Here is a 56,049-nt window from a genome sequence, read left to right as displayed (position 1 = left end):
AAGAGAGACCATATCCGATTTGCGGCTCTTGACGTCGTAAACAAGCTTTGATCATGGTATCTGTCAAATCATGCGCGCCCAAGGCGCATCGGCCACCGAATCAAGGACAAAAACCCATGCAAGAACAACGCCAAGTTGTCAAAGTCGACGGTAACGTCGACAAGCCGATCAATTTTGTATTCGTCTTATTGGATGGATTTTCGCTTTTGTCCTTTGCGTCGGCTCTGGACAGCCTGCGCATTGCCAATCGGATGGCTGATAAGCCTGTCTATACATGGTCTTTGATCGGTGAAGGTGGCGATACAATTACCTGTTCGGCAGGTACGACTTTCAAGCTGGATCAGGACCTGATCGAGCTGCAGCGCGATGACATCGTTCTGATCTGTGGCGGGGTCGAGGTAAAAACCGCAACCACCAAGAAGATCCTGAACTGGATGCGGCGCGAGGCCCGCAAAGGGCTGCGGATCGGTGGCTTGTGTACGGCTGCCTATTCGCTTGCCAAGGCGGGGCTGCTGGAGGGTAAGCGAGCGACCATCCACTGGGAAAACTCGGACAGCTTCATTGAAGAGTTCGACAATGTGGAACTGACCAAATCCGTGTTTCAGGTCGACGGCAACCGGATGACCACCGCGGGGGGCACCTCATCCATTGATCTTATGCTGAAACTGATCGCGAATGACTATGGCGAGGGTCTGGCCAGCGCCGTGGCCGATCAGATGATCTATTCTTCGATCCGCACAGATCAGGACACACAGCGCTTGTCTACGCCCACCCGAATTGGGGTCCGGCATCCAAAGCTGAGCCAGGTCATTCTGATGATGGAAAAGAACATTGAAGAGCCGATCTCGCCTTCGATTCTGGCCAAGGATGTCGGCATGTCGACCCGTCAACTGGAGCGTCTGTTCCGTCGCTACCTGAGCCGCTCACCCAAGCGGTACTACATGGAGTTGCGTTTGCACAAAGCCCGCAACCTGCTGATGCAGACGGATATGAGCGTGATCAACGTAGCTCTGGCCTGCGGATTTGCCTCTCCGAGCCATTTCTCGAAATGCTACCGGGCGCATTACAACACCACGCCTTACCGTGAGCGTGGGGCTCAATCGGGGCGGCTGTCCGTCTGACGCGGGCTAAAGAGTTTTTGCAAAATAGTGCAGATGGGGCCTGAGCATGGGCTGATCCAGATAGGTCGTCGTCTCAATGGGTTCGGACAGTTCGACAAATCCCAGTTTCGGATACAGGTCCCTCATTTCGACATTCGGAGTAAGTGTGTCAGCCACAAGGCGTTTTAACCCCAGTGTGCGGGCCGCCTCCTCTCGGGCTTGTATCATGGCACGCCCCGCACCTGTGCCGCGCGCGGTTTCGGTCACGAACACGCGTTTCAATTCGCCGGTGTCCTGATCCAGCCGTTTCATCATGCCACAGCCGATGATCTTACCCGTGCTGTCTCGCGTCAGAACCAGGCACCCGTTTGGCGGCAGATAGTCCTCTGAGTGTGCCCAAAACTCGGCCAGCGCGCTTTGCGGCGCAGCCGGATGGATGTCAAACCCCATGGCCGTCATGCGCTCAACGATCAACGCATAATATTGGGACAGGATGCCGTTCAACTCACCCTGATCTGGCAGCCTGTCACACATTTCAATCGAAAAGTCGCACAATGGACCGTACCCTCAGATGGTTTCTTAGCGCAGAATCAAGCTCGGTTTCTGGACATCAGTCAAGGAGGGCGAGCACTGATCTACCTATCCGGGGAAAGCCGGAAAACCGCTCCATTGCCTACGGAAATGAACCAGATCGACCCGTCCGGGGCCTCAACGATGTCCCGGACCCGCTCTGTTTCGGGGCCTTTGATTTGTTCGACCTCGCGCAACGGGTTGCCGTCCAGCCGGGAGATATAGTCAAACTTCAGCGATCCCACGAAGATGTCGCCTTTCCATTCCGGCCAGAGCGCACCGGAATAGACCATCAAGCCCGAGGGCGCGATGGAGGGGTCCCAATAGTGGCGCGGCTGTTCCATCCCTTCTTTGGCAGTGCCTTCGCCTATCGCCTTGCCCGAGTAGTGCTTGCCATAAGAAATGACGGGCCAACCGTAGTTCAGCCCCGGTTGCAAGAGGTTGACCTCATCCCCTCCGCGCGCGCCATGTTCAGACGTCCAAAGACGCCCCTGAGCATCCAGATCGGCACCCTGAGGGTTGCGGTGACCGTAGGACCAGATCTCGGGCCGAATATTCGCCTGCCCGACAAACGGGTTGTCTGCAGGAACCGAGCCATCCCGATTAATGCGGATAATCGACCCGATAGTGTTTGAGCGGTCCTGAGCCTGCGGTCGATCCCCCCGATCCCCGATGGTGACAAACAAACTGCCGTCTTCCGCCTCAACCACCCGGGAGCCAAAGTGACGCCCGCCCGAGCCTCCCGGCGTGGCCTCGAACAGGATACGCGTGTTGGTCAGGCGTTTGCCGTTCTCCGACAGTCGCGCGACGGCCAGCGCGGTGCCAGCTCCAGTGCTCTGAGGTTTCGAGAAGGTCAGAAAAACCTCGCGCGTCTGTGGGAAGTCCCTCGCGATGGTCACGTCCAGCAAGCCGCCCTGCCCTCTGGCGGCCACTTTCGGAACCCCCTTCACTTTTTGAGGTTTCCCGTCCGACACATAAAGCACATCGCCATCCCGTTCGGTCACCAAAAACGATCCATCGGGTAGGATGCCTACAGCCCAGGGCGCATCCAGTCCCTCGATCATCGGCTCGATCTGAACCGGACCTTGGGATGTCTCAAGCTCCTCAGCGCAGGCAAGACCTGCGCTGATCATCAAGGCAAGAATCGCAAAGGCTCTGTGCGTCATGGGTCTTCCTTTCGGACTGACAGCGTTATCACCATGAGAACAAATAGGATTATGGAGCGCAAAAACACGATTGCGTTAGGACTTTTCTTTTCCGGATTGCTTGCCTAGGGTCATGCGCAGAACGAATACGTTCACAATAGGGAGTAACCATATGAAAAAGCTGCTGACTGCAACTGCAGCCTCCGCTCTGCTGGCGGGTACCGCAATGGCCGAAGACGTCAAGCTGGGCGTTCTGTTCGGCTTTACCGGCCCGATTGAATCGCTGGCGCCTGCTATGGGTTCCGGCGCCGAGATGGCGATGGCCGAAGTCACCGAATCCGGCAAGCTACTAGACGGAGCAACCGTGACCGCAACACGCGCGGATACCGGTTGTATCGACAACGGCCTGTCCACGTCGAACGGCGAGCGCATGATCGCAGACGGTGTTGCTGGCATCATCGGCGGTGACTGCTCGGGCGTCACCGGCGCGATCCTGCAGAACGTCGCGATTCCGAATGGCATGGTGATGATCTCGCCATCGGCCACCTCGCCCGGTCTGTCGACCATGGAAGACAACGGCCTGTTCTTCCGCACCGCGCCGTCGGATGCGCGTGAAGGTCAGGTGATGGCCGACATCCTGAACGATCGCGGCATCAGCTCGATCGCTCTGACCTACACCAACAACGACTACGGCAAGGGTCTGGCGGATGCGATCCAGTCGTCGTTCGAGGCCTCGGGTGGCGAAGTCACCATCGTCGCAGCGCACGAAGACGGGAAGGCCGACTACTCAGCTGAAGTTGGCGCGCTGGCCTCAGCCGGTGGCGACATTCTGGTCGTTGCAGGGTATCTGGACCAAGGTGGTCTGGGCATCATCCAGTCGGCTCTGGACAGCGGAGCGTTCGACACGTTCGGTCTGCCCGGCGGCATGATCGGAGACTCGCTGCCTGCCAATGTCGGTCCGGACCTGAACGGCTCGTTCGGTCAGATCGCCGGTTCGGGTGGTGAAGGTGCTGAGAAGTACTTTGCCATGGCCGAAGCGGTGGGTTTCGACGGCTCGTCGCCCTACTCGCCTGAATCCTATGACGCTGCTGCCTTGTTCATGCTGGCCATGCAGGCCGCAGGTTCGACCAACCCGGCGGACTATGGCTCCAAGATCATGGACGTCGCCAACGAACCTGGTGAGAAGATCTACCCGGGTGAACTGGCCAAGGGTCTGGAACTGCTCGCTGCCGGTCAGGAGATCGACTATGTCGGTGCCTCCGGTGTTGAGTTGATCGGCCCCGGTGAAAGCGCGGGATCCTACCGTGAGATCGAAGTTACCGACGGCGAGAACAAAACCGTCAACTTCCGTTGATCCAAGGTTAACAGTCATAAAAACAAGCAGCCCGGGCCTTGTGTCCGGGCTGTTTCAATGACAAAAGCCCGCACCATTCGTACAGGGATGTGGCAACAACGCCGGAAAACGGCGGCTAGGGGAAAAGATGATCGTCGTCGAAGACGTGCATAAGCATTTCGGCGGGTTTCATGCGGTGGACGGGGCATCGCTGGAAATCCAAAAGGGCTCGATCACCGGTCTGATCGGACCGAACGGGGCCGGAAAAACCACTTTGTTCAATGTGATCGCGGGTGTCTTGCCGCCGACCAGCGGCAAGGTGGTGATGGATGGTGAGGATATCACCGGCCTGCCCCCGCATGAGCTGTTTCACAAGGGCCTGCTGCGTACCTTCCAGATCGCGCATGAGTTCTCGTCAATGACCTGCCGCGAGAACCTGATGATGGTGCCCGGCGCGCAATCCGGGGAATCGCTTTGGAACACATGGTTCGGTCGCAAACGGATTGCTGATGAGGAACGCGCGCTTCGGGCCAAGGCTGATGAGGTACTGGAGTTCCTGACAATCGAGCATCTGGCCGACCATAAGGCGGGTCAGGTCTCGGGTGGACAGAAGAAGTTGCTGGAGCTTGGTCGCACCATGATGGTCGACGCCAAGATCGTGTTTCTGGATGAGGTTGGCGCGGGTGTGAACCGTACCCTGCTGATGACCATTGGCGACACGATCCTGCGTCTGAACAAGGAACGGGGCTATACTTTCGTCGTCATCGAGCATGACATGGATTTCATCGGCAAAATCTGCGATCCGGTCATCTGTATGGCCGAGGGCAAGGTGCTGGCCGAGGGAACCCTGGACGAGATCAAAGCCAATGAACACGTGATCGAGGCCTATCTGGGCACCGGCCTGAAAAACAAAGACAAGCTGGAGGCCGGGGCGTGAGCGATAATCCTTATCACGACGACAAAGGCAACAAGGACGCGTCGATCACGAACACGCATGGCGTCGGCACCATGACCCCGGCCCATCGCAAAAGCGGCGCGACACAAAAGGTCGATGGTGGGCCATTTCTGATCGGCGACACGATGACGGGTGGCTACGGCAAGGGGCCGGACATTCTGCACGACTGCACCATCGCCGTCGACCGGGGTGAGATTGCGGTCATCGTCGGGCCCAATGGTGCGGGCAAGTCCACTGCGATGAAGGCCGTATTCGGCATGCTGGATGTGCGCTCGGGCGCGGTTCGGTTGGACGGCGAGGATATCACCGCGCTTACGCCGCAGGATCGGGTAATGCGTGGGATGGGTTTTGTGCCGCAGACTTCAAACATCTTCACCTCGATGACGGTGGAAGAGAACCTTGAGATGGGTGCCTTTATCCGCCGAGACGATTTCTCGGACACGATGGAGCAGGTCTATGAGCTGTTCCCCATCCTGCGCGACAAACGCCATCAGGCGGCCGGAGAACTGTCAGGCGGTCAGCGCCAGCAGGTCGCCGTGGGCCGCGCTTTGATGACTCAGCCGAAAGTGCTGATGCTGGATGAACCGACTGCCGGTGTTTCGCCCATCGTGATGGATGAGTTGTTTGATCGGATCATCGAGGTCTCGCGCACCGGGTTGCCGATCCTGATGGTCGAACAGAATGCCCGTCAGGCCTTGGAGATCGCGGACAAGGGATATGTGCTGGTTCAGGGGCGGAACGCCTATACCGGTACGGGCAAGGAACTTCTGGCCGATCCCGAAGTGCGTAAGAGTTTCTTGGGGGGGTGAGGTGAGGTCCGCAATGACGATCGCATTTGCCTCAATGTGCAGTACGGCTTGGGCGGCGCCATGCATTCTACAAGAGGCCTGCGCAGGCGTGCAAAACTGTGAAGGTGGGGAACTCATGCTTGAGCTGTTAGGCACCCCGCCCGAGCTTATAGAAAGTAACTATGGTGACTTTTCAGTCGATCAGATCGCCAAGGCCGGTGATATCACCTCCAAAATTGGCTTGTCTGATGGGCAAGAGTGGACGGCCGTTTCACGAAGCGACTTGCTGATGGCGTTCCGGATCGAAGACGAAAAACATGAGTATATGTATGTGACCAAGACTTCGACCACCGATCTAACCGTGACCTTATTAACCCAACCGCTGCGTTATGCCGACTATACGAAAGCTAACAACGGACGACGCGCGTTCTCTGGTAAATGCGAGCAGGAGTTTTAATGGACTTCCTCAACGCCCTTGTGGCGCTTTCCAACTTCGTCCTTGTTCCCGCAATCGCCTATGGCAGCCAGTTGGCGCTGGGGGCTTTAGGGGTGACGCTGATCTATGGCATCCTACGGTTCTCGAACTTTGCTCATGGCGACACCATGGCCTTTGGCGCTATGATCGCGGTTTTGGTCACGTGGGGCTTGCAAGCCGCAGGGGTCAGTTTCGGGCCGTTGCCGACGGCTCTGCTTGCCCTGCCCTTTGCCATTCTGGGCTGTATCGTTCTGGTGCTGATCACCGACCGGCTGGTCTATCGCTTCTACCGGGAACAAAAGGCCAAACCTGTTATTCTGGTGATCGTGTCCATGGGCGTGATGTTCATCATGAATGGTATCGTCCGCTTCATCATCGGGCCAGACGATCAGCGGTTCTCGGACGGCGCGCGGTTTCTGATCAAGGCGCGGGATTTCAAGGAATGGACCGGGCTGAACGAAGGGCTCGCGATCAAGACCTCTCAGGCCATCACGGTCGTTGTGGCGGTGATCGCTGTGGCCGCCCTGTTCTGGTTCCTGAACAAAACCCGCACCGGCAAATCAATGCGCGCCTATTCGGATAATGAGGATCTTGCGCTGCTGTCCGGCATCAACCCCGAACGCGTGGTGATGATCACCTGGATCATCGTGGCCGCACTGGCGACCACGGCGGGCGTGCTTTATGGCCTCGACAAGAGCTTCAAGCCCTTTGTCTATTTCCAGCTTCTGCTACCGATCTTTGCCTCAGCCATCGTCGGAGGTTTGGGCAACCCTCTGGGCGCCATCGCGGGTGGCTTCATCATCGCGTTTTCCGAGGTGACTATCACATACGCTTGGAAGAAGGTGCTGACCTATCTGGCTCCGGAAAATCTGGAACCGTCGGGATTGGTGCAGTTCCTCTCTACCGATTACAAATTCGCCGTCAGCTTTGCCATCCTGCTGATCGTGCTTCTGTTTAAGCCCACGGGCCTGTTCAAAGGAAAATCGGTATGAGCGAGGTCACCAAGAACACCCTGCTTTTCGTCACAGTTGGCGCGCTGATCCTTTTGACCGGGTTCACGCAAAGCTGGAACGCGGCGATCCTGATCCTGAACATGGGGCTGATCTCGGCCATCATGTCGATCGGTGTGAACCTGCAATGGGGCTTTGCGGGCCTCTTCAACGTTGGCGTCATGGGCTTTGTGGCTTTGGGCGGGCTGGCGGTTGTCCTGATCTCGACCCCACCAACGCCCGGAGCATGGTCCGAAGGCGGCTATGGCGTCATTCTGGCGCTTCTTTTGGGGGCCGCGACAGTTGTTGCAACCGTCATGGTTGCGCAGAAGATGCCCAAGGGACGCGCACGGACGCTGGCTATCGTCGGAATCCTCATCGTCGGTTTCTTTGTTTACCGTGCGATCTTTGACCCGAACGTCGCGGCGATCGAGGCAATTGATCCGGCCGTTGCCGGCAATATTGGCGGTCTGAACCTGCCGGTCTTGCTTGCCTGGCCTGCCGGAGGGTTACTGGCCGCAGGGGCCGCATGGCTGATCGGCAAGACGGCTCTGGGTTTGCGTTCGGACTATTTGGCGATTGCGACCCTTGGTATTGCCGAGATCATCATTGCCGTCATGAAGAACGAGGACTGGCTGGCCCGTGGTGTCAAGAACGTCTACGGCATCCCGCGCCCTTCACCCGTGGTCGGCTATGAGGTTGAGCTGCAGCAAGACCCCTCGTTCCTTGCGCGGGCGGACTGGCTGGGGCTTGATCCGGTGATCGCCTCGACCCTTTCGGTCAAGCTGGGCTATTCGCTGCTGTTCCTGATCGTTCTGCTGGTGCTGCTGTGGATGGCGCAGATGGCGCTGAAAAGCCCATGGGGCCGGATGATGCGCGCCATTCGCGACAATGAGGTTGCGGCTGAGGCGATGGGCAAGGACGTCACCCGCCGCCACCTGCAGATCTTTGTTCTTGGCTCTGCCATTTGCGGTATCGCGGGCGCGATGATGACCACGCTGGACGGTCAGCTGACGCCGGGTACCTACAACCCCCTGCGATTTACATTCCTTGTCTGGGTGATGGTGATCGTCGGTGGGTCGGGCAACAATTTTGGCGCTGTGCTGGGTGCGTTCCTGATCTGGTTCCTGTGGGTCCAGGTCGAGCCGATGGGCCTGTGGCTGATGAACCTGATTACCTCGGGCATGCCAGATGGAAGTGCGCTGAAGGCGCATCTGATCGAAAGTGCTGCGCATATGCGGTTGTTTACTATGGGACTGGTCTTGCTGATTGTCCTCAGATTCAGCCCCCGAGGGCTGATCCCCGAGAAATAGACGCATCACGATCACAATACAGAAGCCGCGCCCCTCATCCGGCGCGGCTTCTTGATTTCTAAAGAGGTTTCCGCGTACACGGGGCTACCGCTCGTAGTTCGGACTTTTGGGGTCCGGCCTTTGCTCAGAAGAAACCCGACCGATCTCTACGATCATTCGCACTCAATTGATGAGAGTATCCGACTTGACCAAGAAAACACTGATCACCAAAGCCGTTGTCATGCTGCCGGTTCTGGCCGCGCTGACGGCTTGTATTCCGTCGCCCGAAGACCTTGAGACCACTCCTGTTCAGGTTAACACTCCGCAGGGCGTCGTAACCTGTCAGCTTTACCGACATGATCGTGTGACCTGGGACCGAGCAATTGATTTCCCGGCCACAAAGATGTCGGTTAAACAAGCCGATGCCTATTGCCGTCAGGAAGGCCAGCGCCGCCTGAAGTAAGCCGGTTGGCGCCCTGTGCTGGGCGCCTCCGATCATCGATTTCGGAACAACCCGCCCAGAATACCCCGCACGATGCGACGGCCGGTTGTTCCCTTCAGCTCTTTGATGACGGCCTCACTCATCGCCGTTGCAAATGTGTCTTTCTTACGCACCACCCGAGACGTTGAACGCCCAACCCGGCTACCTGAATACCGGCGCGCCGAGCTGTATTCGCGCTCCATCGGGGATTGTTGTTCGATGATCTCTTCCGCCTCCGCGGCCTCGGCCTCTTGGGCGGCAGCGTCAGCGCGGGCTTGCAAGATCTCAAAGGCCGATTTGCGATCGACCGGCGTGTCATATTTGGTCGCCATGGGTGAGGCTTGCAGGATACCCTGGCGCTCAGATCCCGAAATCGGCCCAAGCTGCGACCCGGGAGGGCGAATCAACGTCCGCTCGACAATCCCCGGCACGCCTTTCTTCTGCAGCATTGAGGTTACGGCCTCACCAACGCCCACCTCTCGGATCGCGGCCTCGGTGTCGAAGGCGGGATTCTCGCGATAGGTTTCCGCCGCCATACGCAGATTCTTGCGGTCACGCGCGGTGAAGGCGCGCAGCGCGTGTTGTACCCGGTTGCCCAACTGTCCCAAAATGTCTTCGGGAATATCGGCGGGGTTCTGCGTAATGAAGTAAACTCCAACCCCTTTGGAACGGATGAGGCGCGCGACCTGCTCGACCTTGTCGACCAGTGCCTTGGGCGCATCATCAAACAGAAGATGCGCTTCGTCGAAAAAGAAGACCAGCTTCGGCTTCTCCGGATCACCAACTTCGGGCAGTTCTTCGAATAGTTCGCTCAGCAGCCACAACAGGAACGTGGCATAGAGCCGAGGCGCGCCCATCAGCTTGTCCGAGGCCAGTATGTTCACCATCCCCTGCCCATTTTCATCCGTTCTCATCAGATCGGCCAGATCCAGCGCGGGTTCTCCGAACAGCTTGGTGCCGCCTTGGTTTTCCAACACCAGAAGACGGCGCTGGATGGCTCCGATAGAGGCCGTCGAGACATTGCCATAGCGAAGCGAGAGCTGCGCCCTGTTCTCACCAATCCACACCAGAAGCGCCTGAAGATCCTTGAGATCCAGCAGCGGCATCCCTTCTTCATCAGCGACTCGGAACGCGATGTTGAGAATCCCCTCCTGTGCCTCGCTTAGTTCCATAAGGCGTGACAGCAGCAGAGGGCCCATTTCGGTGACAGTGGTTCGGACCGGGTGACCCTGTTCGCCGAACAGGTCCCAGAATGTGACCGGACATGCGGCGTAGGAGAAATCAGTAAAGCCGATCCGTTCCGCGCGCTCGGTAAACGCCTGATGCAACGTATGGGTTTCGCTGCCTGCCAGAGCCAAGCCTGACAGGTCTCCTTTGACGTCCGACAGAAAAACAGGTACGCCCGCTTGCGAAAATCCTTCGGCCAGGATCTGGAGAGTGACCGTCTTGCCCGTCCCCGTAGCCCCCGCGATCAGCCCGTGGCGGTTCGCGTATTTCAGCGTCAGACCCTGCGGAGTTGCGTATCCTTCGCCCGCACCGCCCAGAAAAATCTCTTTACCCATGTAATTGCAGCCTTTTTTCACTGATCCGCAACCAGCATACAAACTTAACCTTTGGCTGCCATAGTCTATTCGTTCCCTTTGTGGCCCCGGGTTGCGAAGGGGGCACTTCCTCCCTGTCGACTGGCCGTGCCTTCGGGCACGGCTTTTTTCACGGAAGTGGACGATTAAAACTGTGCTGATTAGTGCATTAAATTTTTCTGTTAGCGGTTGACCCCTGCTTCCCCCTTTCGTAACGTCTGCGCATAACTAAGTCGGCCAGTCCGACGGGGAGAAAAATTTTGGGAAGAGGGCTGCTCCACCAGCCCTCTTTTCTTTTTCCTGTATTGGTTCTTGAGCGGGGTTTGGCCCAAGAAAACGCTCACATTGATCTCAGCCATTCGGTTAGCGACTGACAGCCGCAGCGAAGGATGCTAGATGAGGCAAAACAAACAGCAAACCGAGGCATTCATGTTCAAGAAACTCCTCTCGTTTAATACTCTGGCAGCCGTTCTGATGTGTGGAGCGGTTAGCGCGCAGGAAACGACTTCCGAAGGCACGACCACTGAAGGCGCCGGGGCCGATGCGGGCGCGGGCCTCGATTTGGGCCAATCCGGCCCGCGTGTAGGTGAGCAATTTGTCAAAGAAGAATCTGGCGATTGGGATGTCTCCTGCATCAAGGCGCCGGAAGGCGAAGATCCCTGTGCAATCGTTCAGGTTTTGAACGGCCCTCAGGGTGATCCGATTGCAGAAGTGTCCATCGGAAAGCTGCCCGAAGGCGGAGCGGCTGTTGCATGGGCCAATGTAATCGTACCGTTGGAGACCCTGCTACAAGCGCAACTGGCCCTGTCGATCGACGGCGCACCGCGCAAGCTCTACAACTACCACCATTGTCTGCCTGTTGGCTGTGTCGCGCAGCTGGGCCTCAGCCAGGGTGACATTGACGCGATGAAAGCGGGCAGCAAAGCGACCTTCTCGCTGGTTCCCGCACGCTTCCCCGATCAGGTCATAACAATGGAAATGTCCCTGTCGGGCTTCACTTCGGGCTTTGACGGGCTGGCCGTTAACGTCAACTAAGTCAGCTGCGAATAGAGATCGCCGCCGCGGCTTTGTGGCGGTGGTTTTCTTTGCAGTTCAGACGCTTTTGAGCGCCAAGACTGCGTTCAACCCGCCAAACGCAAACGCATTGCTGAGCGCCACGTCGACCTTAGCTTCACGCGCGACGTTTGGCACCACGTCCAGCGCACATTCCGGGTCAGGTTCTTCATAACCGATGGTGGGCGCGATAACGCCGTCCCGCAGCGCCATGATGCAGGCCAAAAGCTCCACCGCTCCGGTGCCTCCGATCAAGTGGCCGTGCATGGATTTCGTCGATGAGATCATCAGATCATCCGCATGCGGTCCAAACACATCCGCCACGGCGGCGCATTCTGTTTTGTCATTCGCCGCAGTGCCTGTGCCATGCGCGTTGATATAGCACACATCGCTGGCGTTCAGCTTGGCATCCGCCAACGCGCCGGCCATCGCTCGTGCGGCACCCTGCTTGCTGGGCATCACGATATCGGACGCATCCGAGGACATGGCGAATCCCACAACCTCACACAGGATATCTGCGCCGCGGGCGCGGGCATGTTCGTATTCCTCGAACACAAAGACACCGGCACCCTCGCCCTGCACCATCCCGTTGCGGTTGGCGCTAAAGGGGCGGCAGGCATCCTTCGACATCACGCGCAGACCTTCCCAGGCCTTTACACCGCCGAAACACAGCATGGATTCCGATCCACCGGTGATCATCGCAGGCGCGGCTCCGCTGCGCACCATCTGAAACGCCTGTGCCATGGCATGGTTCGAGGATGCACAGGCCGTCGAAACGGTAAAGCTGGGACCTTTGAGGTTGTGCTCCATTGAGACATGGCTGGCCGCCGCGTTATTCATCAGCTTGGGCACAACAAAGGGATGCACCCGGTTCTTGCCGTCTTCGTAGACCGAACGGTAATTGTCATCCCAGGTCGAGACACCTCCGCCCGCCGTGCCCAGAACAACGCCGGAACGCGCCGCGAGCTCGCCGTGGAACTGAATGCCCGACTGGTCGATCGCCTCTTTCGCGGCCGTTAGGGTGAACTGCGTGAACCGATCATAGAGAGACATCTGCTGGCGGTTAAAACGCCCTTCGGCCTCGAACCCCCGCACCTGACCGCCGATCTTGATCGCCAGACGGTCAACATCGCGGAATTCAAGATCCGAGATACCGCAACGCCCTTCGCGCATGGCCTCAAGCGTGTCGGGGACCGAATGACCCAGCGAGTTGATGGTTCCCGCCCCGGTAATGACAACCCGTTTCATTGTTTCGGGTCAGACCTTTTCCGACACAAGCTGTTCGATGCCGGCAATAATCGCGGCTACGTTCGAGATGTCGAAATCATTCGCCTCGGGCTCATTGGCGTTGAAGGGAACCGATATGTCGAACTCTTCCTCGATGGCAAAGATGCTTTCGACCAACCCCAGGCTGTCGATGCCCAGATCCGCAAGTGTGCTTTCGGGTGTGACATCCGATGGCTCCAGAACGGCCTGCTCTGCAATGATTGCGATGACGCGGTCGCTGATGCTCATGTTGATCCCCTGGTTATCAATCTGAGGATGATTTAATCGCTCGGAGACTGTTTGAAAACAGCCTTTTTCAATGCCTCGACGTCGCGAGCCATGCGCGGCAAGCGGCGTTGAGCCTTGTAGATCTCAGTATGGGTTTCCATCTTGACGCCCGGATAGCCCATGACCACACGTCCGGCTGGTACGTTTGACAGGATCTTAGTGGCGCCCCCCGCGATCACGCCATCACCGATGAAAACATTGTCGGCCACGCCAGTCTGACCGCCAAGAACCACGTTGTTTCCGACATCGACTGAGCCGGACAATCCACTTTGACCGCACAGCAAACAATCGCGCCCGATGCGCGTGTTGTGCCCCACATGCACAAGGTTATCGAGCTTCGAACCATCGCCAATCCGCGTGTTTCGGATCGTGCCATTGTCGATCGTACAGTTAGAGCCGACCTCGACATCGTTCCCGATTTCCACTGCGCCCAGAGAATGGATACGCAGCCAGCTTTGCGCTTTCGCATCGCCCTGATCGCCCAACGTCTTACGCGCGTTTTCAACACCTGAAATCTCAGGAGTAACAAAGCTGAACCCGTCGGAACCGATACGCGCGCCGGGTTGGGCGATGAAGCGGTCTCCGATTTGCGCACGGGCACCGATGCTGACCATTTCGCGCAGATGGGCTTGCTCACCCAACACCACGTCCATTCCGATTGTACAGTGCGGACCGATCACCGATCCCGCGCCAATCTTCGCCCGCGCGCCGATAACGGCCAGCGGGCCGATCGAAACGCCCTCACCAATCTCGGCCGCCGGGTCGATCACAGCCGAGGGGTGAACACCCGGTTCAACACCCTGCCCCCGGTCCAGCATTGTCGTGATACCAGCCATCGCCATTCGGGGGCGCGTAACAAAGATCGCAGCGCGCAGGCCCATTGCTTGCCAATCCGCGCCTTCCCACAGCATTGCCGCGCGGGCCTCACCGCCCGAAAGCGTTTCGGCATATTTGGGGGACATTGCCATCGCCAGATCGGTTGGTCCGGCATCACCCGGTTCAGCGGCCCGCAGAATTGTCAGGTCTGTTTCACCCTGACACTCGGCCCCAAGGCTGTCGGCGATCTGTTGGATGGTGAACTGCATAGCGGGCGTCCTCTTGGGCAGGATTTACCCTGAGTGCTTACCCCTGAACGTCCGGCAGGGCCACCCCTGCCTTTTGCAGCGCGTCCCAAATTTTGGCATCGCGGTTATAGACGTCGCGGCGATACTGAACTTCACCTTTCGGTCCTATGTAGGCGGTGCGGTAGATCAGGTGGACGGGCACTTGCTTGTCCAACTTCACTGTCGTTTCTTTGCCGGTATTCAATACACGGTGGAAGAACGCCTTGGGGTCCTCTTCCTGTTTGGACAGCAGCGCATAGGCGAACTCGAAAGGTTGCGCCAGGCGGATGCACCCGTGGGAGAACGCCCGAACTTCACGTGCAAACAGAGATTTCTGAGGCGTATCATGCAGATAGATGTTGTACTTGTTGGGGAACATGAACTTCACCAGCCCAAGCGCATTGCTTTTGCTGGGCGGCTGGCGCATCGCGAACGGGAAGTTGCGTGCGGTGAACTGGGTGAAATCGACGGCCCCTCGATTGACCTGACGACCACTGCGGTCCGTGATCTGGATATGGCCCACCGCGTTCGGGTTCGATTTCAGTTTCGGCAGGTATTCCTTGGTGATGATCGAGCGTGGCACATACCAGCTGGGATTGATCACCATATGTTCCATCTCATCCGAGAATTCCGGGCTGCGGCGATCATGTACGTTTTTGCCGATCACAGCGCGGGTCTCGAACGTGACCAGCCCGTCATCCACGATCTTTGCCGAGAAGTCGGCCTGATTGACCAAAATATGCCGCTCGCCCCGATCGCGCGGCAGCCAACGTTCCCGCTCCAAGGCGACATAGACGGCCTTTAAACGGTCCGAAGCCGGTCGGTTCAGCTCGGTGATGGTACCTTGTCCTGCCACACCGTCCGATTCCAGTCCGTGTGCTGTTTGGAACGCCTGAACGGCCGCAAGCAGGTCGTCATCAAATTCTGGACTGGCCGTGGGCTTAAGGTAACCCATCCCAACAAGCCGATTGCGCAGTTTGATCACATTCGGACCGGTATCGCCGTATTCCAGTTTAGCCACTGGAACGGTCGGCCCCCACCCGCCTTGGCGGATCAGGTTCTCCAACGCGATCTTTTGCTTCATCAGGGCGCGATATTGGGCGGTCTCTGGGATCAGAGTTTCAAAATACGCTGCACCTTGGGCGTTGAGTGCCTCAAGATGCTGGTTTGCATCACGGCGTTTAACCTCGCGCACCAGGCCATCATCAATACTGGCTGGCCGCAAGGCGCCGGAATAGATGTCATTTGCATAGGTCAGGAAGACACGGCTTAGTTTAGCCTCGATCGTGCCCAAGTCGCGAACTGATCGCGCCTCAGCCATCTGATCGACCAGGGCCTGCACGTCAAATGCAGCGGGCAATCCATGGCGCTCGATCTCGGAAAGTGCTTTGATCAGCGCCGCACGGCGTTTGGCGTGTTCTGCTGTATCGCCGACCCATAGAGGGGCAAAGCCATTTCGGCGGTAAAATTCAGCAATCTGATCAGAGGGCGAGGTATTCTCGGCAACCGCCATCCGGAACGCCGTGTTCGAACCTTCGCCTGATGACGCGTTCGCCATAGAAGCCGTCGCCAGAAAACAGGCGGTAAAAACAAAGCTGGAACTGGTCCGTAACACTGAGAGCATGGGATGGCCTTGGTTCTTCAATAACTTATGCGATGTCCGCCGGAGCTATATCTATATATGGTTTTCAGCCATTGGGCTTGTCTATTCACAAATACCTTACCTTTTTTCTTCTCTTGCACCCTGATGCGCGTTTGCATCTACCCGATGCCGAAAACACCCAGTTGCTCAATAAAACGACTCATTTGCATCACCTGCGCAAAAAACTGCCGAAAATTCCCCCTAACAAAGGTGCATTCCAAAGACTTCTTGGCCGACGATTCCAACTGTGCCATACATTCGCCATCTGGGATGGGAAAATATTAATACAGCGCGCGTAACATCGTGCGCAGGCAGGAACAGTACGGGACGAAACAAAAATGACCAAGAGCAGTACTTCGGGTATTACCCGTCGTGCCCTTCTGGGCGCATTCGCGGCAACGGCCGTGGCGGCAGCACCAACCTATTCCAACGCAGCAGGTTTCCTTCGTGGTGGTGGAGATATCCGCCGCATCCGCATGTATTCCGGTCGCACGGGAGAGCGGATTGATATGGTTTACTGGGTCGACGGCAAATATATCAAAGACGCCGTGAAAGAAGTGAACCACTTCATGCGCGACTGGCGCACCGATCAGTCGAAAGCGATGGATCTGCGTACAATCGACATCATGGCGGCGTCGCACAACCTTTTGGATGCTGATGAGCCCTATATGCTCCTGTCGGGGTATCGCTCGCCACAAACCAACGCCATGCTGCGGTCCAAATCGCGCCGGGTAGCGCGGAACTCGCTCCATATGCAGGGACAGGCGGCTGACCTGCGCCTCGCATCCCGCTCGGTGTCGCAGATGGCCAAAGCGGCCATGTCCTGTCGTGCAGGCGGTGTTGGACAATACTACCGTTCGAACTTTGTCCATATGGATTGCGGCGTTGTTCGCAGTTGGCGCGGCTAAGCGCGCTGTCGTTTAATGAGATGGACTTGGCAGGCCATTAGGTCTGCCTGAGTGTTGTTGCAAAACTCAAATTTTGCTGGAACGGGCTGCTGCAATTGGCGGCCTTTGTTCGTAGCAGCGCCAATCACCCAACGTTTCTCTAGCTTGTTCAGGCTAAAGATATTTCCAAATCAAACATCTAGCGGTTTCAAGGACCACTACGGTTGGGCTGAACAAATCATCAAGTATGTGAGAAGTGGCGCACCTGAGAGGATTCGAACCTCTGGCCTCTGCCTTCGGAGGGCAGCGCTCTATCCAGCTGAGCTACAGGTGCCTTGGCCGTTAGCTAACCTTGTTCCGAGCCGGGTGCAACTGGAAAACGGACCGGCTCGGCCGAGATTTAGGCAAACAGATCATGCGCAAGTTCAAGCGCGTCGATCAGGGTGTCGACCTCATCCGTGGTGTTATAGAGGCCAAAGCTGGCGCGGCAGGTGGCCGTAACACCAAGGTGATCCATCAAAGGGCCGGCGCAATGGTGACCGGCGCGAACAGCGACGCCTTTCTTGTCGAGAATCGTCGAGACATCATGCGCATGCCCTGCCCCATCCAGCGTGAAGCTGAAGATCGCGGCCTTGTCCGGCCGTGTGCCCTGAACTTGTAGCCAGTTCAGACCGGTCAGACGTTGCATGGCATAGTCGCGCAGACCCGCTTCGTGGTTGGCGATATTCGCCATCCCCAGATCCATCATATAGTCCAGGGCCACCCCGAGACCGATGGTTTGGACGATGCCCGGCGTGCCAGCCTCAAACTTCATCGGTGGATCATTGTAGATGACCTGATCCTTGCTGACCTCTTTGATCATATCGCCGCCGCCGATGAAGGGGCGCATTTCGGCCATGCGTTCGGATTTGATATAGATCGCACCGGAACCGGATGGGCCATAGAGTTTGTGCCCGGTAATGGCATAGAAATCACAGCCGATATCCTGCACGTTGACCGGCATATGAACGGCACCTTGGCTGCCATCAACCAAGACCGGCACGCCCTTGGCATGCGCGCCTTCGGTGATGGTCTTCACGTCGACCACGGTGCCCAACACGTTCGAACATTGCGTGACCGCGACCAGTTTTGTCTTGGGGCCGATCGCGTCAATCACAGCCTGCGGATCAAGCCCGCCGTCTGCATCTACATCGACCCATTTCAGTACCACGCCCTGACGCTCGCGCAGGAAATGCCAGGGCACGATGTTGGCGTGGTGCTCCATCACGCTGAGGACGATCTCATCCCCCGCTTCAAGCCGAGGCATGGCCCAGCCATAGGCGACCAGATTGATCCCCTCGGTCGTGCCGGAGTTCAGAACAATCTCATCCTCATCCGCAACACCTAGAAAGCGCGCAACGGTGCCGCGCACGGACTCATATTTCTCGGTCGCGAGGTTCGAGAGGTAGTGAAGCCCGCGATGCACGTTGGAGTATTCCTCGGCATAGGCGCGCGTAACGGCATCAATCACGACCTGAGGTTTCTGCGCCGACGCGCCATTGTCCAGATATGTCAGGGGTTTGCCGTTCACCTGCCGCGACAGGATCGGGAAATCAGACCGGATTTTCTGCACATCATACATGAGAGACCTTTCTAGACAGGACCCAACGGGTTCAGAAATAGGACAAAAGGTACCGCCAGCAACGCCGACAACAATATGACACCAAAGGACTTGCCCAGAGACCCAAACTTGTGCGCCTCATTCAGAAAATGAAGCGTTATGTAGAGGCTGTAGATGGCCGTCGCCAGGATCAGAGGGGCCATAAAAGCGACCGCGATCAAGCTCAGCGCGAGGGTCGCGACCAGCGCTGCAATTTGAAGAAACTGCAACCAGATCGTCAGGATCATCAGATCTTCAAAACGCCCCGTTCCGCCCAGAAAACGCCCGACATAGAGAAAAGCCAGGATGCTGAACAGCATCGTCCCGGCAGACCGGATCAGCACAATCGGAATCGACTGGGATACAGTCGGGCCACCCGATGCGGCGATCGACATATCTATGCCCATCTGCGCGATGCAATTGAGGACAACGGCCAGAAAGAATGCCAACCACAGAACCTCTCGCCCTGGGTTGAGGGCCAAAATCTGTCGCGCCGCTTCGGCAGGTTTTCTGAGCGTCAGGCTCGCCAGCGGGCCCAGGGGGGGTATAGTCATTCAGCCGACCTTTGTGCTTGTCGCAATCCGGATAACCAGAACCAGACAAAAACGGCAACCCAAATCAATCCGACCAAAGTTTGAGTCGGACCTGGGCCTATGAACCCGGCGACCAGTCCGTTTAGCAAAACCAAAGGTGCTGAGGACAAGAGCGCCCAGAATAATGCCAGTCTGGCACCATAGGCACTGCCCTGCCCGCCCACCAGTCGCGCGACCCAATGAGACACCAAAGCCAGCGTGTAGAAGAACAGCGGCAGGATGAAGACCGAGCCCAAAAGCGCTCCGCCCAGAAGCATGTTCAACTCGACCTGCTCAAGATGCGCGCGACGCGCTAGGCTGGGCATTTGCGCGATGAACGCCACCACGCAAAAGGCCATGACGAAGATTAGCGCTCGGTCTTCGCGCGGCCCCATATCCAGAAGCCGGCGCACAACGCGCCCCGGCCCCCGGTATGTGGCGACGATATCTGATGAGACCGGCATATTAGCTGTGACGCGAAAGCCAGCCTTCCAGACGGGTCACTATCTCTTCGGCCAGTGTTTCGTCCTCGATCTCATCCACCGCTTCGGCAAGGAAAGCCAGCGTCAGCATATTGGTGGCGTCCTTCGTCGGAACCCCGCGCGAGCGCAGGTAGAACAAGGCGGTCTCATCAATCGCGCCCGAGGTCGACCCGTGCGAACAGGCAACGTCATCGGCGTAGATTTCAAGCTCGGGTTTGGCGAGGAACTGGCTGTCATCGTCCAGCAAAAGCGACTGGCTGATTTGGTAGCCATCGGTCTTCTGTGCGCCTTCCTTCACAAGGATCTTGCCTTGGAACACACCTGTCGCGCCGTTGCGCAGGACCTTCTTGAACACCTGACGGCTTTCGCAATTCACCGCGTCATGGGTGACAAAAACGGTATCGTCGTGGTGGAAATCTCCGTCTCCGACGCAAGCACCGGCCACATGGGCTACGGCGTCATCACCGGTCAGTTCAACCACCTGCTCGTTACGAGTCAGTACGCCATTGGCTGTCAGAGTGAACGACTTGTAGGTCGATTCCTGACCGAGGCGCGTGAACATATGGGTCGCGGCCCGGCGTTCGTGATCGCGGCCCTGCGCCCGGACATGGTGCAAGGTCCCGTTATCGGCGATGTCGATTTCCATGCATTTGTTGAAGCGCGACGCGGCGGGACCATTTTCGAGGATCGTGGCCTCGGCATCGCTTTCAACACGGATAACGTGGTGCAGGATCGCGTCCGAGTCTTCTGACTCGTGACGGTACACCAGATTGATCGGCTTCGACGGTTTGCCGGTTACATGGATGGCAACGCCGTCGGTCGCGAATGCGGTGTTCAAAGCAGCCAGAGGACGCTGAACCGGGCTTTGGCCCCGCTCCTCGAGCTTGCCGTAGAGATCCTTGGCCCAGTGGATATCTTTGCAGCAGATATCCTCCAGTCGGTCGATCTTGACGCCTTCAAGGCTCAGATCATCCGAGGCTTCGGCGTCGAACACACCATCGACGAATACGATTTGCAGCCGATCGACATCGTTGAACACCATCGGCTCGCCCGAGTCGAAAATGGCAGCCTGGGGCGCATGGGCCGAGACCAGCGTATCTGGACGCGTATATTTCCAGTATTCGTCGCGACGGCTTGGAAGCCCCATTTCTCGCACCCGGGCCAAAGCCGCTTGGCGCGCTGCCTTGGTGCATCCGGGATCGGGCATCGTCAGTGAGGCCAGACGCTCTTCGGTTGCAGTCTGTTTTGCTTGCGGTAAGGGCATCAGTTCACCTCGGCAAGAATGTCGGAGTAACCGTTGTTTTCAACTTCCAGCGCCAGCTCAGGACCACCCGATTTCACGATGCGGCCATCGGCCATGATATGAACGACATCCGGTTTGATGTGGTCCAGCAGGCGCTGGTAGTGGGTGATGACCAAGAAACCACGCCCCTCATCCCGCAGCGCGTTCACGCCTTCGGAGACCAGCTTCATCGCATCCACGTCGAGGCCCGAGTCGGTCTCGTCCAGAATGCACATTTTGGGCTCCAGCATAGCCATCTGAAGGATTTCATTGCGCTTTTTCTCACCGCCCGAGAAGCCGACATTGACCGGACGCTTCAGCATATCCGCGTCGATCTTCAGCGATTTCGCCTTTTCGCGAACGAGTTTCAGGAAGTCAGCGGCCGACAGCTCCTCTTCCCCGCGCGCTTTGCGCTGCGCGTTCACAGCGGTGCGCAGGAAGGTCATGTTGCCGACGCCCGGGATCTCAACCGGGTATTGGAACGCGAGGAACACACCAGCTGCGGCACGCTCTTCCGGCTCCATCTCTAGCAGGTCTTCGCCGTCCAGTGTGGCCGAGCCTTCGGTGACCTCATAGCCATCGCGCCCTGACAGCACATAGCTGAGCGTGGACTTGCCCGAGCCGTTCGGCCCCATGATCGCATGCACCTTGCCAGCTTCGACCTTAAGGTCGACACCTTTGAGAATTTGCTTGTCTTCTTCTTCAAGCTGTACGTGCAGGTTCTTGATTTCCAGCATGTTTTGTCCTTTTGCGTATCGCAAGAGGGCGCACGGCCCCCGCGTAAATTCTGATTTCAGAGAAGCTTGGGTTTAACCCACAGACCCTTCGAGACTGATGGCCACCAACTGCTGGGCCTCCATCGCAAATTCCATCGGCAGTGCCTGCAGCACGTCCTTACAGAACCCGTTGACAACCAGCGCAACGGCCTCTTCTTCGTCCATGCCACGTTGACGGCAGTAGAAAAGCTGATCGTCATCCACCTTCGAGGTCGTCGCCTCATGCTCAACGCGGCTCGAGTTGTTTTTGACCTCGATATACGGCACTGTATGAGCGCCGCATTTGTCGCCAATCAGCAAGCTGTCACACTGGGTGTAGTTGCGGCTGTCTTTGGCTTTCGGGTGCATCGAGACCAGTCCACGATAGGTGTTCTGTGCCTTGCCCGCGCTGATGCCTTTGGAGACGATGCGCGACTTGGTGTTCTTGCCGAGGTGAACCATCTTGGTGCCGGTATCGGCCTGCTGATAGTTGTTGGCAATCGCGATCGAGTAGAACTCACCCTGGCTTTCCTCGCCGCGCAGGATGCAGGACGGGTACTTCCACGTCACGGCCGAGCCGGTCTCGACCTGCGTCCACATCACCTTAGAGCGATCCCCGCGGCAATCGGCACGCTTGGTCACGAAGTTATAGATACCACCCTTGCCGTTTTCATCACCGGGGAACCAGTTCTGAACGGTCGAATATTTCACTTCGGCATCTTCTTCGACGATGATCTCGACCACGGCCGCATGAAGCTGCGCGGTGTCGCGCTGAGGTGCGGTGCAGCCTTCCAGATAAGACACGTAAGAGCCCTTGTCAGCGATGATCAAAGTGCGCTCAAACTGGCCCGTGTTTTCCGCGTTGATACGGAAATAGGTGCTGAGTTCCATCGGGCAGCGGACGCCCGGCGGGATGTAGACGAACGAACCATCAGAGAACACAGCCGAGTTCAGAGTGGCATAGAAATTGTCTGACACCGGAACCACGGTGCCCAGATATTTCTTCACCAGTTCAGGATGCTCTTTGATCGCTTCCGAGATCGAGCAAAAAATGACGCCTGCCTTCTTCAGTTCAGCTTGAAAAGTTGTACCAACGGAAACCGAGTCAAACACGGCGTCGACGGCCACTTTGCGGCCCTCGGCGGGCATATCCTCGGCGCCTTCGACACCTGCCAGAATCATCTGTTCTTTCAGAGGGATACCAAGCTTTTCGTAAGTGGCCAGAAGCTTGGGATCAACCTCATCCAGCGACTTGGGCTTCTCTTCCATGGATTTTGGACGGGCATAGTAATACTGGTCCTGGAAGTCGATTTCAGGGTAGTTGACCATGGCCCATTTCGGCTCTTCCATTTTGGTCCAGCGTTCGAAGGCCGACAGACGCCATTCGGTCATCCATTCGGGCTCTTCGTTCTTTTCCGAGATCAGCTGAACGATATCTGGATTCACGCCTTTGGGCGCGTACTCCATCTCGATCTCGGTTTCCCAGCCGTATTTATAAGTGCTGACCTCGCGTACCGCATCCACGGTTTCCTGATCGACACCCTCTTTTACCTGGGTCTGGTCCAAAGCGGCCATTGTCTACCCTCCGTCAGATCACGCGGCCCGCGCGCGATGCTTTTTCTCTTTCTCAAGCCACGTTTCGGCGAAACGCAGCACATCTTCCTTGGTAGTCAGAGGTCCCAGCGACACGCGGATTGCGCTGGCTGCCGTCCCCTCATCAAATCCCATCGCAGTCAGAACAGCGCTGGCGCGGACCTTTCCGCTTGAACAGGCCGAGCCCGCACTGACCGCAAAACCAGACAGGTCCATCTGCATGACCTGCGTTTCACCCTTCCAGCCCGGTGACGCGAAACACGACGTGTTTGGCAGGCGAGTCTGGTCTTTCCCGACAAAAATAGGTGATCTTTCACCAGCCTCAAGGGCGTTTTCTAGAATATTTCTAAATTCTTCGACCTGCTCCCAAACACCATTGGCAAGATCTTGGGCTGCTGCTTCAGCAGCGGCTCCGAACCCTGCGATTCCAATGACATTTTCGGTTCCAGAGCGCCGGCCCATCTCTTGCCCACCGCCCTTGATCTGAGCAGGCAGATCCGTACCGCGTTTCATTACGACAGCGCCTATCCCTTTCGGGCCACCCAGTTTATGCGCAGACACAAGCGCCATCTGAACGTCCATCCAGTTGAATGCAATCGGCAGCTTGCCAAATGCCTGAGTCGCATCGGTCACGGCCAGCCCCTTGGGCAGTGTCTGCACGATACCCGTTTCCGAGTTCGCAACCTGCAGCGTCGCATTCGCTGGATCGCTCACAGTGGCCATCCCGTCCGAAGAAACCAAGATATCCTCGGCAATCCATGCTCTTACCGCGTCATGCTCAATTGATGCACCGTGCAGATTTCGACCCACCAAAGCCAAAGCGGCGCCTTCGGTCGAGCCTGAGGTAAATACGATATCCGCACCATCAGCCCCAAAAGCCGATGCCACCTGCGCTCGTGCGCGTTCGATCAAAGCCTTCGCCGCGCGCCCCTCGGCATGGACCGACGATGGGTTCCCGCAGACATCCATCGCCGCGATCATCGCGTCCCGCGCTTCGGGCCGCAAAGGCGTGGTGGCGTTATGATCGAGATAAACACGATTCATGGAGTCATCTTTTCCCAGATATTTCTGAAACTTGTACTCAGAGGCTACGGATCACTCATCCACAACGGCAAACAGGTTCGGAACCGCCGGACAGGGCGCGAGGTCGTTCTTGATAACGTCAGACAATCTGGTCTGATGCAGGAACACATAGACATGTGCGCTGAGGCTTTCCCAAAGACGGTTCGTCAGGGATTGCGCCCGGCTTCCCGAGGACGCGCCTGAGGCCCCGGCCCCCTTGGCCATTGCATCCACCGTCTCATCTACGGCGGACAGAATCTCGACAACGCGGATCTCCGACGGCTGCCGTGCAAGACGATATCCCCCACCCGGTCCACGCGTAGATGTCACAAGCTCGGCCCGGCGCAGTTTGACGAACAACTGCTCCAGATACGGCAGCGAGATATCCTGCCGTTCCGAGATTTCACCCAGTGTCACGATCTTGTCCGAGGGCTGCAGCGCAATGTCCGCCAGCGCCACCATGGCATACCGGCCCTTTGTCGACAGCTTCATTGTCATTTCCCTTCGGCAAGTTGGACGCGAAATCATTGACGCCGCCGCCGCCAGTGCGTATCTCCGACTGACAGCGCGTTGCGCAGGATATCACATTTAGAACCGTTCTAAGGTGCCCAACGAATACAGTCAAGTATTTCCCGGCGCCCAAGATAAAGACAGGACCAAAGCACACATGCCCGAGGTGATTTTTCCCGGACCCGAAGGCCGCCTGGAAGGCCGCTACCACCCGCAAAAGGAAAAAGACGCACCGATCGCCATCGTGTTGCACCCGCATCCTCAGTTTGGCGGGACCATGAACAACAAGGTGGTCTATAATCTGCACTACGCGTTCTACAACATGGGCTTCACCGTGTTGCGCTTCAACTTCCGCGGCGTGGGCCGCAGCCAGGGCGAATATGATCAAGGCGTAGGCGAGTTGAGCGATGCGGCATCGGCGCTGGATTACCTGCAGTCGATGAACAACAACTCCAAGCATTGCTGGGTTGCTGGCTTCTCGTTCGGCGCCTGGATCGGAATGCAGTTGTTGATGCGTCGCCCGGAAATCACCGGTTTTATCAGCGTGTCGCCCCCGGCGAATATGTACGACTTCTCGTTCCTTGCGCCCTGCCCGTCTTCGGGCCTGATCATCAATGGCTCGTCCGACCGTGTGGCGCCTCCGGCGGATACAACCGCGCTGGTCAACAAGCTGCATGAGCAAAAGGGCATCACGATCACGCATAATGAGGTCGAAGGCGCGGATCATTTCTTCCAGGACCAGCACATGGACACGCTCATCACCGATGTCAGCGACTATGTGAAACGCCGCCTGACCGAGAATACGCGCTAATGACAGACACCATCAATACCCTCGCTGCCAAACTGGCCGAGGATACATTGAAGGTCATGGACGAAACCGGTGATGACCGGTTTTACATGGAGGTCGGCACACTACTGGCGGCCTCCTCCCAATCTCTGGAAGAGGCCTTTCTGACCGAGATCCGCGTGCGCCTGTCTGAGCGTCAGGCCCGTCAATTCGTGATCAAACGCCTGACAGATCACCGCTCAAAGCTGAAAGCGATTGAAAAACAATGAATGATCGACTGTCCGCGCAAATCGCGTTTTTGAAACAGGCGGACAGTTTGAAGACGGTGGATCGGGCAAACACCCTGCTGGATCAATCTAGGCCCGAGAATTCAGCAGAACACAGCTGGCATCTTGCGCTTTGGGCGCTGGTCATGGGGCCTCTGGCCGGGCCGGATGTGTCAATTGATCGCGTCATCCGCATGTTGTTGCTGCACGATCTGGTCGAGATCATCGTGGGCGACCATCCAATCCATCTCGAGACCGACTGGCAGAGTGTGGCCAAGGCCGAACACGCTGCGGCTCTGGATTTGTTTGGTTTATTGCCGCCAGACCAGACCCAAGGTTTTCTGGACCTATGGACGGAATTCGAAGCCGACCAGACGCCCGACGCGAAGTTCGCCAAGATGCTCGACCGGTGTCAGCCCCTGTTTCAGGTGCTGTACGCATCGCCTAAACGGCCCGACCATATGGAGATCGCCCGCGAGAACCTCGCGACCGGGCGCGCGGCTTATCTGAGTGAGACGCTGCCTCAGGCCTATGAGCACGCAGCTGCGCTGTTGGCGGATACGCCGACCGAGGACAACAGCTTTACTCAAAGGCTGGCGTTTCTGATCGAGGCGGATCAGTTGAAATCCGTCATGCGCGCGTCGCGCCTGATGGCGGCTGATCGGTTCGAAAACTCGGCCGAGCATTCGTGGCACATCATGCTCTACGCATGGGTTCTGGCCGAACATTCCGACTCTGAGGTCCAGTTGGACCGCGTCCTGCACATGCTGCTGCTTCACGATCTCGTCGAGATCGACGCCGGAGATCACCCAATCCACGGTCAGGTCGATCACGCTGCCCAAGCCGAAAAGGAAGAGGCCGCAGCCCAACGCCTGTTCGGACTATTACCCCAGGATCAGACGCAGGCGTTTTCAGATCTCTGGCATGAGTTTGAGAGTGCCAGTTCAACAGACGCGCGGTTTGCAAAGGCTGTTGATCGGTTTCAAACCCCAATCGCAAATTTGGAAACGGGCGGCGGCTCATGGGTTGATTATGCCGTGACCTACCCTCAGATCGAAGCGCGGGTACGGCCCGCCATCGAACGCGGTGCGCCCGGTCTTTGGGATTGGTTGCAACCGTATTTGGCAGATTACTTCACGGTTTCAGCGAGGGGCTAGGCAAAAGAAAAAGGGCCAAAAGAGGCCCTTTTCCCTGCTTGGATCTTGATAAACGCCAAAACTACAAAACAAAGAAACCAACTAACAATTGGGTTGCATCAGAACTGACGGACCCCCCGTCTGCAAGCCACCCTAGCGCCGCAATAAGAGTCGAAGCAAAAACGACGTATTTAATAAACACAGTCATTGAAAAACTCGAAAACAAATCAACAAATACTGTTCTGTTATTTACATAAATAGTGATCGGATCGTAGTCAGGTATACCCGACCTTTATCTTGTGGTGTCACGCACCCGAGCAACCGAATGTGCTTGCCGGGGCAGCCTTTTTCATGTTGAGAATTCGCGCGTGATTTGCATGCAAGAGGTTGAGATCATGCCCAAAGCCTACCTGATCCTGCTGATGGCCGTCTTTGCCGAAACCGTAGGCACAACGGCCTTACAGGCCAGTCAGCAATTCTCGCGCTTCTGGCCTTCGGTTCTGGTCGTAGTTGCTTATGGGTTGGCGTTTTACCTGTTGGGATTGACGTTGAAATACATGCCGGTGGGCATCGTCTATGCGATCTGGTCCGGGCTTGGGATTTTCTTCATCGCAATCATCGGCTTTGTGGTGTTCGGGCAAAAGCTCGACCTGTGGGCGGTTCTCGGGCTGACCCTGATATTGGCCGGAATCCTGATCATTCATCTGTTTTCAAAGACCGCAGGCCACTGAACGCCGGTTTGGGCTGGTATATTGCGTCAAGCCGCGCTATGCGCCGGGCAACTTCCCGTTCAAAGGCTGACCTCTCATGGACCTGCGCAATATCGCAATCATCGCTCACGTGGACCACGGTAAAACGACCCTGGTGGATGAGCTGCTCAAACAATCCGGCGCGTTCCGGGAAAATCAGGCCGTGGCGGAACGCGCCATGGACAGCAACGATCTTGAACGCGAGCGCGGCATTACCATTCTGGCCAAGGCGACCTCGGTCGAATGGAAAGGCACGCGCATCAATATCGTCGACACCCCCGGCCACGCCGATTTTGGCGGCGAGGTTGAGCGCATCCTAAGCATGGTGGACGGTGTTGTCCTATTGGTTGATGCGGCTGAAGGCCCGATGCCTCAGACCAAATTCGTGACTTCCAAAGCGCTGGCATTGGGCCTGCGCCCCATCGTGGTCCTGAACAAGGTCGACAAACCCGATGCCGAACCCGACCGTGCTTTGGATGAGTGTTTCGACCTCTTCGCCAACCTCGGCGCAGATGACGATCAGCTGGATTTCCCGGCCATGTATGCCTCGGGCCGTTCAGGCTGGGCGGATATGGAGCTAGACGGGCCGCGCAAGGACCTGACCGCGCTGTTCGATCTGGTCGTCGATCACGTCCCGGCCCCCAAACAGGCCGAAAAGAAGGACGAGCCGTTCCGCATGCTGGCCACCACCTTGGGCAGCGACCCGTTCATCGGCCGCATCCTGACGGGTCGTGTGGAAAGCGGTACTCTGAAAGCGGGCGACAGCCTCAAGGCGCTCAGCCGCGATGGCTCGCTGATCGAAAACTTTCGCGCGTCGAAAATCCTGGCCTTCCGCGGTCTGGCCCAACAGCCCATCGATGTGGCCGAGGCCGGTGACATCGTCACTATCGCAGGCATGAGCAAAGCCACCGTTGCCGACTCGCTGGTGGCCCCTCAGGTCGAAGAGCCCCTGCCTGCGCAGCCCATCGACCCACCGACCATCACCGTGACCTTCGGCATCAACGACTCGCCTCTGGCTGGTCGTGACGGCAAGAAGGTGCAATCTCGCGTCATCCGTGACCGTCTGATGAAAGAGGCGGAATCCAACGTTGCGATCCGTATCACCGACACGCCGGGCGGAGAGGCGTTCGAAGTGGCCGGTCGTGGCGAATTGCAGATGGGCGTTCTGATCGAGAACATGCGCCGCGAAGGGTTCGAACTCAGCATCTCGCGCCCGCAGGTTTTGTTCCGCGAGGAAGACGGTCAACGGCTGGAGCCCGTAGAAGAAGTCACGATCGACGTGGATGACGAATATTCGGGCGCGGTCATCGAAAAGATCACCGGTGCGCGCAAGGGCGAGTTGGTCGAGATGCGCCCCGCCGGTGCCGGCAAGACCCGGATCATCGCGCATGTACCGTCCCGTGGCCTGATCGGCTATCACGGAGAGTTCCTGACCGATACCCGTGGCACCGGTGTTCTGAACCGCGTATTCCATGGCTGGGCCGCACATAAAGGTCAGATCCCGGGCCGCCGTGCAGGCGTTCTGATCTCGATGGAGAATGGCCAGGCCGTTGCTTACGCCCTGTGGAACCTCGAAGAGCGTGGCCGCATGTTCGTTGGCCCTCAGACCGATGTTTATCAGGGCATGGTGATTGGTGAGCATTCTCGCGACAACGATCTGGAAGTGAACCCGCTGAAAGGCAAGAAATTGACCAACGTGCGGGCCAGCGGCTCGGACGACGCGGTGCGCCTGACGCCCCACATTCAGTTCTCGCTGGAAGAAGCCATCGCCTATATTGATGACGACGAACTCGTCGAGGTGACGCCCAACGCAATCCGTCTTCGCAAGCGATTCCTTGACCCGCATGAGCGGAAACGGATGGCGAAAGCCGGATAAAACGCCGTTCTCGATTGGGAAACAATGCCATTTTTGTGACATTATTTCCTCAATCCTGAAAAATGGTATTCTAGGAAAGGTCAGCCCTCGGCTGGCCTTTCTTATTGGTTTTTCATGATTTTTGTGTTTTTTTCGGTCCTTTGGCAATCTCGCCAAGTGGGCGCCAACTTGCAAGTTCGACCTTAAAAAGGTGTAATCTTGTTCAAAGTGTGACGTCGTTCATACAAGCCCATTTGGTTTTGGTGCATAAGTTCGACGCAGAGATTAACGAGTACCGAGGAGTTCCATCATGGGCATCCATTCCAGCAAACTAAAAGTAATCGCCGCAGCTGTTGCCGTTCAAATGGTAGGCGTTACAGCCGCACAAGCCGCATGTACCGTCTCAACGGCACGTCAGGCAGCAAGCTCGCCCGAGATCCTCTGCGAATGTGACGCCGTCACATCGGGTATGATCCGCTACATTCAGCGTCGCGCCGATTTCGGCAACTTCCTGGCCCGTACCGGCGCGGAATGCCCGCAACTGGCCGCGCTGCTTTCGGACTTGCCGACCGCATCCACAGGGTTCGCTGATCAAAGATCCGGGGATGGCAAACCTGATGGAAATCCCGGTACTACGGGTGGTCCGTCTGGAAATCCTCCGGGTGACGATGGCGGTCCCGACGGCAAAGGCGGCGACGACGGCAAAGGTGGCGACGACGGCAAAGGTGGCGACGACGGCAAAGGCGGCGACGACGGCAAAGGTGGCGACGACGGCAAAGGTGGCGACGACGGCAAAGGTGGCGACGACGGCAAAGGTGGCGACGACGGCAAAGGTGGCGACGTCACATAACAAATTCTGAGGTTTCTGATCCTGCTTAGAACACAATTCCAACTGCAGGTTTGTTGTGCACTGCGAGAATCCAAAAGGGCGCCCAAGCAGGCGCCCTTACCTCATCAGACTGTAGATTTGGTCAACTATTCCCGTAAACCCCAACCCAACGGCGCGGCCGCTTTGGGTCTTGCATCCTCAGAAACAGATACCGGGTCGCTTTCCACGGTTTGATGCTGTTTGTCAGGTTGTCCAGAACCAGATCTCCCTGAGCTGATCGATAGACCAACACAGCATGCGCGTTCCGACGCGTATCCAGAACAGTCGCAATCAAAAGCTTGCTCGGATCAATTCCTGCTTTGATCAGGTTCCGCTTTTTCAACAACGCAAAGTCTTCGCAATCACCGCCGCGTGTCGTCGGCAAGGCCCAAAACTCACGCTGTCTGTATTGCGATTGGTCTGTAATTGCACGGGTGGACGCGTTGACTTGCAAGTTCACTCTCTTGACGATCTGCATTTCCTGCTTGCTCGTCAACGAGGCCGCTCTTTGGCCTGAACAGGCCCAACTGTACTGACGGCAAAGCTGCTGCGCTCCGGACGGTGGTGGAGAGGCTGAAATCGCAGTGATGAACGCGCCCTCTGTCGCCTGCGCCACAGAGGCGGTGAAAAACGACGTCAGGACTAAAGCGCAAATCCCAACGGAGCGCCCTGAAAATCTGGCGACCGACCGAAGACCCGCCGAAAAACCTACTGCCGAATATTTCATACCCGTTCCTCAATCCATGTTGCCCGCGTGAGTCCGGCCAATCAGGGTGTCGAAGTTTTCCGACTTTAACCGCAAGTGGCTCTGGTGACGCAATCAATGTTGAGGATCAGGGGTAAAAAAGGCGGAAATTCGTAACATTCCGCGGCAATTTCGGGCAAGAATTGAGGGCAATCCGCCACATTTATGACTGGGTCAGAATGCGGAAACGCCGCAACTAATTGTTTTTATGCTGCTTTTGAAAGCAATACGGCCTCCAAGAAAGAACTGGAAGCCGCGCAGAATTTCATGTGCTGGTTTTCGCCGAAACCGTCAATTCGACCCGGCTGAAACAGCTGATTCTCAATCGGAGATTTCAACAACGACCAATTCGCGCTCACTTGCCCCGCGGGCGTGATCGAGCGCTTCTTGGTAGGCGGCGGAGTTATAGCATTCGACCGCGGCCTCAACCGAAGGGAAACGTGCAACCACATTGCGCGGACGTTCCTTCCCCTCGAGCTGAACATAACGCGCGGCACGCGCGATGAATTCTCCGCCATGTTGAGCGATAGCGGGCCCCGCCAGCTCGGCGTATTTTCCATAGGCCTCAGTGTCAGTCACCGTGACATGTGCGATCCAAAGAGCAGTCATTTATCCCTCCAATACCTGTTCGGCGGCTTTGATCGCCGCATCTGCGTTGGCCGCGTCTTTGCCGCCACCTTGAGCCATGTCCGGGCGACCACCGCCGCCCTTGCCACCCAGTTCCACCACTGCGGCTTTGACCAGATCAACGGCAGAAACCGTGTCGGTCAGGTCCGCCGTGACCCCAGCCGCGACGGCCGCTTTGCCGCCTGTATCCGCGATCAACAGAACCGCGCCAGATCCTAGTCGGCTTTTGTGCTCGTCAATCAAGGCCGGAAGATCCTTGCCGGACACACCGCTGAGTGCCTGGGCCAGAAACTTGACGCCATTGACCTCGGTCGCTTCCGCGCCGCCGCCCTGTCCAGCCCCTCCGGCCATAGCGAGATCCCGGCGCAGCTGCGCGACTTCGTTTTGCAAGGCTTTCCGCTCATCAAGCAGAGATTTCACACGGGACACAACGTCATCCGGCTGCGCTTTCAGCTCTAACGCGACCTGTGCCAATCGGTGATCCTGCGCGGACAGATAGCGGAAGGCTTCATCGCCCGTCAGCGCCTCAATTCGCCGGACACCCGCACTGCTTGCACTGTCGCCCAGCACAACGAACGTTCCGATATCGCCGGTCTGGCGGACATGCGTGCCACCGCAAAGTTCAACGGACCAGGTCTCACCATCCTGGCCCTTGCCAGTCGGCGCCTTGCCCATCGAAACAACGCGAACCTCGTCGCCATATTTCTCACCAAACAAAGCCTGAGCGCCCAGCTCACGCGCGTCATCCGGCGTCATGATCCGGGTTTCAACGCTCGAGTTCTGGCGGATGAAGTCATTCACCTCACGCTCGACCTTTTGGATTTCCTCCAGCGTCAAGGCTTTGGAATGGCTGAAATCGAACCGTAAACGATCCGAGGCATTTAACGAACCCCGCTGCGCCACGTGGTCGCCAAGCGTTTCGCGCAGGGCTTCGTGCAAAAGGTGTGTGGCCGAGTGGTTGGCACGAATGGCCGAACGGCGCGTATGATCCACCTCCAGCTCAACCGCGTCTCCCTTGGACAGGGTGCCATGGTCCACGGTCACCTTGTGTGCATAGACTTTGCCATCAGCGAATTTCTTGGTGTCTTCAACGCGGGAAATATCTTCGTGCGCATCAAGGCGGCGCAGCTCACCACTGTCGCCGACCTGACCACCGGCCTCGCCATAGAACGGGGTTTGGTTCACGACGACCCAGCAACTGCCACCCTGTTCGATCTTGTCGACCAGAGCGCCATCGACGATCAGCGCCGCGACCTGAGCCTCGGCTTTTTCGGTGTCATAGCCCAGGAAATCGGTCGCGCCAGCGCTGTCGGCCACGTCAAACCAAACCGCCTGATCCGCAGCCTCGCCGGAACCGGCCCATGCCGCGCGGGCCTTGGCTTTCTGCTCTGCCATGGCCGCATCGAACCCGTCAGTATCGACGGTCCGGCCTTTTTCCCGCAGGGCATCCTGGGTCAAATCGAGTGGGAACCCATAGGTGTCATAGAGCTTGAACGCCGCATCACCGGACAAAGCAGCACCGTCGGGCAAGCCTGCGACCTCGTCATCCAGCAGTTTCAGGCCGCGATCCAGCGTTTGCTTGAACCGTGTTTCTTCCAGCAGCAGAGTCTCTTCGATCAAGGCCTGCGCCTGCCCCAGTTCCGAGTATTGAGCGCCCATCAGCTGTACGAGTGAGGGCACCAGCCGGTGCATCACCGGATCCTTCGCGCCCAAAAGATGCGCATGACGCATGGCGCGGCGCATGATCCGGCGCAGAACATAGCCACGCCCGTCATTGCTGGGCATCACGCCATCGGCAATCAGGAATGAAGTAGACCGTAGGTGGTCTGCGATCACGCGGTGGTGGACGTTCTGATCGCCATAAGGATCAACGCCGGTCGCGTCCGCCGAGGCCTCTATTAGTGTTTTGAACAGGTCGGTGTCGTAGTTGTCATGGCTTCCCTGCAACAGCGCGCCGATCCGCTCCAGCCCCATGCCGGTGTCGATCGACTGCATGTCGAGTTCCACCATTGAGCCGTCCTCGAACTGCTCGTTCTGCATGAAAACGATATTCCAAATTTCGATGAACCGGTCGCCATCTTCATCGGCCGATCCCGGAGGGCCGCCCCAGATGTGATCGCCGTGGTCATAAAAAATTTCGGTACATGGCCCGCAGGGTCCGGTCGGCCCCATCTGCCAGAAATTGTCGCTGGTCGCGATGCGGATGATGCGATCTTCAGGAACGCCGACTTTCTTCCAGATTTCAAAGGCTTCGTCGTCGGTGTGATAGACCGTGGTCAGCAGACGGTTTTTGTCGATGCCGAATTCCTTGGTGATCAACTCCCACGCGAAGGGAATCGCGTCGTGCTTGAAATAGTCACCGAAGGAAAAGTTCCCCAGCATCTCAAAGAAGGTGTGGTGGCGCGCCGTATAGCCCACATTGTCGAGGTCATTATGTTTGCCGCCAGCTCGCACACACTTCTGCGCGGTGGTAGCACGCTGATAGTCGCGGGTTTCGACACCGGTGAACAGGTTCTTGAACTGCACCATGCCCGAGTTCACGAACATCAAAGTCGGATCATTGCGCGGCACCAGAGGGCTGGACGCCACCACTTCGTGCCCCTGCTTGGCAAAGTAGTTCAGAAAGGTCGATCGGATGTCGTTCAACGTTGGCATAGGGCTCTCTCAGCGCGCAATCATAATGGTCTGCGCAGGTTTATCGCCGTGCCCGCAGAGTGTCCACAGCATTGACCTTCCAAACGAAACAAGGCGGCCCGATAGACCGCCCTGTTTAAGTTATTCTCAGCACTGTCGGAGCGCCGGGAGATTTCTGGTGTTCCCTCTCGCGCGTTCCTTAGGCCTCGAGGATATCGTCATCCTCGGCCGCTCCGGGCGGCATGTCGAAGTCCAGACCATGGGCCGCGCGGATCTTGTCCTCGATATCCAAAGCGATCCGAGAGTGATCGCGCAGATACTGCTTTGCATTCTCACGACCCTGCCCGATCCGCTCATCCCCGTAGCTGAACCACGAACCCGACTTCTCGACCACACCGGCTTTGACGCCCAGATCCAGCAGCTCTCCCATTTTCGAGATGCCTTCGCCATACATAATGTCGAATTCCACCTGTTTGAACGGAGGGGCCACCTTGTTCTTAACGACTTTGACACGGGTCTGGTTGCCTACCACTTCATCCCGGTCTTTGATCGCGCCGATACGGCGAATGTCCAGACGAACCGAGCTGTAGAATTTCAGAGCATTACCACCGGTTGTAGTTTCCGGGCTTCCAAACATCACGCCGATCTTCATCCGAATCTGGTTGATGAAGATCACCATACAATTCGAACGGCTGATCGAGCCGGTCAGTTTGCGCATCGCCTGACTCATCAGACGGGCCTGAACACCGACGTTGCTGTCGCCCATGTCGCCTTCCAATTCGGATTTCGGCGTCAGCGCCGCCACCGAGTCGACCACGACCATATTAACCGCGCCAGACCGGACCAGCGTGTCGGTAATCTCCAGCGCCTGTTCGCCGGTATCGGGCTGCGAGATCAGCAGCTCATCCAGATCAACGCCCAGCTTGCGGGCATATTGCGGGTCCAGCGCATGTTCTGCGTCGACAAACGCACAGACACCGCCGCGCTTTTGCTGTTCGGCAATACAATGCAGGGTCAGCGTTGTTTTGCCTGAGCTTTCAGGCCCGTAAATCTCAACAATCCGCCCCATCGGCAGACCGCCAATTCCCAGCGCGATATCCAGACCCAGAGACCCGGTCGAGCTCGCCTCGATATCCTGCTTGGCATCCTCGCCCAGCTTCATGATCGAGCCTTTACCGAATTGCCGTTCGATCTGGGCCAGCGCGCTATCGAGCGCCTTTTGCTTGTCCGCGTTTTTCTTGTCGCTCATCGTCAGAAGATCCGCCATTGTCCTGTCGCCTTCCCTTTTGTCACACCCTTCGCCGGGCGGCAATCGCTGCTTTGTTCGCCTCTTGTTCCTTATGGGACCAAAAAGAGAACATTTCAACTAAAACTTACACAAGTTACTCTTGGCCAATTGTGTTAAAGATCCGTTTACGCCAATCTGCCACCTTAACGACGATTGATATGGGGCCACTAAATGCTTGTTTTCTATAAAGAACGCCTTGCGTTTTTATCTGTCCCCAAAACCGGAAGCACCGCATATCACTCGGCCTTGAGTGCCCGCGCCGACCTTGTGATTACCCACCCGCCCGAGCTGAAACACGCGCCGGTGCGCCGATATGACCGTTTTATTCAGAACATGTTCCGCAAAATGTACGACACCGAGATGGAGATCATGGCCGTCGTCCGTGAACCCATCGACTGGCTGGGCAGCTGGTACAGGTTTCGTCGGCGCGAAGATCGCATCGGGCATCCGCATTCGACGCGGGATCTCAGCTTTGATACGTTTGTGCAGGCCTATATGCAGACCCCTCAGCCCGAACTTGCGGATGTCGGCAGTCAGAGCGAGTTCTTCCGCACCCGCAACAATGGCGTCGGGGCCAGCCATGTTTTCAAATACGACCATCAGGACAGAATTGTCGATTTCCTACAAAACAGGTTGAACTACGAATTCTCATTGCAGCGCGAGAACGTCTCACCACTCGCAGAAACACCTCTGTCTTCTGAAACCGAAGCAGCATTCCGCAAGCACTCGAAGGCCGATTTTGCGGTCTATGAGGCGGCGCAATAGCCGTCAGTTCATCTGCTGGAAAACGGCCTCGGTCAACTGTGTCAAAGAGAAGGGCTTTGGCAAAAAGGTCGAATTAGGAACCTGAGGACCCGAGTCGCCAAACGCGCCCTCGGTATAGCCCGAGACGAACACGACCCGGACATCGGGCCGCGTATCCATGGCCTTGGCAACCCAGGTGGGGCCGTCCATTCCGGGCATGACCACATCCGTTACGAAAACGTCCACGTTCAGGTCGGAATCTTCCAGCAAGGTCAGGGCGTCCTCGGCGGATTCGGCCTCGAGCACCGTATAGCCTTTCAGGCGCAACGCGCGGGTTGCGAAGGCGCGTACCGGCGCTTCGTCTTCGACCAGTAGCACCACGCCCTCGCCCTGACGCGCGGTTTTGGAGTCTGGAACATCTTCGGGCTGAACCTCGATGGGTTTCGCTTCGACAGAAACCGGCAGGAGCAGCGAAAACTCGGTACCGCGACCGACAGCGCTGTCGACAAAGATGAATCCGCCCGTCTGTTTGACGATCCCGTAAACGGTGGAAAGGCCAAGCCCGGTGCCCTCGCCCGTGCGTTTGGTGGTGTAGAACGGCTCGAACACTTTTTGCAGCTTGTCGGCGGGAATACCAACGCCGCTGTCGATCACCTTGACGGTCATGTAATCACCAGGCGGAACTGTGGCGCGGTCGCGGCGCAAAGGCTCCATCAGGCTCAGCACCTCGGTTTCGATGCGAATCTCACCGCCCTCGGGCATCGCATCGCGCGCATTGACGACGAGGTTCATCAACACCTGCTCCAACTGCCGTTTGTCTGCACGCACGGGCTTGAGGACAGGATCATGGCTGAGGGTCAGTTGTACTTTCTCACCGACCAACCGGTTCAACAGATGGATGAGGTCCGAGATGGTGTCGCGCACGTCCAGGACCTCGGGCTGTAAGGTCTGTTTGCGCGAAAAGGCCAGAAGCTGGCTGACCAGAGCCGCCGCGCGGTTGGCATTCTGATTGATCTGAACGAGGTCACCGTAGTTGGGGTCGTTTTGATCATGGCGCAGCAGCAGCAGGTCGCAATGACCTGAAATCGCGGTCAAAAGGTTGTTGAAATCATGCGCAACCCCACCGGCCAGCTGACCGACAGCCTGCATTTTCTGGCCCTGAACAAACTGCGCTTCGAGCGTTTTCAGCTCGGTTGCGTCGTTCAAGACCGCGACAAGGTGGGTTTTCCCGTCGATCTGAACCCGGTCCAGAGTGACCTGCACGAACAACTCTTTATCATCGCGCGTCAGTCGCTGGAATTCCGACCGGGCGACATCCTCGCCCGATGCCGTTTGGGCCAGCCATTCCAGTATCGGGTGGCTCAACCCCTGCAGGATTTGGTCAATATTGGTCTCATTCAGGCAAAGATCACCCAATAGCGCCAGCGCCATCTGGTTTGCCTCCAGTATGGTCCCCTCGGGCGTCATGCAAATGATCGGGACGGGCAGTTCGGCAAGTGAGGATCCATGCTCGGGTTGGACAGGCTGAGAAACCGGCATCAAAACAAGGTGCCGTTCCGCCCCCGACGCCGATACGCCAGTGACCGCGACGCGTCTTTCCCCCTCAAAAGCAGGGACCGAGCAGATCTGACCATCATGGGGCAATCCGTTCGGAAAGATATTGTCAATCGAACCCGGTACCGTGCTAAAAAAGGCCCTTGCGGCGGTATTGAGGTTTAATAATCGCCCACCCCGACCGATGGTCAGTACGGGAAGGGCGATTTTATCCCACTGCCCTTGGCGACCAAGTTTGAACCGCCAGCAGAACATATGGTCTCCCAATCGAACAACCGAAACCGGGATATTCTCGCCAACTGTGATGATGTCCTCATCCGCTGAGCCATTTGCTTGGGCCAGTGTCTGCAACCTCAGTAGAAGGCTCGACGGGTTGGCGAAGACCGAGCGCAGAGCCTCGGGCAGCGTTGCCTCCGGGCCGGCTTTTAACTGTTGGCGCGCAATTGGATTGGCGACCAGAACAGTGCCCTCTTCATCGGCAATAACGCTTGCGCAATCGTCGTGATCTACAAAAGCAGCCAGCACGTCAAGGGTTTGATGAGCAGCTTTGTCGGCAAAGAGGCCCCCGATCAGAATCCAGAGAGTCGCAAACAGGACCGAGACTCCTACGACGATCATGCCCTGCGTCCAGTCCGCAGGCACCCGGCCCGTATATGGCGCCACGTATAAAAGACCGGCCAGTCCAACCAACGCCAAAACACGCGCAGCTGACGGCGTTCTACGCGAGCGGGAACCGAAGAACGGATATGTAGAATCGGACATGGACGACCCGGGTAGCTTTTTTGAGAGCAATAACGATCCAAAATAGTTAATGCCCGCTTAACAGAGTTAAGGGGCTACGAAAACTACCTTAGGTTGTTTTGCGTGGCTACTTTGTCAGATGCGCAGTGAAAAACCCGTCAACGCCATCCGTGACACGCCAATTCCGTTGCAGCGTCGCCGTCCATTCGGGGTTCTCCGACACAAAGCTTTCGACAACCCGCGCGTTTTCGTCCTGAAGCATCGAACAGGTAGCATACGCGAGAAGGCCCTCGGGATGAACCAGTGGCGCGACCTCACCCAGAATCGCACGTTGCAGCTTGGTCAATTCGATCAAACGCTCTTCGGTCAGGGACCATTTTCCGGCCGGAGCGCGCCTCCAAGAGCCACTGCCCGAGCAAGGTGCATCGACCAGTACGATGTCAAAGGGCGCGAAACCGGCTAGTTCCGCGGTCTCAACGCAGGTTACTCTTACGCCCGCGCGGCCAGCGCGGTTCGGCAGGTCCTGCATGCGCTTCGGGTTGATGTCATGCGCAAACACCTCGACTCCTTGATGAGCCGCAAGGGCCAGCGATTTCCCACCACCGCCGGCACAATAATCAAGAACGCGCAGACCGGGTTTGAGCGGTAAAGCCGCCACAACCGCCTGACTGGCTGCATCCTGTAGCTCGACCAGACCGTCTAGATAAGCCCGGCTTTGCGCCACCTTGCGTGCGCCCTCAACGACGGTCAGAGCCGTCTCGCAGGCGGGATGGAGTTCAGCTTGAACCCCGTCAGCCGCCAAAGCACGGGCCGCGCCTTCCACGTCTGTCTTGCGCAAATTGACCCGCAGATGCACCGGAGCGCGGTTTTGCAGCGCCGCCGCGGCCTCCTTGGCTGCATCCCCCAAAGACGCCGAAAACCGGGGCCAGAGCCAGTCTGGAATATCAAACTGCTCGGCCAGTGACAGGAAATCCCGACCCTGCTCAGAGGCTTCAATTGGCGCAGGCGCGTGGCGTTCGCCGGTGAAGAGAGTGTCAGGCGCCTGGCCCGCAGCACGCATCGCTCCGATCATCAGGCCGCGACCCGTTTCAGCCCCTCCAAGCGCCGCAAAGGACCGTTTGCAGCGCAAGACCGTAAAAACGTGATCCCGCACCGCTGCGCGATCCTTGGAACCCGCGAACCGGCTGCGCCGCGCCCACCCAGTCAGGGCTTTTTCAACGGGCGCGCCGTCCAGAATCTGGTCAAGGATCTCGATTGAGGCCTGAACACGGGCTGCCGGGGTCATCTTTCCCTCCGTCGGGTTTTCCAGGAACGCAAAACGGCGCCCGCGTCGGGGCGCCGCCTGCAACAGATCACCAGATCACATGATCCGGTAGTTCGGGCTTTCGCGCGTGATCTGCACGTCATGCACGTGGCTTTCTTTCAGACCCGCCCCGGTGATTTTGACGAAATTGCAGTTCTTGCGCATCTCTTCGACTGTGGCACAGCCGGTATAGCCCATGGCCGCGCGCAGACCGCCGACCAGCTGGTGAACAACCGCTCCAGCAGAGCCTTTATAGGGCACCTGCCCTTCGATCCCTTCAGGCACCAGCTTGTCATTGGCGGCATCCTTCTGGAAATAGCGATCCGCCGAGCCGCGCGCCATTGCACCCAAGCTGCCCATGCCACGATAGGATTTGAACGAACGGCCCTGATACAAGATCACCTCACCCGGGCTTTCATCCGTACCCGCGATCATCGAACCGACCATGGCGCATGACGCACCCGCCGCGATGGCCTTGGCGAAATCGCCCGAGAACTTGATACCACCATCGGCAATCACCGGCACATCTCCGGCGGCTGAGGCGCAGTCCATGATCGCCGTCAGCTGAGGCACCCCGACACCGGCCACCATCCGAGTGGTACAGATCGAGCCCGGCCCGATACCAACCTTGATCGCATCCGCACCCGCGTCAATCAGCGCTTTGGTCGCATCCGCGGTGGCGACGTTACCTGCAATGATCTGGACCTCGTTCGACAGCGTTTTAGCGCGCTTGACCGCCTCCAGAACACCTTCGGAATGGCCATGCGCGGTATCGACGACGATGATGTCGACACCCGAGTCGACCAACAGTTCCGAACGCTCAAACCCCGCATCCCCGACCGAGGTCGCGGCGGCAACGCGCAGGCGTCCCAGGTGGTCCTTGCAGGCTGTCGGGTTCAGAACGGCTTGTTCCGTGTCTTTCAGGGTCAACAGACCGGTCAGCTTGCCCTCACCATCAACGACCAGCAGTTTTTCGATCCGGCGGGCGCGCATCAGGGATTTGGCCTCTTCCAGATCGGCGGGCTCCTGCAGCATCGCCAGATTGTCCGAGGTCATCATGGCCTTGATCGGCGTGTCATCCGACGTGGCAAAGCGCATGTCCCGGTTGGTCACGATGCCGACAACGCGGCCCTGCTCATCCACGACCGGAAAGCCGGTGAAGTTGTAGCGCAGCACCAACGCCTGCGCGTCTGCTAGCGTCTGATCGGCGCGCAGCGTCACTGGGTTGTAGACTATGCCCGATTCGAACCGCTTCACCCGGCGTACCTCGCGGGCCTGTTCCTCGACCGAGAGGTTCTTGTGGATCACACCGATCCCACCGGCCTGCGCCATGGCGATGGCCATACGCGCCTCGGTCACCGTATCCATGGCCGAGCTGAGCAGCGGGATGTTCATGGAAATCTGGCGCGTCACACGCGTCGTCGTATCTGCCGTTGCAGGCAGCACCGAAGATGCGCCCGGAACAAGAAGTACGTCGTCAAAGGTAAGTGCCTCACGAATCTGCATCATCAAACCCCATGCAAAAGCCCGTTTGGCGGTGACCCTATTGCATGGATTGACCCGAAGGAAAAGCCCCAGAACCCAAGTTGTTTGTCCTTGGGTAGGAATAGCAGGTCACAAAACGACGCTCGTTGTACAAAACGTGCCGCTGTCAGGGCTTTCCCTTTGTGAATAAACTCATATCTTCCCCGGCATACGCGCGAACACTTTAAAGGCAGGCCGACCATGACCACCGACCCCCTTGTCGTCTTTACCCCCTCGGGCAAACGCGGGCACTTTCCCGTTGGCACCCCGATTCTGACCGCCGCCCGACAGCTTGGCGTCGATCTGGATTCGGTTTGCGGGGGGCGCGGCATCTGCTCGAAATGTCAGATCACGCCTAGCTACGGCGAGTTCCCCAAGCACGGCGTGACGGTCTCGGAAGACGCGCTGAGCGAATGGAACGCGGTCGAGCAGCGCTATGACGACAAACGTGGCCTGAAACCCGGTCGTCGTTTGGGCTGTCAGGCCTCGGTTCAGGGTGATGTTGTGATCGACGTGCCGCCCGAAAGTCAGGTTCACCGTCAGGTTGTCCGCAAGGCCGCAGCTGCGCGCGCCATCACCATGGACCCGGCCACGCGGCTATATTTCGTCGTAGTCGAGGAACCCGATATGCACTCGCCCACCGGCGATCTGGAGCGTCTGGAACGTGCCCTGCGCGAGCAGTGGAAGATCGAGGCCGTCACCGCCGATCTGTCCCTGATGTCGAAGCTGCAACCGGTTCTGCGCAAAGGCAAATGGGAAGTCACTGTCGCCGTTCACAAAGGTCATAAGGACCCGGTGGCCCGCATCATCGAAATCTGGCCCGGCCTGCACGAAAGCGGGCTTTATGGTCTCGCCATCGACCTTGGCTCGACCACGGTTGCGGCGCACCTGACCGATCTGGAGACAGGTGAGGTCAAGGCATCCTCGGGCCTGATGAACCCTCAGATCCGCTTCGGCGAAGACCTCATGAGCCGCGTCTCCTACGCCATGATGAACCCCGGCGGCGATCAGGAGATGACCAAGGCCGTGCGCGAGGCGATCAATGATCTGACCACCTCGATCGCGGAAGAAGCCGGAATTGACGCCAGCCTGATCGTTGAGACGGTATTTGTTTGTAACCCGGTCATGCACCACTTGCTGCTGGGTCTGGACCCGGTCGAACTGGGGCAAGCTCCGTTTGCGCTGGCGACTTCGGAAAGCATGTCCCTGCCCGCGCGTGAGATGGACCTGACCACGATGAACCCGCGCGCGCAGATCTACATCCTGCCCTGTATCGCCGGTCACGTGGGTGCCGACTGCGCTGCCGTTGCCTTGTCGGAAGAGCCCGGCAAGTCCGAAGATCTGGTGCTGATCGTGGACGTGGGCACCAATGCCGAGATCCTGCTCGGCAATACCAGCCGCGTTCTGGCCTGCTCGTCTCCTACGGGGCCTGCGTTTGAAGGCGCGCAGATCAGTTCAGGCCAACGCGCCGCGCCCGGCGCGATTGAGCGGATCGAGATTGACCCTGTTACGAAGGAGCCCCGCTTCCGCGTGATCGGGTCCGAGAAATGGTCCGATGAGGACGGCTTTGATCAGGACATCGCAACCACCGGCATCACCGGCATCTGCGGCTCGGGCATCATCGAGGCGGTGGCCGAAATGCGCATCGCCGGCCTTTTGGACGAAAGCGGCCTGATCGGATCGGCCGAGCAAACCGGCACGCCACGCTGCGTTCCTGAAGGGCGCACACACGCCTATCTGATCCATGATTCCAGCGCGGAAGGTGGCCCTCGGATCACCGTCACCCAAGGTGATATCCGGGCCATCCAGCTGGCGAAATCGGCGCTTTATGCCGGTGCGCGCCTATTGATGGACGAGATGGAGGTCGACCGCGTGGATCGCGTGGTTCTGGCCGGGGCCTTTGGCGCACATATCTCGACCAAACACGCGATGGTTCTGGGCATGATCCCGGATGCACCGCTCGATAAGGTCTCTAGCGCGGGCAACGCGGCTGGTACCGGCGCCCGGATTGCACTGTGCAACATCGGCTCGCGCGCCGAGATCGAGCGTGTCGTCCGCGAGATCACCAAGATCGAAACCGCCATCGAGCCGAAGTTCCAGGACCACTTCGTTGCCGCCAACGCGATCCCGCACAAAACGGACCCATTCCCGGAACTCGCACAGGTCGTCACCCTGCCCGCACCGTCCTTTAACACCGGTGGCGGCGATGAGGAAAAGACTGGCCGCCGCCGCCGCCGGAGGTCATAGTTCCCCTCAAAAGGGGGCTGCCATGCTGAACATCAACGGTGATCAGGAAGAGTTCTGGGGCAAGTCTGAAATGGGTGTCCGCTGGCTGACCTATGAAGATCAGCTGGACACCTTGTTTCAGCCCGTCCTGGAACTGGTCCTAAAACGATCTGGCCTGTCACGGGGCATGCGGATTCTTGATATTGGCTGTGGCACTGGCGCATCCGCGCTGGCCGCTGCCCAGCTTGTTGGGGCTGAGGGTGCGGTGCGCGGAATCGACATATCGGAACAGTTTCTAGAGCGCGCGCGCCAGAGGGCCAGCAATGCTGGTCTGGGCAACCTTTCGTTTCAATACGCCGACGCTCAGACCACAGAGCTTTCGCGGGGCGATATTGACGCGATGATCTCAAGGTTCGGCGTCATGTTCTTTGCCGACCCGACCGTCGCCTTCGCCAACATGGCTCGCGCCCTGAAGACCGGTGCACAGATGACCTTTGCCGCTTGGGGCGGTCTGTCTGACAACCCTTGGTTCAAAACCCCGCATATCGCTGCCACAGCGCGGCTGGGTCAGCCGCCTAAAGTTGACCGCAATGCCCCTGGGCCGCTCGCCTTCCATGACAAGGACAGAATCGCTGGTCTGATGCGCGATGCGGGGCTGGTTGATGTTCAGGTCACGACGGTTTCGCTGGTGCTAAACGGACCACTATCGGTCGAAGACGCAGCCCTGCTCTGCACCCGTGTGGGACCTGCTGCGCGTGTGGTCGCGCATTTCAACGGCACCGAAGAGGATGTGCGCGCGATCGTCGATACTGTTGCGCTTCAGTTCGAGGAGTACCTCACTTCGGAAGGAACGCGAGTCCCGGCCGTTATCAACCTGCTGCAAGCGCGCCGTTCACAATAGACATTGAAGTTGGAGCGGGTAGCGGGAATCGAACCCGCGCGTTCAGCTTGGGAAGCTGACAGGCTACCATTACATCATACCCGCCGCGAGATTTGAGATACCATCGCCACCTGAGGAACTGCAAGCGCCTTTCGGTGAGGTTTATGGATTACTCCGTCCGCGCCCGCAGAGAGTCGATCAATGATTGGTCAACATCCAAAGCCTCGCATGCTGCGTCCAAAGTCCGTTTGTCCAAATGCTGTGGGTTTAGATCTATGTCCTTTGAGAATGCGTCAACTATGGTCTGCATTGCCTTGATTCTCGCAGATTTTTTGTTGTTAGCCGGAATAACGTGCCACGGTGCAATCTCCGTTGATGTACGCGCCAGCATCTCATCGACGGCGATCCCGGCCTCGTCCCAACGCTCGCGATTGCGGAAATCCTCATAAGTCAGCTTCCAGCGCTTCAATGGGTTGCGCAGGCGTTCTGTGAAACGCGCCATCTGTTCGTCTTGTGAGATATGAAAGAACAGCTTTACGATCCGGGTGCCGTCATCAACAAGCATGCGCTCGAAATCGTTGATCTCTCGATATCCCGCGCGCCACCGTTTCTCTGGCGTGAACTTCTCGATCCGTTCCACCAGAACACGCCCGTACCAACTGCGGTCAAAGGCCGAGATTGCACCTTCGGGCGGCAAACGTTCCCAAAACCGCAGCAGATAGTGGCGGTTGAGATAGTAGTTGCGCGGCGCGCCGATCGGCCAGACTTTGAAGCTGCGCGGATCGAGCGCCTGGCTGATACGACGGATCGTGCCACCTTTGCCAGCGGCATCCCAACCTTCAAAGACGATTACGCCCTTGGTTCCATGGAAGAGAAAAGCTTGCTGAATACGCGCCAGTTTCGCCTGCAGATCAATCAGCTTGTCGAAATAGTCCTTCTTGCCCAACTTCTCACTCAGGTCTGCGTCGGCCAGTTTTGGTGGGTGATGTTTGGACATGAAAGCACCTGATCGTTGCGGAAAGGACCGCCTCAGTCTCTACAATATTACGCTTGCTGCATTGATCAGGGTCAAACGAAAAAGGCCGGGCGCAGGGCCCGGCCTTTGATCTGATAGCGCAGAAAATCAAGCACGACGACGACGGCCACCGCCGCGACGACCGCCTGCTCCACCGGCCGCAGCCGCTTCTTCAGGCGATTTGTTGAACTTGATCCATGCGCCGCCGTGAGGGTCGTTGTTGGTCAGCAGGTTGGCGGCGCGGATAGCCTCCATCTCCTTGCCGGCACGTGGCTGGGTCGAGCCGAGACCGAACATTTGGACGAAGGCCTCATCATCCATGCCTTCGGGCAGGATGATACCAGCTGCGGCAACGGCCTCTTTCTTCTCGGCGATTTTCTTCTGCGTCGTCGGCAGAGCAACCGGGTTCATGATCGCAGAGGTCATGCCAGCACCCATCGCCATCGGCAGGAAGGCGTTGTTGATGCCGTGACGGTTCGGCAGACCGAACGAGATGTTGGACGCACCACACGTGGTGTTCACACCCAGTTCCTCACGCAGACGGCGGACCAGAGCGAAGACCTGCTGGCCAGCGGTTGCCATCGCACCGATCGGCATAACCAGCGGGTCAACAACGATGTCATGCGCCGGGATGCCGAAATCAGCGGCACGCTCAACGATCTTCTTGGCCACGTCGAACCGTACATCGGGGTCTTCCGAGATGCCGGTGTCGTCGTTCGAGATCGCAACAACCGGAACGTTGTATTTCTTGACCAGCGGCAGAACCAGCTCCAGACGCTCTTCTTCGCCGGTGACCGAGTTCAGCAGCGGACGGCCTTCAGCCGCCTCAAGACCGGCCTCCAGCGCGCCAGGAACCGACGAGTCGATGCAGAGTGGGACGTCAACCAGACCCTGAACCAGCTCTACGATCTGGCGCATCAGCGGCGGCTCGGTCTCGTTCGGGTTAGGGTTCGAATTATAGACGACGCCTGCGTTGATATCCAGAACGGTCGCGCCTGCAGCGACCTGCGCCAGCGCGTCTTTTTCGACGGTCGAGAAGTCGCCCGCCTCCAGTTCAGCAGCCAGTTTCTTGCGGCCCGTTGGGTTGATCCGCTCACCAATCACGCAGAACGGTTCGTCAAAGCCCAGAACGGCGGTTTTTGTTTTTGATTCTACGACTGTACGGGTCATGTCCGTTCCTTAAGCGTTGGCCGGCTTCGCCGAAGCGCCGCCGTTGTTGATGGCCCAGTTGGCGTTGGTCTTGATGCCGCCAAGGGGGAAGAAGTGTACATTGGTGATGTTGAAATCCGGGTTTGCCGCTTTGTATTCGGCCAGCTCGGTGATCACATCGTTCGGCTCGTAAGGCAGCAGCAGCTTGGAGACATCCATGGCGCGTTTTTGCAGAACTTTCAGTGATGGGCCAACACCACAGGCGATGGCGAACTTGATTAGGGTCTGCAACTTGGCAGGGCCTGCGATACCGATATGAACCGGGATGTCGATCCCCGCCTCTTTCAGCCCGTTCGCCCATTCGATGATCGGTTTTGCGTCGAACGCAAACTGAGTGGCCAGCGCCATCTCGGCGTCGGTGGTTTCGCTGAATTTCTGTTTCCAGCGCAGCGCGTCGTCTACGTTCTTGGTCGAGCCGTCCGGGTCAATGTCCTTGTTACCCTCGGGGTGACCGGCAACGTGCAGGCGCTTGAAACCGGCTTTGTCGAACAGGCCAGACTCCAACAGTTGCATCGAGCTGTCGAAATCACCGTACGGCTTGGCCACGCCACCAGCCAGCAGCAGCGCCTGATCAACGCCCGCTTCGCCCTGATACATCGAGATCCAGTTCTCCAGCGTCGCGGCATCCTTGATGATACGCGCAGGGAAGTGCGGCATGACCGGGTAACCTTCGGCGGCGATGCGCTTGGCGGTTTTCACCATATCTTCGATCGGCGTGCCCTCGATATGGGCGATGTAGACACGGGTGCCTTCGGGCAGCAACGCGCGGAAATCTTCGACCTTTTCGGCGGTGCGCGGCATTACCTCGATCGAGTAGCCCTGCAGAAAGGCTTCGACGGTCGGATTTACAGGGCCGTTTTCGGCGGCATCACGTTTCTTGAAGTTCAGCAAAGCCATTGCGGCCTCCCATATAGATTTCGGGCTCATGCCCAACCGTCATTCGCGATCAGTGCCTTGATGCGGTCCTGATCGTATTCCGTTTCCAGACGCACAGCCTGCGCTTCGGCAATCTCGGACGGGTCGCCCTCAACCGCGAAAGGCTCGGCCTTACGCCATTCGGCCAGGTAGGCATCACTGTCCTTGGCATTCACCTTCATGGCGGCGCGGTCGATGGCCTGTTCAAACCGTTCTTCCAACTGCCGCTTTGCGCCACGACGGCCTTTGCCGACGATGACCTGAGCGGGAATGTCGCGCCAGTACACGATGGTGACGTCAGGCATAGCTGTGATTCCTCCTAACCAATGGGGCGGTTCTAAACGTCTATATTGGGCTAAGGAGGTCGGTTTTCGACACCCAGCGCCTTCCAAGCGACCTTTTTGCCTATGACGGTGTACAGTCGTTTTAGCCGGGTTTCACACAAAACCAGATATCAAAACTTTCAACGCTTGTATGAGGATGGCTCAACACAAGCAAAAACCCCGGGCGGTAACACCGTCCGGGGCTTGTTTTTAAGGGCGTTTTCGGCCTTAGCCGACCAAACCACCATCGTCACGCGTGACCGCGATGATGGCCGAACGTGGCACGGCATCGCCGCCTTCGGGCCAGTGGCTGTTGCCGTCCTCACCGGGGTGCTGGACGCCCACGAACATGGTGCGGCGATCCGGCGACCAGCTGAGGCCGGTGATCTCGCACTCATTCGGGCCGACCAGGAAGCGACGGATTTCACCGGTGACCGGGTCACCTGCCAGCATCTGGTTGTTGCCCTGACCTTCGAAATCACCTTCGTTGCCATAGTTGCCGTCGGTCTGGATCCACAGCAGGCCGTTGCTGTCAAACTTCAGACCATCGGGTGAGTTGAACATGTTCTCGGCATTGACGTTGTCCGACCCGCCATAGGTGTCCTGATGTACATTCGGGTTGCCCGCCAGCACATAGAGATCCCAGGCAAAGCCGGACGCGGTGTGATCGCCACCTTCCGGACGCCAGCGTACGATCTGGCCATAGTTGTTGGCCTCACGCGGGTTCGGACCATTGACCGAGGTGTCATCCCCACCGGCATTCGGCTTGACGCCCCGGTTCTTGTTGTTGGTCAGACAGCAATAAACCTCGGCCACGTTCGGGTTGGCAGCAACCCATTCGGGGCGGTCCATGGTAGTCGCGCCCACAGCAGACGCGCCCTGACGGGTGTGGATGCTGACCTCAGCCTGCGAGGCCAAACCGGTTGTCTCGGGCGTCAGGTCCAGCCATTCACCGGTACCGTCATCGTTGAACTTGGCAACCGACAGCGTGCCGTTTTCCAGCAGCGCGTTGGTATCGACGCCTGCCGCATAAACGCCGTCCGAGACGAAGCGATACAAGAACTCGCCCCGCTCATCATCACCCATATAGACAACGACCCGACCGTCATTATTGACCACAGATTCGGCGTTCTCATGCTTGAAACGGCCCAGAGCGGTCAGCTTGCGCGGGGTCGAGGTCGGATCGGTTGGGTCGATTTCTACCACGTAACCGGCGCGGTTTGGTTCATTTGGGTTCTTCGAGACGTCAAAACGCTCGTCGATCTTGGCCCAGCCATAACCCCAATCCTTGGAGGAGACACCGTAGCGTTTCAACTCGGCGCTGACTTCGTGGTTTTCGTCTTCGGCCGAGAAGTAGCCATTGAAGTTCTCTTCACAGGCCAGATAGGTGCCCCACGGAGTCATCCCGTTGCCGCAGTTGTTCCACGTACCTTTGCTGGTCGTGCCGGTCGGATCAGCGGCGGTTTTCATCAGGTCATGGCCCGCAGCCGGCCCGGTGATGGTCATGTCGGTTTGCGGCGTGATCCGGCGGTTATACGGGCTGTCCTTGACGATGCCCCATGCGCCGTCGGTGTTGGCAATCTCGACCACAGTCACACCATGGGCCATCATGCCCTTGGCAACATCGTCATCCGAGGCCGCCTTGGCATCCGGGTTGTTGCCCCACAGGATGTCACGGTTGGTGTATTCGTTGTTCACAACCAGCAGCACATGGCCGTCATGAAAGAACACATCCTGACCGTCGGTATTGTCGCCAAAGGCGCGTTCCTGACTGGCGGCGGTGCCACGGGTCGCAGGATCGAATTCAGGCGCGTCGGACCACAGCGGGTCCCCCCAGCGCACCATGACTTCCGCCTTATAGCCTGCGGGTACGACCACCTCATCGGCAGTTGAGACCGGAATCGCCTCGAACGAGAACCGATCAGCTGACGCGCGCGCACCCGTAGGCAGAAGCGAGCCGCCTACTGCGGTAAAGCTGCCCATGGCCAAAACGCCCCCCAGAAAGCCACGTCGCGACAAGGCGCGCTCGACCACACGGTCGAATTCACATTCCTCGGGGCGCGGATTTACGACTTCATCAAATTCATCGAAGGACAGGGTGCGCTCATCTTTCATGGCAGTCTCCGTATCTGGCTGTAAGCTTGTAGAGAATCCCGAAATGGGGATCGGCACGGGAATTGCATTTCAGTATGAACGCTGTGTGACACTCACGTTAAATTCAAAATTGAAATCACTTGCGCGTCGGCGAGACCCCGCCTAGGGTCAACTTAACTCGAAAATCGGAGGGCGTTACGAATGGCGCCCAAGCGTCCCAAAGGTGCGGGCGCGTTCCCGAAGGCGGTCGAAAGCCCCGCGCCGGCAAGACCCGATCCAGATGCACTCTATGCGGCGTTGGATTTGGGGACAAATAGCTGCCGCATGTTGATAGCCCAACCCAAGGGGAGCGGGTTCCATGTGGTCGACAGTTTCTCCAAATCCGTGCAGTTGGGCGCGGGTTTGGAACGCACGGGACGCCTGTCCCGGGCGTCCATGTCGCGCACTGTTCAGGCGCTGCGAATCTGCCAGCAAAAGCTGAAGCGCAACAAGGTCAAACGGATGCGTCTGGTTGCAACAGAGGCCTGTCGGCGCGCCAAGAACTCACGCGATTTTATCCGGCAGGTGCGGCGTGAAACCGGCCTGAACCTTGAGATCATCCAGCCCGAGGAAGAGGCCCGCCTGGCCGTTATCTCCTGCGCGCCTCTGGTGTCGACCAAGACCGAGCAACTGCTGGTCGTGGATATCGGCGGCGGCTCGACCGAGCTGGTGTGGATCGACATCTCATCGGTGCCGCGCCGCGATAGACCCGCGGCGATCATGCGTTTGCATAACGGCTTTCATACCGCCGACAGCCCCTTCCCGGCCGCCAAGGTTGTCGACTGGATCAGCGTCCCGCTGGGCGTCGCAACCCTGCGCGACCAGTTTCACGACGTTGAGGATGACTCGGCCCGGTTTGCGTTGATGAGCTGGTTTTTTGAGGAAAACCTCGCCGATTTCGCCCCCTACAAGGACGAACAGACCCGAGCGGGATTTCAGATCGTCGGCACTAGCGGCACGGTGACAACCGTAGCCGCCTCGCATTTGGGCCTGAAGCGCTATGACCGGACCAAGGTGGACGGTTTGCGCATGACCAGCGATCAGATTGACAAAGTCATACGTGGGTATTTAGAACTCGGCCCTCACGGGCGACGCCGGGACCCTCGGATTGGGGATGACCGGCAGGCTCTGATCATGTCCGGCTCGGCCATTTTGCAGGCCCTTTTGCGTTGCTGGCCCACCGACCGCCTTTCCGTGGCGGACCGGGGGCTGCGTGAAGGACTGCTTTATGCGCAGATGAGCGCGGACGGCGTATTGGAAGACGGACCGTTTTGATGGCGAAGACACCGAGTGGAAAAAACACCTCAGGCCGCGGACAGCGCGACCTGAAGGTCAAGGTGAAGACAGCGCGGGGGCGCAAGCTCAGCTCGACCCGGTGGCTCGAGCGGCAGTTGAACGACCCCTATGTCAAGCGTGCGAATGCCGAAGGGTATCGCGGGCGAGCGGCGTTCAAGATTCTCGAACTGGATGACAAGTTCCGTTTTCTGGTCCCCGGTGCGCGCGTCGTCGATTTGGGTTGTGCGCCCGGTGGCTGGCTGCAGGTCGCCGTCAAACGGGTAAATGCACTGGGCGAGAAAAGCGGCAAGCGTATCGGCAATGTTCTGGGTGTTGACCTGCAAGAGGTTGAACCGGTTGCAGGCGCGACGGCCCATGTGCTGGATTTCATGGAAGATGACGCGGACCTCAAGGTCAAAGAGTGGCTGGGCGGCAAAGCTGACGTTGTCATGTCGGACATGGCTGCCGCGTCCTCGGGTCACAAGCAGACCGACCATTTGCGGATCATGGCCTTGTGCGAAACCGCCGCTTACTTTGCCTTTGATGTATTGGAAGACGGCGGCACCTTTGTGGCCAAGGTTCTGGCTGGTGGCGCCGAGGGCGATTTGCAAAAGTTGCTCAAGCAAAAGTTCGAAAAAGTCGCAAACGTCAAACCGCCTGCATCGCGTTCGGACAGTTCCGAGAAGTTCGTGGTTGCAACAGGGTTCCGAGGCGGCGCCTAGTCCTCGAGCGCGATCTGACCGGCCAGCCGCTGTTCGCGTAACGACGCGGCTGCAATGCCTTGCAGCATCAGCCCCTCACCATGGTTCAGGTCAACCGGCTTGCGGTTCCGAAGTTCCGCTATCCGTTGATCCAATGAGACCTGCCTGCCCCGTGAGGCAGGATGTTTCAAAACATGTTCCGACATGTGACACCTTTTACGACCTTATGGCCTGACACCCTCGGGCATAGGTCTAAAGGTGAATTCTGCCGGGATGATGGCGCGAAACGGGCGCGTAAATGCCGTTCTTATGGCCCGAGTTGCCGGGACAGCTCTTGAAGGTTCGGATCATTGGGAATGCGCTGCAAGCCTTCCTGCAAAACCTCACGCGCAGCTTGCGGCCCGCGATTGATCTGCGCCAGCTGCACCAGCATCGGCCAGGCTTCGACGCGTTGCGGGTCGAGGGTCACAACCTCACGAAAGGCACGCTCGGCTGCTGGAGCGTTGCGAAAAGTCAGCGCCATTCCGCCCAGCACCATATGGGTTTCAGGGAAATCCAGACGGTTTGAGATTGCCCCTTGCCACTCGGCAGTGGCTTGCCCTGCCAAGATCCGCTGTTCCTCGGTCATTGCCTCGGGCGGGATTGTCAGGACCTCTTTCGCCGCCGAAATCCGAACGTTGCGCAGCGGGTCTGAGAGTAGCGGCTCCAACCGCTGCACCTGATCGCGGGGAGAGGCCTGGCGCTGCAAAGTCACAGCGTTGGCCCGAACCAGCGGGTCGGTATCCGTCAGCAACTCCGCCGTGGCGTCGGCCACCTGACGCGAGCCGAAGGGCTGCAGGAGATACGCCGCTGTTGCGCGCACGATCCCGGCCTGAGACGGATCGTTGGCAATCGCCAGTAGCCCTTCAGGACTGTCCGCCTGCCCCGCCATTACCGGAGCGAAGACCGAACCGAAATGCGGGCCGCGATGGGGTGAGTCCGGAAACCAGCCCTCGATTTGCGTTGCGGCCCATGGCTGGTCTTTGTCGGTGTGGCAGTCAGTACAGGCGTCCTGCCCAAGTCCCAAATCAGGGCGCGGCACACGGAAACTGTGATCTCGCCGACCGTCAACGCCCATATAGACACGCTCGATCATGTGGCAGGTCTTGCACTGTGCGCCTGCGCTGTCTTCGGGGTGGTGGTGATGATCAGGGGTGTCATAGTCCTTGCGCGCCAGAGTTGGGAAATCCGGATTGCCCGCCGGAGAATGGCATTGCGTGCAAACTCCGTTGCCCTCCGCCCTCAACGTTGCGCTATGGGGTTCGTGGCAGTTCATGCAGCCCACGCCCTGCGCGTACATCTTGGATTGCAGGAAGGACCCGTAAACATAGACCTCATCCAGAATCTGTCCGTCGGGGTGATAGGCCCCCGGTCGCAGAAGCGCCAGATTGTAGGCGTCGTGATAGGGCGTTCCGGGCAGAGGGTTGCCCTGCTCATGCGCCTCGCGACGGGAATGGCAGCCAGCGCATTGCTGGATTTCGGCCTCGGTCTGACCTTTGCCCCATGACACCGCGAACCCGGCCTCACCTACCCCTTCAGGCAGTACACGGCCATTGACCCAATCGATATGTGCCGAGCCGGGGCCGTGGCAGGCCTCACACCCGACGCCGATCTCAACTTGGCGAGACTGGTAGCTGCGGGTTTGCGCGTCGTAGTTTTTTTCAAAGCCGGTTGCGTGGCATTCGGCGCAGCGGGCGTTCCAGTTCTTGTAGGGTCCGGTCCAGTGCAGCCCGTCATCGGGCGGCAAATCCTGATCCGGATAGAGGTGATACCAGCGTTCGTTTTCCGCGTCCCAGACCACGTCGAAACTCTGCAATCGACCGGGATCGGTTTCGATCAGGTATTGTTGCAAGGGTTCTATGCCGACGACCGAGTGGACGTCATATTCGGTCATCACACCGTCTTTTTCAGTGACCTGAGCGGTTGGGACCTCGCTGCTATGGTCAAACAGGACCGACATACCGTCATGCTCAAAGCCGGTGCCATCAAAATCGGCAACCATCTTCCCTGCCCCGACCTCGGTCCAGGCCAGCGCGTGGTGAGAGTTTGCCCAGGCCTTGGCCTCGTCCACGTGACAGTCAGTGCATTGATCCGAACCGACATAGGACTGCGCGTTGGCGGCCCCGGCCAATGCAACAAAGATCAAAACCCACCTCATGCCCGGGCGCTTTCTTCGTCGCGCTGTATATCCATCAGAGCGCCGTTATACTCAGCCCCGAGGATCAGGATCGCCGCGCACAGATACAGGAAAATCAGCGCCGCCATGGCCCCAGCCAACCCGGCATAGGTGGCGCTGTAGCTGGCGAACTGGCCGATATAGATGGAAAACCCCCACCCACCTGCACCCAGCAGAACGAGTGTCAGAACAACGCCAGGCAAGATCTGCGTCACCCGATGGCGACCTGTCGGCAGGATCAGATGCGCCAGCAGGATCGTACCCGCCGGAACCGCAATCGTGAAGGTCCATCGCAGCCGGTCCACCGACAACCAGTTCGAGACATCTACATCCGTATGCTCGGAAACGAGCTGAGTATAGACAGGCAACACAACCTCGACCGCGGCGATGATCAGGATCGCAGCACCACCCAGAATGACCAGACCAATGCACAGCAGCCGCGTTTTCCAGAACGGCCAGCTGTCCTGATCGTGATAGGCCTGATTCATTGCCGCCCGCACCGCCGCGACTCCGTTTGAGGCGAAATAGACCGCCAGCAGACCACCGATGGTAATCACGCCCGAGCTGGAGTTCTGCAACACCGCGCGCAGCTCAGAGACGATCGGTTCAGCCACATCTTGTGGCCAAGCGCCGAAAATCAGCTCGATCAATTCGTCGTTCACATAGCCCTGAGACAAGGCGCCCGCCAGCGCCACGGTGAACAGCACAAAGGGAAATAGCGCCATCATCATCGACATGGCGACGTGGCTGCTCATGACAAAGCCGTTCTTCTCGCCAAAGCGTCGAACGGCCAGGAAAAGCGCCTTTATCAATCGGCTTGATATGGGATTCGCAGCACTGGACATAGGGAACTCTACCCTGCGCACCCTACGGGTAGAAGTCACCCAAGCGGAAAATCAATCATATAAATAATTGAGCGCATTGCATAAACTCTTTGCCCTGTGCAGGATCGTATCAAGCACCTTGCCTCAATCAGGTTTGCACATGCCTCTGGACCCGAACACCACCAAGGAAGTCCCCCGCGCCACACTACCCGTGGTGCGTGACACCTGTATTGTCGCGACCCTCGTGGTTTTGGGGTTATACGCCGGGGCCGCGTTCCTGATCCCCCTGACCATGGCGCTGCTGGTCAACGTGCTGATCATCGCGCTGAGCGATCGGATCGCCGCCCTGACGCGTGTCCCCGTCTGGCTCGCCAACATCGCCGGCGTCACCGTCGTTCTGGCTGGCTTGTTCATGATCATGTATATCCTCGGAAGTCAGGCCACCCAGTTCGCCCGCACCGTCGGCACCTATGAGGAGCAATTCGACAATGCCGTGAACCGCGTCGCCGGATTGGTGGGCAGCGACGTTACTCGCTTTATCCGGGACAATCTGGTCAGCATCGACATGTCCTACGTCGCCCGCATCCTGCTGGGCAGCGCGACATCCCTGTTAAACCAGTTCTTCCTGATCAGCCTCTATGTTGCGTTTCTGATGGCCGAGCGTTTAGCG

General features: G+C 58.1%; 52 protein-coding genes and 2 tRNA genes (1 of these 54 only partly in view). 22 read left to right on the top strand and 32 right to left on the bottom strand.

Annotated features, from left to right (window positions below; genetic code table 11):
* Nucleotides 1-116 precede the first annotated feature (116 nt).
* Entirely contained in the window at nt 117-1,121 is a 1,005-nt protein-coding gene (locus ACR0J4_RS00835; protein ID WP_170548735.1) for a GlxA family transcriptional regulator, read from the top strand.
* A gap of 6 nt (nt 1,122-1,127) precedes the next feature.
* Here ACR0J4_RS00835 and ACR0J4_RS00830 read toward each other — a convergent pair whose 3' ends face one another.
* Both ACR0J4_RS00830 and ACR0J4_RS00825 read right to left on the bottom strand, forming a co-directional pair.
* Nucleotides 1,128-1,634 (bottom strand): GNAT family N-acetyltransferase, encoded by a 507-nt coding sequence (locus ACR0J4_RS00830; protein WP_170641595.1) that lies wholly within the window; start codon nt 1,632-1,634, stop codon nt 1,128-1,130.
* Nucleotides 1,635-1,735: 101 nt separating this feature from the next.
* Nucleotides 1,736-2,836, bottom strand: a complete 1,101-nt coding sequence (locus ACR0J4_RS00825) for a PQQ-dependent sugar dehydrogenase (protein WP_170641593.1) — start codon at nt 2,834-2,836, stop codon at nt 1,736-1,738.
* A gap of 151 nt (nt 2,837-2,987) precedes the next feature.
* Between ACR0J4_RS00825 and ACR0J4_RS00820 the strand changes: the two genes are divergently transcribed.
* From ACR0J4_RS00820 to ACR0J4_RS00790, 7 genes are all read left to right on the top strand, one after another.
* Complete coding sequence (locus ACR0J4_RS00820) at nt 2,988-4,169, top strand: ABC transporter substrate-binding protein (protein WP_170641591.1); 1,182 nt, start codon at nt 2,988-2,990, stop codon at nt 4,167-4,169.
* A 127-nt stretch (nt 4,170-4,296) separates the two neighbouring features.
* On the top strand, nt 4,297-5,085 hold the full coding sequence (locus ACR0J4_RS00815; protein WP_170458187.1) for an ABC transporter ATP-binding protein: 789 nt from the start codon (nt 4,297-4,299) through the stop codon (nt 5,083-5,085).
* Nucleotides 5,082-5,912 carry an ABC transporter ATP-binding protein gene (locus ACR0J4_RS00810; protein WP_170466965.1) on the top strand — a complete coding sequence of 277 codons (831 nt, stop codon included), beginning with the start codon at nt 5,082-5,084 and terminating at the stop codon, nt 5,910-5,912. The genes ACR0J4_RS00815 and ACR0J4_RS00810 overlap by 4 nt, the downstream gene beginning before the upstream one ends.
* Nucleotides 5,913-5,925: 13 nt before the next feature.
* On the top strand, nt 5,926-6,348 hold the full coding sequence (locus ACR0J4_RS00805; RefSeq protein WP_170641589.1) for a hypothetical protein: 423 nt from the start codon (nt 5,926-5,928) through the stop codon (nt 6,346-6,348).
* On the top strand, nt 6,348-7,358 hold the full coding sequence (locus ACR0J4_RS00800; RefSeq protein WP_170638716.1) for a branched-chain amino acid ABC transporter permease: 1,011 nt from the start codon (nt 6,348-6,350) through the stop codon (nt 7,356-7,358). Before ACR0J4_RS00805 ends, ACR0J4_RS00800 begins: the two co-directional genes overlap by 1 nt.
* Nucleotides 7,355-8,668 (top strand): branched-chain amino acid ABC transporter permease, encoded by a 1,314-nt coding sequence (locus ACR0J4_RS00795; protein ID WP_170548748.1) that lies wholly within the window; start codon nt 7,355-7,357, stop codon nt 8,666-8,668. Before ACR0J4_RS00800 ends, ACR0J4_RS00795 begins: the two co-directional genes overlap by 4 nt.
* 184 nt (nt 8,669-8,852) lie before the next feature.
* A complete protein-coding gene (locus ACR0J4_RS00790; RefSeq protein WP_425082780.1) occupies nt 8,853-9,110 on the top strand; it encodes a hypothetical protein in 258 nt (85 codons plus the stop codon).
* A 32-nt stretch (nt 9,111-9,142) separates the two neighbouring features.
* Here ACR0J4_RS00790 and ACR0J4_RS00785 read toward each other — a convergent pair whose 3' ends face one another.
* Nucleotides 9,143-10,690, bottom strand: coding sequence for a helicase HerA-like domain-containing protein (locus ACR0J4_RS00785; protein WP_170641588.1), 1,548 nt, complete (start codon nt 10,688-10,690; stop codon nt 9,143-9,145).
* Between the two features lie 447 nt (nt 10,691-11,137).
* On the opposite strand from ACR0J4_RS00785, the gene ACR0J4_RS00780 reads away from it, so the two are divergent.
* The gene (locus ACR0J4_RS00780) at nt 11,138-11,743 is read left to right on the top strand and encodes an invasion associated locus B family protein (RefSeq protein WP_170641586.1); all 606 of its coding nucleotides are present in this window, start codon (nt 11,138-11,140) and stop codon (nt 11,741-11,743) included.
* 57 nt (nt 11,744-11,800) lie between these two features.
* Here ACR0J4_RS00780 and ACR0J4_RS00775 read toward each other — a convergent pair whose 3' ends face one another.
* Genes ACR0J4_RS00775 through ACR0J4_RS00760 form a run of 4 tightly spaced genes read right to left on the bottom strand, consistent with a single transcriptional unit; the run spans nt 11,801 to nt 16,042 of the window.
* Nucleotides 11,801-13,009: a beta-ketoacyl-[acyl-carrier-protein] synthase family protein gene (locus tag ACR0J4_RS00775; RefSeq protein WP_170479505.1), complete on the bottom strand. Its 1,209-nt coding sequence runs from the start codon at nt 13,007-13,009 to the stop codon at nt 11,801-11,803.
* A 9-nt stretch (nt 13,010-13,018) separates the two neighbouring features.
* Complete coding sequence (locus ACR0J4_RS00770) at nt 13,019-13,276, bottom strand: acyl carrier protein (protein WP_170641583.1); 258 nt, start codon at nt 13,274-13,276, stop codon at nt 13,019-13,021.
* A 32-nt stretch (nt 13,277-13,308) separates the two neighbouring features.
* Nucleotides 13,309-14,400, bottom strand: coding sequence for a UDP-3-O-(3-hydroxymyristoyl)glucosamine N-acyltransferase (gene lpxD / locus ACR0J4_RS00765; RefSeq protein WP_170641581.1), 1,092 nt, complete (start codon nt 14,398-14,400; stop codon nt 13,309-13,311).
* 37 nt (nt 14,401-14,437) lie between these two features.
* On the bottom strand, nt 14,438-16,042 hold the full coding sequence (locus ACR0J4_RS00760; protein WP_170641579.1) for a L,D-transpeptidase scaffold domain-containing protein: 1,605 nt from the start codon (nt 16,040-16,042) through the stop codon (nt 14,438-14,440).
* Nucleotides 16,043-16,398: 356 nt separating this feature from the next.
* On the opposite strand from ACR0J4_RS00760, the gene mepK reads away from it, so the two are divergent.
* Nucleotides 16,399-16,968 (top strand): peptidoglycan L,D-endopeptidase MepK, encoded by a 570-nt coding sequence (gene mepK, locus ACR0J4_RS00755; RefSeq protein ID WP_170373694.1) that lies wholly within the window; start codon nt 16,399-16,401, stop codon nt 16,966-16,968.
* Nucleotides 16,969-17,204: 236 nt separating this feature from the next.
* Here mepK and ACR0J4_RS00750 read toward each other — a convergent pair.
* The 9 genes from ACR0J4_RS00750 to iscR all read right to left on the bottom strand — a co-directional run bounded on the left by ACR0J4_RS00750 (nt 17,205) and on the right by iscR (nt 24,824).
* Nucleotides 17,205-17,281, bottom strand: a tRNA-Arg gene (locus tag ACR0J4_RS00750).
* A gap of 66 nt (nt 17,282-17,347) precedes the next feature.
* Nucleotides 17,348-18,568: a cysteine desulfurase gene (locus ACR0J4_RS00745; protein ID WP_170641577.1), complete on the bottom strand. Its 1,221-nt coding sequence runs from the start codon at nt 18,566-18,568 to the stop codon at nt 17,348-17,350.
* Nucleotides 18,569-18,579: 11 nt separating this feature from the next.
* Nucleotides 18,580-19,140, bottom strand: coding sequence for a Yip1 family protein (locus tag ACR0J4_RS00740; protein ID WP_170373692.1), 561 nt, complete (start codon nt 19,138-19,140; stop codon nt 18,580-18,582).
* Complete coding sequence (locus ACR0J4_RS00735; protein ID WP_170548768.1) at nt 19,137-19,622, bottom strand: YIP1 family protein; 486 nt, start codon at nt 19,620-19,622, stop codon at nt 19,137-19,139. The genes ACR0J4_RS00740 and ACR0J4_RS00735 overlap by 4 nt, the downstream gene beginning before the upstream one ends.
* A gap of 1 nt (nt 19,623) precedes the next feature.
* The gene (gene sufD / locus ACR0J4_RS00730) at nt 19,624-20,904 is read right to left on the bottom strand and encodes a Fe-S cluster assembly protein SufD (RefSeq protein WP_170641575.1); all 1,281 of its coding nucleotides are present in this window, start codon (nt 20,902-20,904) and stop codon (nt 19,624-19,626) included.
* Entirely contained in the window at nt 20,904-21,659 is a 756-nt protein-coding gene (gene sufC, locus ACR0J4_RS00725; protein WP_170641573.1) for a Fe-S cluster assembly ATPase SufC, read from the bottom strand. The genes sufD and sufC overlap by 1 nt, the downstream gene beginning before the upstream one ends.
* A 72-nt stretch (nt 21,660-21,731) precedes the next feature.
* Nucleotides 21,732-23,252 (bottom strand): Fe-S cluster assembly protein SufB, encoded by a 1,521-nt coding sequence (sufB, locus tag ACR0J4_RS00720; RefSeq protein WP_170641571.1) that lies wholly within the window; start codon nt 23,250-23,252, stop codon nt 21,732-21,734.
* An 18-nt stretch (nt 23,253-23,270) separates the two neighbouring features.
* Nucleotides 23,271-24,314, bottom strand: a complete 1,044-nt coding sequence (locus ACR0J4_RS00715) for a cysteine desulfurase family protein (RefSeq protein ID WP_170641568.1) — start codon at nt 24,312-24,314, stop codon at nt 23,271-23,273.
* A 51-nt stretch (nt 24,315-24,365) separates the two neighbouring features.
* A complete protein-coding gene (gene iscR, locus ACR0J4_RS00710) occupies nt 24,366-24,824 on the bottom strand; it encodes a Fe-S cluster assembly transcriptional regulator IscR (RefSeq protein WP_170373686.1) in 459 nt (152 codons plus the stop codon).
* A 175-nt stretch (nt 24,825-24,999) separates the two neighbouring features.
* Between iscR and ACR0J4_RS00705 the strand changes: the two genes are divergently transcribed.
* The 6 genes from ACR0J4_RS00705 to ACR0J4_RS00680 all read left to right on the top strand — a co-directional run bounded on the left by ACR0J4_RS00705 (nt 25,000) and on the right by ACR0J4_RS00680 (nt 30,485).
* On the top strand, nt 25,000-25,653 hold the full coding sequence (locus tag ACR0J4_RS00705) for an alpha/beta hydrolase (protein WP_170373685.1): 654 nt from the start codon (nt 25,000-25,002) through the stop codon (nt 25,651-25,653).
* Nucleotides 25,653-25,898, top strand: a complete 246-nt coding sequence (locus ACR0J4_RS00700) for a hypothetical protein (RefSeq protein ID WP_170479599.1) — start codon at nt 25,653-25,655, stop codon at nt 25,896-25,898. Before ACR0J4_RS00705 ends, ACR0J4_RS00700 begins: the two co-directional genes overlap by 1 nt.
* Nucleotides 25,895-27,052, top strand: coding sequence for an HD domain-containing protein (locus ACR0J4_RS00695; protein WP_170641566.1), 1,158 nt, complete (start codon nt 25,895-25,897; stop codon nt 27,050-27,052). The genes ACR0J4_RS00700 and ACR0J4_RS00695 overlap by 4 nt, the downstream gene beginning before the upstream one ends.
* Nucleotides 27,053-27,426: 374 nt before the next feature.
* Nucleotides 27,427-27,762 carry an SMR family transporter gene (locus ACR0J4_RS00690; RefSeq protein WP_170458169.1) on the top strand — a complete coding sequence of 112 codons (336 nt, stop codon included), beginning with the start codon at nt 27,427-27,429 and terminating at the stop codon, nt 27,760-27,762.
* 76 nt (nt 27,763-27,838) lie between these two features.
* Nucleotides 27,839-29,656: a translational GTPase TypA gene (gene typA / locus ACR0J4_RS00685; protein WP_170641564.1), complete on the top strand. Its 1,818-nt coding sequence runs from the start codon at nt 27,839-27,841 to the stop codon at nt 29,654-29,656.
* Between the two features lie 289 nt (nt 29,657-29,945).
* Nucleotides 29,946-30,485 carry a hypothetical protein gene (locus tag ACR0J4_RS00680; RefSeq protein ID WP_480668271.1) on the top strand — a complete coding sequence of 180 codons (540 nt, stop codon included), beginning with the start codon at nt 29,946-29,948 and terminating at the stop codon, nt 30,483-30,485.
* A gap of 121 nt (nt 30,486-30,606) precedes the next feature.
* Here the strand turns inward: ACR0J4_RS00680 and ACR0J4_RS00675 are convergent, their stop codons facing one another.
* From ACR0J4_RS00675 to recA, 4 genes are all read right to left on the bottom strand, one after another.
* Entirely contained in the window at nt 30,607-31,230 is a 624-nt protein-coding gene (locus ACR0J4_RS00675; RefSeq protein ID WP_170641560.1) for a transglutaminase-like cysteine peptidase, read from the bottom strand.
* Between the two features lie 339 nt (nt 31,231-31,569).
* Complete coding sequence (locus ACR0J4_RS00670) at nt 31,570-31,857, bottom strand: DUF1330 domain-containing protein (protein ID WP_170641558.1); 288 nt, start codon at nt 31,855-31,857, stop codon at nt 31,570-31,572.
* The gene (gene alaS / locus ACR0J4_RS00665; protein WP_170641556.1) at nt 31,858-34,530 is read right to left on the bottom strand and encodes an alanine--tRNA ligase; all 2,673 of its coding nucleotides are present in this window, start codon (nt 34,528-34,530) and stop codon (nt 31,858-31,860) included.
* Nucleotides 34,531-34,708: 178 nt separating this feature from the next.
* Nucleotides 34,709-35,776 (bottom strand): recombinase RecA, encoded by a 1,068-nt coding sequence (gene recA, locus ACR0J4_RS00660; protein WP_170373677.1) that lies wholly within the window; start codon nt 35,774-35,776, stop codon nt 34,709-34,711.
* Between the two features lie 192 nt (nt 35,777-35,968).
* Here recA and ACR0J4_RS00655 point away from each other — a divergent pair, with 192 nt between their 5' ends.
* The gene (locus ACR0J4_RS00655) at nt 35,969-36,562 is read left to right on the top strand and encodes a sulfotransferase family 2 domain-containing protein (RefSeq protein ID WP_170641554.1); all 594 of its coding nucleotides are present in this window, start codon (nt 35,969-35,971) and stop codon (nt 36,560-36,562) included.
* 3 nt (nt 36,563-36,565) lie between these two features.
* Here ACR0J4_RS00655 and ACR0J4_RS00650 read toward each other — a convergent pair whose 3' ends face one another.
* From ACR0J4_RS00650 to guaB, 3 genes are all read right to left on the bottom strand, one after another.
* Nucleotides 36,566-38,857 (bottom strand): hybrid sensor histidine kinase/response regulator, encoded by a 2,292-nt coding sequence (locus ACR0J4_RS00650; RefSeq protein ID WP_170641552.1) that lies wholly within the window; start codon nt 38,855-38,857, stop codon nt 36,566-36,568.
* Nucleotides 38,858-38,963: 106 nt separating this feature from the next.
* Nucleotides 38,964-40,121, bottom strand: coding sequence for an RsmB/NOP family class I SAM-dependent RNA methyltransferase (locus tag ACR0J4_RS00645; protein ID WP_480668270.1), 1,158 nt, complete (start codon nt 40,119-40,121; stop codon nt 38,964-38,966).
* Between the two features lie 75 nt (nt 40,122-40,196).
* Nucleotides 40,197-41,645 carry an IMP dehydrogenase gene (gene guaB, locus ACR0J4_RS00640; protein WP_170641984.1) on the bottom strand — a complete coding sequence of 483 codons (1,449 nt, stop codon included), beginning with the start codon at nt 41,643-41,645 and terminating at the stop codon, nt 40,197-40,199.
* A 219-nt stretch (nt 41,646-41,864) separates the two neighbouring features.
* Here guaB and ACR0J4_RS00635 point away from each other — a divergent pair, with 219 nt between their 5' ends.
* Nucleotides 41,865-43,910, top strand: a complete 2,046-nt coding sequence (locus ACR0J4_RS00635; protein ID WP_170641549.1) for an ASKHA domain-containing protein — start codon at nt 41,865-41,867, stop codon at nt 43,908-43,910.
* A 22-nt stretch (nt 43,911-43,932) separates the two neighbouring features.
* Nucleotides 43,933-44,790: a class I SAM-dependent methyltransferase gene (locus ACR0J4_RS00630; RefSeq protein WP_170641546.1), complete on the top strand. Its 858-nt coding sequence runs from the start codon at nt 43,933-43,935 to the stop codon at nt 44,788-44,790.
* A 10-nt stretch (nt 44,791-44,800) separates the two neighbouring features.
* Here ACR0J4_RS00630 and ACR0J4_RS00625 read toward each other — a convergent pair.
* The 6 genes from ACR0J4_RS00625 to ACR0J4_RS00600 form a co-directional block, all read right to left on the bottom strand.
* Nucleotides 44,801-44,874, bottom strand: a tRNA-Gly gene (locus ACR0J4_RS00625).
* A 64-nt stretch (nt 44,875-44,938) separates the two neighbouring features.
* Nucleotides 44,939-45,766: a polyphosphate kinase gene (locus tag ACR0J4_RS00620; RefSeq protein WP_170641544.1), complete on the bottom strand. Its 828-nt coding sequence runs from the start codon at nt 45,764-45,766 to the stop codon at nt 44,939-44,941.
* 126 nt (nt 45,767-45,892) lie between these two features.
* Nucleotides 45,893-46,954 carry a methyltetrahydrofolate cobalamin methyltransferase gene (locus ACR0J4_RS00615; protein WP_170373670.1) on the bottom strand — a complete coding sequence of 354 codons (1,062 nt, stop codon included), beginning with the start codon at nt 46,952-46,954 and terminating at the stop codon, nt 45,893-45,895.
* Nucleotides 46,955-46,963: 9 nt separating this feature from the next.
* Complete coding sequence (locus ACR0J4_RS00610; RefSeq protein ID WP_170641542.1) at nt 46,964-47,890, bottom strand: methylenetetrahydrofolate reductase; 927 nt, start codon at nt 47,888-47,890, stop codon at nt 46,964-46,966.
* Between the two features lie 26 nt (nt 47,891-47,916).
* The gene (locus tag ACR0J4_RS00605; protein ID WP_170373668.1) at nt 47,917-48,213 is read right to left on the bottom strand and encodes a virulence factor; all 297 of its coding nucleotides are present in this window, start codon (nt 48,211-48,213) and stop codon (nt 47,917-47,919) included.
* Between the two features lie 246 nt (nt 48,214-48,459).
* Nucleotides 48,460-50,346: a PhoX family protein gene (locus ACR0J4_RS00600; protein WP_170641540.1), complete on the bottom strand. Its 1,887-nt coding sequence runs from the start codon at nt 50,344-50,346 to the stop codon at nt 48,460-48,462.
* A gap of 180 nt (nt 50,347-50,526) precedes the next feature.
* Between ACR0J4_RS00600 and ACR0J4_RS00595 the strand changes: the two genes are divergently transcribed.
* Nucleotides 50,527-51,639, top strand: a complete 1,113-nt coding sequence (locus ACR0J4_RS00595; protein WP_170373666.1) for a Ppx/GppA phosphatase family protein — start codon at nt 50,527-50,529, stop codon at nt 51,637-51,639.
* A complete protein-coding gene (locus tag ACR0J4_RS00590) occupies nt 51,639-52,361 on the top strand; it encodes an RlmE family RNA methyltransferase (RefSeq protein WP_170641538.1) in 723 nt (240 codons plus the stop codon). Before ACR0J4_RS00595 ends, ACR0J4_RS00590 begins: the two co-directional genes overlap by 1 nt.
* Here the strand turns inward: ACR0J4_RS00590 and ACR0J4_RS00585 are convergent.
* The 3 genes from ACR0J4_RS00585 to ACR0J4_RS00575 form a co-directional block, all read right to left on the bottom strand.
* Nucleotides 52,358-52,495, bottom strand: a complete 138-nt coding sequence (locus ACR0J4_RS00585; RefSeq protein ID WP_170641536.1) for a hypothetical protein — start codon at nt 52,493-52,495, stop codon at nt 52,358-52,360. The two genes, ACR0J4_RS00590 and ACR0J4_RS00585, sit on opposite strands and share 4 nt — an antisense overlap.
* Before the next feature lie 152 nt (nt 52,496-52,647).
* Nucleotides 52,648-54,537: a cytochrome c3 family protein gene (locus ACR0J4_RS00580; RefSeq protein ID WP_170641534.1), complete on the bottom strand. Its 1,890-nt coding sequence runs from the start codon at nt 54,535-54,537 to the stop codon at nt 52,648-52,650.
* Complete coding sequence (locus tag ACR0J4_RS00575; RefSeq protein ID WP_170641532.1) at nt 54,534-55,400, bottom strand: YihY/virulence factor BrkB family protein; 867 nt, start codon at nt 55,398-55,400, stop codon at nt 54,534-54,536. The genes ACR0J4_RS00580 and ACR0J4_RS00575 overlap by 4 nt, the downstream gene beginning before the upstream one ends.
* Nucleotides 55,401-55,539: 139 nt before the next feature.
* Here ACR0J4_RS00575 and ACR0J4_RS00570 point away from each other — a divergent pair, with 139 nt between their 5' ends.
* Nucleotides 55,540-56,049, top strand: the start of a protein-coding gene (locus tag ACR0J4_RS00570) for an AI-2E family transporter (protein ID WP_170641530.1). The gene runs 576 nt beyond the window's last position; the window shows 510 of its 1,086 coding nt (coding positions 1-510); it begins with the start codon at nt 55,540-55,542; its stop codon lies off the right edge, out of view.

Source organism: Ruegeria sp. B10 (assembly GCF_056539825.1).
This window is presented reverse-complemented; position numbering and strand designations above follow the sequence as displayed.

What these genes read in the sequence shown, in the direction of transcription:
- ACR0J4_RS00835 (WP_170548735.1), top strand. Translation starts at nt 117, where the DNA reads ATGCAAGAACAACGCCAAGTTGTCAAAGTCGACGGTAACGTCGACAAG.
- ACR0J4_RS00830 (WP_170641595.1), bottom strand. Translation starts at nt 1,634, where the DNA reads ATGTGTGACAGGCTGCCAGATCAGGGTGAGTTGAACGGCATCCTGTCC.
- ACR0J4_RS00825 (WP_170641593.1), bottom strand. Translation starts at nt 2,836, where the DNA reads ATGACGCACAGAGCCTTTGCGATTCTTGCCTTGATGATCAGCGCAGGT.
- ACR0J4_RS00820 (WP_170641591.1), top strand. Translation starts at nt 2,988, where the DNA reads ATGAAAAAGCTGCTGACTGCAACTGCAGCCTCCGCTCTGCTGGCGGGT.
- ACR0J4_RS00815 (WP_170458187.1), top strand. Translation starts at nt 4,297, where the DNA reads ATGATCGTCGTCGAAGACGTGCATAAGCATTTCGGCGGGTTTCATGCG.
- ACR0J4_RS00805 (WP_170641589.1), top strand. Translation starts at nt 5,926, where the DNA reads ATGACGATCGCATTTGCCTCAATGTGCAGTACGGCTTGGGCGGCGCCA.
- ACR0J4_RS00800 (WP_170638716.1), top strand. Translation starts at nt 6,348, where the DNA reads ATGGACTTCCTCAACGCCCTTGTGGCGCTTTCCAACTTCGTCCTTGTT.
- ACR0J4_RS00795 (WP_170548748.1), top strand. Translation starts at nt 7,355, where the DNA reads ATGAGCGAGGTCACCAAGAACACCCTGCTTTTCGTCACAGTTGGCGCG.
- ACR0J4_RS00785 (WP_170641588.1), bottom strand. Translation starts at nt 10,690, where the DNA reads ATGGGTAAAGAGATTTTTCTGGGCGGTGCGGGCGAAGGATACGCAACT.
- ACR0J4_RS00780 (WP_170641586.1), top strand. Translation starts at nt 11,138, where the DNA reads ATGTTCAAGAAACTCCTCTCGTTTAATACTCTGGCAGCCGTTCTGATG.
- ACR0J4_RS00775 (WP_170479505.1), bottom strand. Translation starts at nt 13,009, where the DNA reads ATGAAACGGGTTGTCATTACCGGGGCGGGAACCATCAACTCGCTGGGT.
- ACR0J4_RS00770 (WP_170641583.1), bottom strand. Translation starts at nt 13,276, where the DNA reads ATGAGCATCAGCGACCGCGTCATCGCAATCATTGCAGAGCAGGCCGTT.
- lpxD (WP_170641581.1), bottom strand. Translation starts at nt 14,400, where the DNA reads ATGCAGTTCACCATCCAACAGATCGCCGACAGCCTTGGGGCCGAGTGT.
- ACR0J4_RS00760 (WP_170641579.1), bottom strand. Translation starts at nt 16,042, where the DNA reads ATGCTCTCAGTGTTACGGACCAGTTCCAGCTTTGTTTTTACCGCCTGT.
- mepK (WP_170373694.1), top strand. Translation starts at nt 16,399, where the DNA reads ATGACCAAGAGCAGTACTTCGGGTATTACCCGTCGTGCCCTTCTGGGC.
- ACR0J4_RS00745 (WP_170641577.1), bottom strand. Translation starts at nt 18,568, where the DNA reads ATGTATGATGTGCAGAAAATCCGGTCTGATTTCCCGATCCTGTCGCGG.
- ACR0J4_RS00740 (WP_170373692.1), bottom strand. Translation starts at nt 19,140, where the DNA reads ATGACTATACCCCCCCTGGGCCCGCTGGCGAGCCTGACGCTCAGAAAA.
- ACR0J4_RS00735 (WP_170548768.1), bottom strand. Translation starts at nt 19,622, where the DNA reads ATGCCGGTCTCATCAGATATCGTCGCCACATACCGGGGGCCGGGGCGC.
- sufD (WP_170641575.1), bottom strand. Translation starts at nt 20,904, where the DNA reads ATGCCCTTACCGCAAGCAAAACAGACTGCAACCGAAGAGCGTCTGGCC.
- sufC (WP_170641573.1), bottom strand. Translation starts at nt 21,659, where the DNA reads ATGCTGGAAATCAAGAACCTGCACGTACAGCTTGAAGAAGAAGACAAG.
- sufB (WP_170641571.1), bottom strand. Translation starts at nt 23,252, where the DNA reads ATGGCCGCTTTGGACCAGACCCAGGTAAAAGAGGGTGTCGATCAGGAA.
- ACR0J4_RS00715 (WP_170641568.1), bottom strand. Translation starts at nt 24,314, where the DNA reads ATGAATCGTGTTTATCTCGATCATAACGCCACCACGCCTTTGCGGCCC.
- iscR (WP_170373686.1), bottom strand. Translation starts at nt 24,824, where the DNA reads ATGAAGCTGTCGACAAAGGGCCGGTATGCCATGGTGGCGCTGGCGGAC.
- ACR0J4_RS00705 (WP_170373685.1), top strand. Translation starts at nt 25,000, where the DNA reads ATGCCCGAGGTGATTTTTCCCGGACCCGAAGGCCGCCTGGAAGGCCGC.
- ACR0J4_RS00700 (WP_170479599.1), top strand. Translation starts at nt 25,653, where the DNA reads ATGACAGACACCATCAATACCCTCGCTGCCAAACTGGCCGAGGATACA.
- ACR0J4_RS00695 (WP_170641566.1), top strand. Translation starts at nt 25,895, where the DNA reads ATGAATGATCGACTGTCCGCGCAAATCGCGTTTTTGAAACAGGCGGAC.
- ACR0J4_RS00690 (WP_170458169.1), top strand. Translation starts at nt 27,427, where the DNA reads ATGCCCAAAGCCTACCTGATCCTGCTGATGGCCGTCTTTGCCGAAACC.
- typA (WP_170641564.1), top strand. Translation starts at nt 27,839, where the DNA reads ATGGACCTGCGCAATATCGCAATCATCGCTCACGTGGACCACGGTAAA.
- ACR0J4_RS00680 (WP_480668271.1), top strand. Translation starts at nt 29,946, where the DNA reads ATGGGCATCCATTCCAGCAAACTAAAAGTAATCGCCGCAGCTGTTGCC.
- ACR0J4_RS00675 (WP_170641560.1), bottom strand. Translation starts at nt 31,230, where the DNA reads ATGAAATATTCGGCAGTAGGTTTTTCGGCGGGTCTTCGGTCGGTCGCC.
- ACR0J4_RS00670 (WP_170641558.1), bottom strand. Translation starts at nt 31,857, where the DNA reads ATGACTGCTCTTTGGATCGCACATGTCACGGTGACTGACACTGAGGCC.
- alaS (WP_170641556.1), bottom strand. Translation starts at nt 34,530, where the DNA reads ATGCCAACGTTGAACGACATCCGATCGACCTTTCTGAACTACTTTGCC.
- recA (WP_170373677.1), bottom strand. Translation starts at nt 35,776, where the DNA reads ATGGCGGATCTTCTGACGATGAGCGACAAGAAAAACGCGGACAAGCAA.
- ACR0J4_RS00655 (WP_170641554.1), top strand. Translation starts at nt 35,969, where the DNA reads ATGCTTGTTTTCTATAAAGAACGCCTTGCGTTTTTATCTGTCCCCAAA.
- ACR0J4_RS00650 (WP_170641552.1), bottom strand. Translation starts at nt 38,857, where the DNA reads ATGTCCGATTCTACATATCCGTTCTTCGGTTCCCGCTCGCGTAGAACG.
- ACR0J4_RS00645 (WP_480668270.1), bottom strand. Translation starts at nt 40,121, where the DNA reads ATGACCCCGGCAGCCCGTGTTCAGGCCTCAATCGAGATCCTTGACCAG.
- guaB (WP_170641984.1), bottom strand. Translation starts at nt 41,645, where the DNA reads ATGCAGATTCGTGAGGCACTTACCTTTGACGACGTACTTCTTGTTCCG.
- ACR0J4_RS00635 (WP_170641549.1), top strand. Translation starts at nt 41,865, where the DNA reads ATGACCACCGACCCCCTTGTCGTCTTTACCCCCTCGGGCAAACGCGGG.
- ACR0J4_RS00630 (WP_170641546.1), top strand. Translation starts at nt 43,933, where the DNA reads ATGCTGAACATCAACGGTGATCAGGAAGAGTTCTGGGGCAAGTCTGAA.
- ACR0J4_RS00620 (WP_170641544.1), bottom strand. Translation starts at nt 45,766, where the DNA reads ATGTCCAAACATCACCCACCAAAACTGGCCGACGCAGACCTGAGTGAG.
- ACR0J4_RS00615 (WP_170373670.1), bottom strand. Translation starts at nt 46,954, where the DNA reads ATGACCCGTACAGTCGTAGAATCAAAAACAAAAACCGCCGTTCTGGGC.
- ACR0J4_RS00610 (WP_170641542.1), bottom strand. Translation starts at nt 47,890, where the DNA reads ATGGCTTTGCTGAACTTCAAGAAACGTGATGCCGCCGAAAACGGCCCT.
- ACR0J4_RS00605 (WP_170373668.1), bottom strand. Translation starts at nt 48,213, where the DNA reads ATGCCTGACGTCACCATCGTGTACTGGCGCGACATTCCCGCTCAGGTC.
- ACR0J4_RS00600 (WP_170641540.1), bottom strand. Translation starts at nt 50,346, where the DNA reads ATGAAAGATGAGCGCACCCTGTCCTTCGATGAATTTGATGAAGTCGTA.
- ACR0J4_RS00595 (WP_170373666.1), top strand. Translation starts at nt 50,527, where the DNA reads ATGGCGCCCAAGCGTCCCAAAGGTGCGGGCGCGTTCCCGAAGGCGGTC.
- ACR0J4_RS00590 (WP_170641538.1), top strand. Translation starts at nt 51,639, where the DNA reads ATGGCGAAGACACCGAGTGGAAAAAACACCTCAGGCCGCGGACAGCGC.
- ACR0J4_RS00580 (WP_170641534.1), bottom strand. Translation starts at nt 54,537, where the DNA reads ATGAGGTGGGTTTTGATCTTTGTTGCATTGGCCGGGGCCGCCAACGCG.
- ACR0J4_RS00575 (WP_170641532.1), bottom strand. Translation starts at nt 55,400, where the DNA reads ATGTCCAGTGCTGCGAATCCCATATCAAGCCGATTGATAAAGGCGCTT.